Source organism: Caballeronia sp. KNU42, from assembly GCF_053760385.1.
On the sequence record NZ_CM132389.1, the window covers coordinates 2,458,092 to 2,515,762 of the forward strand.

The following is a 57,671-nucleotide window of genomic DNA, read 5'->3' on the forward strand; positions in this document are numbered from 1 at the left end:
CTGGGCAGCGTGTCACGCGCTGCTGAAGAGTTGCGTCTGACGCAGCCGGCGGTATCGCTGCAGATTCGCTTGCTGGAGGAGGGCGCGGGTGCGCCGTTATTGCAGCGAGTCGGCCGGGGCATACAGCTCACGGCAGCAGGCGAAATCCTTGCGCGTTACGCGCTTGAAATCCTTGATCTATGGAATGGCGCCGCCGACGATCTGGCGGCGCTGCAGGGCGAGCAGGGCGGCACGCTGCGCATTGGTGCGATCACCACGGCCGAATATCTGATTCCGCCGTTCCTCGTCCGTTTTACCGAACAGCGGCCCCAGGTGAAGGTGCAATTGAAGGTGGGTAACCGTGCGGACATCATTCGCATGCTGGCGACGCATGAGATCGACCTCGCGATAATGGGCAGCGCGCCGCGTGAGTTGCGTACATCGGCGACGCCATTCGCGAAGCATCCCATGGCGTTTGTCGCTTCGCCGTCGCATCCGCTGATGAAAAAGAAACGCCTGTCGCTCGACGATCTGAGAACCGCGAATATGTTCGTGCGTGAACGGGGGTCGGGTACGCGCTCGACTGTCGAAAATCTGTTCAAGCAGGAAGGCCATAAACTGCACATTGACTCTGAGCTATCGAGCAACGAGGCGATCAAGCAACTGGTTGAAGCGGGCCTTGGGATCTCGTTTTTATCCTTGCATGCGTGTTCGCTGGAGTTTCAGGCGGGCTTGCTCGCGTTGCTGCCGCTGCCTTCCAATCCAATCGAGCGGGACTGGTATGTGATGCATGTCTCCGACAAGCGCCTGCCGCATGTGGCCAGCCTGTTTCGCGATTTCCTTATCGAGCAAGGCATGTCGGGCGCCGTTCGGATTCCGCTGCCCACACTCGCCGCGGCGAAGCGCAAGCGATCCGTCTGACGCGCAGGTTGACGTTTAAATACGGGCGCGTGGCCGTGGCTCAGCTCATCGCGGCTCAAGCCATCCCCGCTTGTCCTGCCTCCAACAACCGAAAGCACATTTCATATTGTGGAATTCATTCCGAATTTCCGCGGTAACACTTTCCCGTGTCTTGAAAGCATGTTTCACATCGCAATAACCGTTGTGTATCTCATTGAAAAATAAGCTAAAAATAAGTCATATGTCTTATATAAGACCATGGTGCGACGCGTCAAAAAGACCCTACAATTCAGTCATGCAGTGCGCTTCGACATGCCTAGCGGCACACCCGGTTCTTTTTTCAAACGCGCTTCGCTCTTAGGAGAGACACATGAGCCAATATCAAGACGACATCAAGGCAGTTGCTGGTTTGAAGGAAAAACAAGGCAGCGCCTGGAATGCAATCAATCCCGAGTCTGCCGCGCGCATGCGTGCACAGAACAAGTTCAAAACGGGCCTGGACATCGCCAAGTACACCGCGAAGATCATGCGCGCCGACATGGCCGCCTACGATGCCGACCCGTCCAAGTACACCCAGTCGCTGGGTTGCTGGCACGGCTTCATCGGCCAGCAGAAGATGATCTCGATCAAGAAGCACTTCAACAACACCGACCGCCGTTACCTTTACCTGTCCGGCTGGATGGTAGCCGCGCTGCGCTCCGAGTTCGGTCCGCTGCCGGACCAGTCGATGCACGAAAAGACCTCCGTCAGCGCGCTGATCCGCGAGCTGTACACCTTCCTGCGCCAGGCCGACGCCCGTGAACTGGGCGGCCTGTTCCGTCAACTGGATGCAGCTGACGGTTCTGCCAAGGCCGCCATCCAGGAAAAAATCGACAACCACGTCACCCACGTCGTGCCGATCATCGCCGACATCGACGCAGGTTTCGGCAACGCCGAAGCCACCTACCTGCTGGCCAAGCAGTTCATTGAAGCGGGCGCGTGCTGCATTCAGATCGAAAACCAGGTGTCCGACGAGAAGCAGTGCGGCCACCAGGATGGCAAAGTCACGGTGCCGCACGAGGACTTCCTGGCCAAGGTCCGCGCGATCCGCTACGCCTTCCTGGAACTGGGGGTGGACGACGGCGTCATCGTGACCCGTACCGACTCGCTGGGCGCAGGCCTGACCAAGCAGATTGCCGTGACCAACACGCCAGGCGACCTGGGCGACCAATACAATTCCTTCCTCGATTGCGACGAAATATCGGCCGACGCGCTGGGCAATGGTGACGTCGTCATCAAGCGCGGCGGCAAGCTGCTGCGTCCCAAGCGCCTGCCCAGCAACCTGTTCCAGTTCCGCGCCGGCACGGGCGAAGCGCGCTGCGTACTGGATTGCATCACTTCGCTGCAAAACGGCGCTGACCTGCTGTGGATCGAAACCGAAAAACCGCACATCGCCCAGATCGGCGGCATGGTCAACGAGATTCGCAAGGTCATCCCGAACGCCAAGCTGGTGTACAACAACAGCCCGTCGTTCAACTGGACCCTGAACTTCCGCCAGCAGGTGTACGACGCGATGAAGGCCGCGGGCAATGATGTGTCGGCATACGACCGCGCCCAGCTGATGAGCGTGGAATACGACCAGACCGAACTGGCGATCACCGCCGACGAAAAGATCCGCACCTTCCAGGCCGACGCGGCGCGCGAAGCAGGGATCTTCCACCACCTGATTACGCTGCCGACCTATCACACCGCGGCACTGTCGACCGACAACCTGGCCCGCGAATACTTCGGCGACCAGGGCATGCTGGGGTATGTGGCGGGCGTGCAGCGTAAGGAAATCCGTCAGGGCATCGCATGCGTCAAGCATCAGAACATGTCCGGCTCGGATATCGGCGACGACCACAAGGAGTATTTCAGCGGTGAAGCGGCCCTGAAAGCGGCGGGTAAAGACAACACCATGAACCAGTTCTGATATCAGTAGTACCCCAAGCGAAACGCCAACCCATAAAGGTTGGCGTTTTTTTATCCTGCGAGATAGCTCGCGGGGCTCTCATCAAACATTTTCAAGGGGCGGCAACAGACAAACCGAACCTGCTGCTGCCGCGCACGCGCATCTCCTCTACGCTCACCGCACGCTCCTCCGATAAGAAGAACAGATGCGAGATGAGGGCACTTGCGATAACCGCGCGACACCCGCCATGGCAGAATCGCCAGAATAACTCACACGCCTGGGGCGACGTGCTCTCAGGCTGCATTCCCATGCATCCGGCCGGCGATCGAAGGCAAAGACACAATGCGGTTTGGGGGAGATTCATGTCAGCCAGTCAAAAGACGCCACGCGCTAGCGCGGGCCCGTCCCCTTCACCTTCCTCGTCTCTGCCGCTTGGCTCGGCATTGCGCCGCTGGAATCTGCGCGTGCAGTGGACGATTGTCGCGCTTAGCGCGATTGGCGCGGTCGCCGCGGCCCGCTGGTATGGTTACTATGGCGCCGCATTGGGTCTCGCGCAGTTCCTGATGATTTTCGGGTGGTTCGGGGCCGGCCTGTTCCGCGCAATCTCTACCTTGCGTGCGCAACTGGATGCCCTGTGCGAAGGCGATCTGGTGCGGGACGTGTCTTTGCCCGGCCGCGACGAACTGGCGGCGCTCGGCGAACAGGGACGCCTGCTCGCTCATCAGTTCTCGCAGCTCGTGGCTCGCATCCGCAGCGAAGCCGAACTGATCGCGATGGGCGGGGCCGAGGCGACCGAACATGCCACTTCGTTGTCGCAGCGCACCGAGTCGCAGGCTGCCAGCCTTCAGCAGACCCGTGCGTCGCTCGACACCTTGCTGGAAGCCGTGCGCTACAACACAAATCAGACGCAGCAAGCCGATGAGCGGTCCGCCCGTGCGCATGCCGATGCCGTCGCAGGACAGAAGGCGGTGCGCGCTTCGGTCGAAAGCATCGAACGCATCGAGCAACGTTCGCACGAAATGGGCGAGATACTTGGTGTAATCGACGGCATCGCTTTCCAGACCAATATCCTCGCGCTTAACGCCGCCGTGGAAGCGGCCCGCGCCGGCGATTCCGGCCGCGGTTTTGCCGTGGTCGCCGCCGAAGTGCGGGCCTTGGCGCAGCGCAGCGCGCAGGCCGCAGCGGAAGTCAAAAAACTGATCCAGCATTCTCGCGACGAGGTGACCGGCGGCGTGCAAGCCATCGAAGGCAGCCGGAATCTGCTGGCACGTGCAGTCGACGCGGTCAGCGAGGTGGCCGCCTTGCTGCGCGACGTTGCGCGCTCGAGCGGCGAGCAGACCATCGGGTTGCAGGAGATCGCCCAGGCAGTCGAGGTGCTGGATGACATCACCCAACGCAACGGCCAGATGGTCGGCGGGTCGGTGGAAACGGCAAGTCAATTGCAGGTCCGTGCCGATCGGCTCAGCGACGGCGTGAAATATATACGGCTACGCCAGGGCTGTGCCGGCGAGGCACGGGCCATGGCGCAGCGTGCGGCGCGTCTGGTGGACACCGAGGGGCCGGACGCAGCTGTCCGCCTCTTTCACGACTCGCAGGGCGGCTTTCGCGACCGCGACCTTTATATCGTGGTGGCTGACCGCGACGACTATTTCCGTGCCTTCGGCTCCGATCCGAGCAAGGCCGGCAAGCTGCGCAAAGATGCACTGCCCGGCGACGACCAAAGCGCGATCCGCGAGGCAAGCTGGCGCGCGGTCGAGCAAGGCGGCGGCTGGATCGAATTCAACGGGCGGCACCCTGTGACGAAGCAACCGGTGGAAAAGATCGGCTACATTGCGCCCGCGCTCGGCGGCCGATGGGCGGTGCAGTGTAGCGTCAACCGCGGCGACGGGTTGAAACCTTCCAACAAGGCTTGAGCGCGGCCAAAGCTGTTGCGCTTACAAGACTGAGCGCTTCCATGACCTGAAGAACTCGAGCAGCGCCTTGGCTGGCTGGACCTCAATGTCTGCAGCGCTGCTCCGCGTTTTGAAGATCCTGAACATGGCACATCTCGTGATCAGAATGTTTCCCAGTCCGCGTTCGCCGTATCGGCTACGGTGACGGGATGTTTGTCACTCATGGCGCAGGGAGCAACCGGTGGCTTCGAGGGCTCGGCACGACGCGTGACCGGAGCACTTGGGGCAGGCAAGCGGGGCTTGCCTTCCGCAATCGCCATGCGTGCCGCAGATTGCCCCGCGTCGCCGATCCTGAACACGGACACGGCCTCCGCCAGCCTGGTTGCCTGTTCTTCAAGTGACTGCGCTGCGGCCGCGGCCTGCTCTACAAGCGCCGCGTTCTGCTGAGTGACTTCGTCCATCTGGCCGACAGCCTGGTTCACCTGCTCGATGCCACGGCTCTGTTCTTCAGATGCTGCCGCGATCTCGCCGACAATATCGGAAACCTGCTTGATTGCCTGCTTGACCTGTCCCATGGTGGCGCTGACTTCCGCTGCCTGCTTCGCACCGTCCTGAATCGTAGTCACGGACGAGCTGATCAGCTCCTTGATTTCCTTTGCGGCGGTGGCGCAACGCTGGGCCAGACTGCGAACCTCACTGGCGACCACAGCAAAGCCTCGCCCCTGTTCGCCGGCACGTGCGGCTTCGACCGCTGCGTTGAGCGCAAGAATGTTCGTCTGGAAAGCAATGCCTTCAATAACGCTGGTGATGTCGGAAATCTTGCTCGAACTACTGCTGATCTGTCCGATTGTCCCGACCATGGCCTGAACAGAGTCATTACCTGTATCGGCCATGTCGGTGGCATTGGCAGCCAGGGCGTTCGCCTGCCGCGCATTGTCGGCGTTTTGCTTTACCGTCTCGGTCAACTGCGTCATGCTGGCTGCCGTTTCTTCAAGCGACGCCGCCTGCTCCTCGGTGCGGGCCGACAAATCGGTGTTGCCGCTGGCAATTTCACGCGACGCCACAGCGACCGACTCTGTGGATGTCATGATTCCGCGAACCGTATCGCTGAGCTGGTGGTCCATTTTTCCGAGTGCTTCGAGAAGCTGGCCGAACTCGCCTCCTGAATCGACCACGACCTGATTTTCAAGCTTGCCGCTCGCGATATTGTTCGCGACTTCAACCGCCTTGTTGAGCGGCTTCGAGATTGCACGCAGCAGATAGATAGATGCACCGAGGGCAACAATAACGCCGGCGCCGAGAAGAGCAATTGCGGCCCAGAGGATGGTCGTGAACGTCGATTGACCGTCATCGACAAATTGCCGGGCCTGAGCCAGATTAAGTGCGGCATCCTGGTCCAGTGCGTCGTTCATCGTCTCAGCTACCTTGACGATCTGATCGATCGCGGAAGACGCCGCGTCGAAATTGCCCGCGCCGGCAGCGGCTAAAGCTTCATCCGTGAGCGACGTGAACTGCGGCAGGGTGCTCCTGATCAGATCCGCGATCTCCCGCTCCTTGTCGCTGGATACGCCGTCCGGGTAATAGTGATTCCATGACGCGTTGAACTTTTCAAATTGCCGGTGAATGGCCGTAGCGAATTCCGCTGTTTTAGCTGGATCGTGAAATACCTGAATACGCCTTAGCAGAAGGCGCACGTTGAGCTGGGCTGCACGAACTTCTGATAGATCCGCAATCGGAACGGTATTGCCAGAGTACCCGTCGGCGATGTTCGAATTGAGCCTGGAGAGCCCGGCTAGCCCAAACAGTCCTATGGCAGTCATGAGTATCACGCACGCACCGAACGCGAGAACGATCTTGAATCTGATTGTTTGCAAAAAGTTGCTCATGTCGCGTCCGTCTAAAGGTTGGTGTCCGGTTCGACCCTGGCGTGCAGAATCACGCATGGGTTCGTTGTTGATGATCGAGGGAGGGTATGTTCGAGGGAGAGTATTGCCATGAATGGGTCAGCGTTGCCGGACTGCACGAATTGATTACCGATAATGAGGAAGCTGAAGAGCCTGGACACGCTGTTTGATGGGCGAGATTTCGATCGCGAGATCATCCTTCTGAGTCAGGCGCCGCCCGCCCTAAAAAAACGGTGCGCCCCCCAAAAATAGGGAGAACGCACCGGGACGCGCCTCTCGCAGCAACGTGAAATCTTCAACACAAAGGAATGCTAAGAAATTATCGTTTCAGATAGTGACTCAAAACGAATGCTGGATCCCCATATAGACGCCTGATTGGCTATGACCATAAAGCGGGTTTTCGTTATATCCCGAGCTGGTGGTCCCGCCATCGCCCGCGGAGTTCGCATCAAGCCCGAAGTTTGCACTTTTGCTATTGCGTACCGTTGCCACTTGAATATCAAGCAAGGTTCGCTTCGACAGATTGTAGGAGCCGCCGATCGAATAGATGTTGGCGTTGCCCCCGCCGTTATTCGCATTGACATGGTATACAGCCCCGATCAGAGCTGCTGCCGGAGTGGCCTGCCAGGTAAAGCCGGCCCATTCCTGGTCAGTCGTCGTGGGCGTACCTGCCGAAGTACCGGTCATTCCCGACGTCCGCGACGCCTGGTACACGGCCGAAACCTTGAATTGGCCAAGGAATACATTGACGCCGGCAAAGTACTCGCGTGACGCCGTGAACGGATTGTTTAACTGACCATTCGCAGACCGAAGCTCGTCATATAAACCACGCACCTGAAACAAGGACGTCGTATAGGTCACTTGAAGGCCATCTGCGCGCCCCGAACCCGTACCGTTACCGTTCCAGCTCGTCGTGTTTGACAGCGAATACTGTCCATACACATCAAAACCGCCAAACTTCGCAGATTGATAGGACACGTTGTTGCTGGACTGCGGCCAGTTACGACCACGGACCAGCGATGCTGACGACCAGGCGGACTGACCAAACGGATCAAAATCCCAAAGGCCGTTCGAAATAAACAATTCGCGTCCCAGCAAGAACGTACCGTACCGATCGTCGGCTACGCCGACCGTCGCCCAACGATTCCAGATTGAACCCGATGAGCCCAATGCTCCCGTCGTCGTGCTGAAGCTGCCTTCCAACTGGAATACAGCCTTGGTGCCACCGCCCAGATCTTCAACACCCTTCAAGCCCCAAAGACTCGTACCGAAGTCACCACTCTCCGCGCGTACACGCGACGTGGACGCCGAATATCCGGTGTTGGGCAAACCGGTCATGTACTCAAGACCCGCGTCCAGACGACCGTACAAAGTGACGCTACTCTGGGCCTGTGCCGCTGTCCCGACCACCAACAGTGCCGCCGCCAGCAATGCCTTTTTCATCTTCTCCCCCAATAGCACAATGGAATAAAAAATATATGCAAAATCCAACGCTTTAAATGCTGGGACAAGCGCCGTTAGATTAGGAAATTAATTGAAATTATTAGAGCGATGCCTCATTCGGCAGTCCGTAAATTATTTCATAAACTTTCCACTGCTTTTCCATTCTTCCGGCGATCACCTCGCTTCATAGCTTTTTGCGCTGCCTAATCTAGCAAAGCAATTATTAGCTGCATAGAAAATTATTCCAACCCAAGTCGTTGTCATTTTATGGCAACTCAGGGTATTAACTTATGGCGTGATACCAGTGGGTTTCATAGTCGTCCAAATCGTCGATTCATAATAAAGAGTAAGAAATTCCTAACAATGGAGATAACTGAAATATCCGGTAAATGATTATTAAGAAAATAAATATTTGAATGTTTTGATTCATTGCTATCGTGTCACAGCCTTCTAGCCTAAAAACTGCCTGTCAGAGATGCGCTTGAAGTGGCACAGGCTGAACTTTCGATAACTGACCGGCACTGCAATGAGAATAGTTACTCTTGAGCGTGATCCTGAAGCGTCTTCGTCGCTGAATCGCAGTCTCAAATTGGCTGGTTATCACAGCAAGGGGTATAGCACCGGAGATACGTTACGGCGAACCTTGCGTGCCGGCGCTTTTGATCTTGCGATCCTTGACTGGGACGTAGAAGACGCTCGTAGTACTTCCATGCTGGATCTCCTGCGCCAATCGCTGCCTCTCGAATCACAGATTATCTTCGTCATAAGTCGCCCGGAAGATGAGAAGGCGCTGGAGAGTCTGCAGTGGCCGCATAGTTATTTGGTTAAACCGATGCTGGTTTCAAGCTTGCTGGCACGCGTAAGGTCCTTCCTGCAGCGCACGTGGTGCACGGAGCCGTTTAACAACGAAATGCAATTCGGGCCGTACAGGTTTGAACCGGCCAGCAATGCGGTCGAGATAGAGGGCACGCGGGTGATGCTGACGCGCAAGGAATATGCGCTCGCATTACTGTTGCTGCGAAGTTTGGCGAATCCTCTGTCCCGGGTATACATTGCGGGGAAGGTTTGGTCGCGTGATGAAAGGATCAACGCGCGCACAATTACGACACATCTCTCGATGATTAAATCAAAATTGAAATTTTCTCAATATGGTTATCGATTGATGCCGATTTATAATTATGGTTACAGGCTTGACAGCATTGCAAGCGATTCTGAATCACTTGCTAATTAGATCGGTCGTAATGGCTCTGATAATCATATAGCCGAGCGGTTGTGATTTCGCGCACGCGTTCGCGTGCCGGCTGGTAGATATTCTCCGCCTGGTTGTTCAGCCGGGCGGCCGCTTTGACGCCCACATGCTTCACATCCACTAACTCTGGAATGCCGGCCCTTGCGGGTCGAAGTTTGCCGCAAGATTCGAAAGTCCTGCTCCGCCGTATACTTGTGCAAGGTAGCCTGGTTGTCGCTGCTCTCCTAGAACAAGGTATCGTCCTGAGGGAATCCTCCTCCCCGAGCGAAACGAGGTCCGATCGATTCTGATAAGGATGGTCAGTCGCCATGCGCAAGATCCTGTTGTTTCTCTTCCTTCTTTCCGCTTTGACCGGGACCGAATTGATTGCGAAAGAGACCACAATCGGTGTCGTCCTGCCGGGATCATCACTTGTCTTCTACCAGGCGATGATCAAGGGAATTGAACGGGCTGCTCACGATCAGCATGTCCAGCTCCTGATTCGCAACCCATCGGACGGGACGTCGCTCGACACGTCGAATCTCCAGTTGCACATCATCGACTACCTGGTGCAGCAGGGCGTGGCTGGGGTTGTACTGGCGCCGGAACCGCTGGTGGGCAATACCCCGGTGTCGATCTCCGTCCCGGTGATTCTCGTCGATAGGGACAGCGCTGACTACAACGGCATTTCGACCGTCTATACGGACAATTTTGGTGCAGGCAGAAAGGCTGCGCTCAGCCTTGTCCCCGTCCTGAGCAAGGGCGCCAAGGTAGCCGTGCTGCGGCTCGCACCGAACATCAGCTCCACGACCGCGCGAGAAAACGGCTTCATAAGCGTGGCACGGGAAGAGGGATGGAATGTGGCTATCGATACCTACGTGGGGTATCGGCCCCGTGAAGCGGAGAGCTTGACCGCCAAGGCGTTGAACGCCTATCCGGGTCACCTCGATGCCGTTTTTGCACCAGCTGAGCCAATCGCCTACGGCGCCTTGCGGGTTATTGACGCCCGGCCGGTCGGAGATCGCCCGCGTCTGGTTGTATTCGACTGGCGTCCGGAATTCATGGATGGCCTCAGACGTGGCATCGTGTATGTTGATATAGTGCAAGACCCTTACCGCATGGGCTATCTTGCGCTGGAAGCATTGGTTGAGGCCCTGCGAGGACATCCGCCGCGCCCCAAAGTCTTCGTCAACGTGGTCACGGTGACGCCGGACAACATGAACGATCCGGCGATCCGTGCGGTGTTGGCGAATTACACCCAGTAAGCGCTGCGGGTGTGTCGACGAAGGTCAACGTTGGGTGCGCAAGAAGAGTCTCATGGGACCGCGCAATGGAATCCGGTCCCTGACGACGCGTAACAGCGGGACTCGCTCGAGGACTTCATGCCTCGCTCGATCCACTCCGGGGTGGCGGGCCGGCTATTTCGAACACACCCAGGACTGCCATCTCATCGGCCTCAAACCAGCGACGCGGCAAGACCTGCGCCGCGCTCGAGCTTGAAGATAGAGACGACTTGCACCAGTTCGTGGGACTGGTTGCGCAGGCTGTTGGCCGCGGCGGTCATTTCTTCCACCAGAGCGGCGTTTTGCTGGGTGGCCTCGTCCATCTGGGTGACAGCCTCGCCGACCTGGGCCACGCCCAGGGATTGTTCGTTGCTCGCGGCACTGATCTCACCCATGGTGTCGGTGACGCGGCGGATGGAGCGGACGACTTCGGTCATGGTGAGACCGGCCTGCTCGACCTGGGCCGAACCCTGAGCTACGCGTTCCACGCTGGCGCTGATGAGCTTTTTGATTTCCTTGGCCGCTTCGGCGGAACGTGCGGCCAGGCTGCGCACTTCATTGGCCACTACTGCGAAGCCGCGACCCTGTTCACCGGCACGGGCTGATTCCACCGCAGCGTTCAGGGCGAGGATGTTGGTCTGGAAGGCGATGCCGTCGATGACGCCAATGATGTCGAAGATTTTCCTTGAACTGTCGTTGATACCTTTCATGGTTTCCACGACCTGGTTGACGACTCCGCCACACTGTATGGCGACGTCAGATGTGTTCATGGCCAACTGGTTCGCCTGGCGGGCATTGTCGGCGTTCTGGCGTACGGTGGAACTGAGCTCTTCCATGGAGGCGGCGGTTTCTTCCAGGGCGCTGGCCTGACTTTCAGTGCGGGCGCTGAGGTCGTCGTTGCCCTGGGCGATTTCGGCGCTGGCGGTGGCCACGTTTTCCGAGCCGGAACGTACGTTGGAGACAACGCGCACGAGACTGGTTTGCATGTCTCTCAGGCTGTCGAGCAACAGGCCGACTTCGTCGGTGCTGTGACTATCAATACGGGCGGTCAAATCGCCTTCGGCGACCTGGCGGGCTACCTCGGTGGCTTTTAGCAGCGGCCTGGTGATGCTGCCGGAGATCAGCCACGCACACAGCACGCTCAGCAGCAGGCTGACCACTCCAAGAGCGATCATCAGTGTGCGGCTGAATTCGTAGTTGGCCTGAATCTGCGTGGCCACCTTGTCGATTTCTTCGCGCTGCTGCTTCACTAAGGCGTCAACCTTCGCCACAAAGAGCCTGGACGCAGGTATGAACTGTTGCTCTAGCAACTGGTTCGCTTCCTCGGCTTTGCCCGATTTTTTCAGTGCATAAATCTGGTCGCGGGTAGAGATAAAAATTTTGCGCTGTTCACCAATTGCGCCAAACAAGGTTTTTTCCTCGTCAGAGATCATCAAAGCTTCTATCGACTTTTGCAACGCTCCTGACACCTTGGAAGAAGCCATTGCTTCTTCCACGAAGTAACTGGCAAGGCCAGGGTCAGCGCTCTTGGCAATCGCGGTCGTGCGGGTGACCGCGGTATTGATATTGCGTGACCAGTCGTTGACGAGCCGCTCGGTCTGTATTGGATTGGCAACCAGATCGCGGGTTGCTTGCGCCACAGAGGACAGGCGCGCAAGCCCTATGACGATGCTGACCATCGACATGATCAATACCACAACAAAGCCTGCAGCCAGCCGCTTGGCAATGGGCAGGTTGGAAATAAACGTTGGCATAGTCAGTTTCTTCAATAACTTAAAGGGAAAATATCCGCCGACCCGCCGGCAATAGGGACTATCAGAATTCGCGCACTACAGGTATACGGCATCAAACGCCGAGCGCTGAAGACACCATTCGATGAGTCATTCCTGAAATGGAGGTAGGGATATCCTTAATCCGCCTCGGGCGGAGCCCATTCTCGGCAGCGGATGCATCGACGTCCGTCTGAAAATCTCTGCGGTGGATCAACGAATACTTTTCCTGGGCAAGTCTGGCCGTCGCACACTGTCTCAACCGAACACGCAAGTCGAAACCGCGGCAAGGCCGGCAAGAATCGCTGCGAGGTTGTGGTGCCATTGGGATGGCACTGTCACGTTGCTGAGAGCGTGATGCCACTTGCGTGCTTCCGGAGTGCCCAGCTACCTTCATTGATGGCTGATCCTGCCACCGCGCGAGCCCAAGAAAACTTGATGCGCAGCAATTCAGGCGCATGCACTAGCTTGCGATCCGCCCATATATCCTGCTATAGGCCCTGGTGCACATAGCGAAAATGGACTTGGAGGTAGATTTTGATAGGATGGCTTATTGATTGGAGAGGACCGCATTCCAAACGACCGCGGCGCACGCTGCTGAACCATGGCCCGCCGTTTGAGGGAAAACATCATGCCTCCGCCGTTCTGGGCAGCAGCGCTGCGTGGCAATGGGCTCGCGAACAACGTGCCGTGCGACCGTTGGCAAATCTGCCGCTTCACGCCGCCGAGCCACGTCATGATCGAGGTGGGCATGGCGCATGCGGGCAAAGGTGGTTATCACGCGGAACCAAAGCACAAGGCGTCGAGCATCGTGGTCGATTTCATCACGCCGGATCATCGAGCGGCTCATCGCGGGCGAGCGTCAGCCTGACTCGTCTTCGTCCCGAGGTTCACGCCCGAATCCGGTTCCCTACGTTAACAAGACTGCCTGACGGGCTCCGATCGGATCGCTTACCGGCGATTGCGGGGCCGCAAGCATCGGCAGGATGTCCTGGGCCCATCTCAACGACAGAAAACCGGTGAGCGGCAGCGCGAACACCGCTCACCCGGTTACGTTCAATGCGGCGCGGTCCAGCCCTTGTAACTGGCTACGTTGTCGCGCGTCACGAGCGTCGATGGCATCAAGACAATCGGGTTGGCCGGCTTCTTGCCGTTCATGATGTCGTAGCCAATGGTCACGGCGTTCTGCGCCATCGTCCACGGATCCTGGCTCGCCGACGCCTGAACGAGCGTGTCACTCTTGAGCGCCGTCTCGATGTCCGGCGCGCCATCGACCGACGTAATGAACAATTCCTTCCGATGCAGCTGCTTCGCGGCAAGATCGCTGCCGACCGCCTGCGGGTCATTGATCGCGAACACGGCGTCCACCTTCGGGAAGCGCGTCAGATAGCCCTGCATCGCGGCCATGCCGCCTTCGCGCGATCCCTTGGCGTCCTGGTCATCGGACAGGACCTTGATGCCCGGGCTCTTGGCCAGCACCGACTTGCAGCCCTTCACGCGATCCAGCACAGCCGAAACGGGCGGTCCATTTTCAATCACGACATCGCCCTTGCCGTTGAGCTTCTTCACGATAAACCCGCACGACAGTTCGCCGGCCTGGACGTTGTTCGTCTGAACGGTGGCATCGGAGCCGGCAGCGGCCACGTCGACTGCAACGACCACGATCCCTGCCGCTTGCGCCTTCTTCACCGCCGGCTCGATGGCCTTCGGATCCGCAGCGTTCAACAGGATCATGTCCACGTGAGCGGCAATGAAGTTATCGATCTGCGTGAACTGTTTGCTCATGTCGTAATCGGCCGATACAGCCGTGACGGTCGCGGCCGGATTGATCTGCTTGGCCTTGGCCTCCGCACCCTTCACGATCGTGACGAAGTAGGGGTTACCGAGCGATCCGACCGTGATGCCGATCGACTTGAGTTGCTTGTCGGCAGCGTGCGCCGGGGCAGTGAGGCTGAAGCCGAGTGCGACTGCAATGCTCGCGGCAGCAATTTTTTGTTTCAACATGTCGATGTCTCCAAAGAGGTCCGGTGTATTTTTCGAACGCGAAGGGACCGTTTTCGCGTCCGTGCTTCCATGAGAAAAAATTCGAGGATTACTATTACTTCAGGTGCGCGCTGAACCACGCTGCCGGTACCGGTCGAGCGTGACGGCGCCAATAATCACAAGGCCTTTGATGATGTACTGCCACACGTCCGACACGCCGAGCAGCACGAGGCCGTTGGTCAGGACAGCGATGATCAGTGCGCCAACCAGCGTACCGATGATCGATCCCACGCCACCCACAAAACTGGTGCCGCCGAGAATCACCGCGGCAATGGCGTCGAGTTCGTACGATTGCCCCATCTGCAAACCGTTCGCTGCATACAGGCGGGCCGCCGACATCACTGCGCCCAGACCCGCAAGAAAGCCGGAGATGACGTACACGAACATCTCGATGCCCCACACCCGGATGCCTGAAAGGCGTGCCGCTTCGGGGTTGCCGCCGACGGAGTAGATCCGCAATCCGAGAACCGTTCGCCGCAAAATGAACCACGAGATCGCGACAACCGCTATGGCGATAATGACGAGCCATGGAATACCGAAGAGCGATTCATTGCCGATGAACGCAAACGACAGTTGCGGGTTGAAGATCGTGGTGTCATGTCCCATCAAACGGGCAATGCCTCGCACCGCCGTCAGCGAGCCCAGCGTCACGATGAACGGCGGCAGCCTGAGGAGGGAAATCAATGCGCCGTTGATCAGTCCGAAGCCGGCCCCGACCACGAGCGCGACCGGCACGGCGAGGCCACCGAAACCCGGAATGTTCGATGCCAGCAAGGCCGCCACTGCCGCCGCCGACAGCACGGACCCAACCGACAGGTCGATACCGCCGGTCAGGATGACGAAGGTCATGCCTGCAGCCAGCACCACGTTGATCGACGCCTGCTGCGTGACGATCGACAGGTTTTGAAGGCTGAAGAAATTGCCCGTCGTGATGCCGAAGCCGATGCACAGCAGAATCAGGATTGGCAGCATGCCGGCAGTTCGCATCAGCGTCTGCATGCGCTCGTGCCGCAATATATTGGCTTGTCGCTGGACCGGATTGGTCGCGCCCTTGGTAGGGGTGGTGCCGGCTTCCTGCGGCTTGAGTGAATTGCTCATGTCGTCCTCCAGATATTCGTGACGTCAGATTGTTTCGTTGTACGGATCAGTGGATCAAGCTGCCTGATTAAGCTGCCTGATCGACCGGCGGGCGGGAGCCCGTTGCCAGTTCGATGATGGCTTCCTGTGTGATCGGCGTGCCGGTATGGCCGCCGAGCTGGCCGGCAAGTTCGCCTTCGCGCATGACGAGCACGCGGTCCGCGACGCCGATCACTTCCGGTAATTCGCTCGAGATGACGATGATGCCGACGCCGGATCGAGCCAGTTCGTTGATGATTCGATAGATCTCGGACTTGGCGCCGATGTCGACGCCGCGCGTGGGTTCGTCAAGGATGAGGACGCGCGGTTTGGTTTCCAGCAGGCGCGACAGCAGCACTTTCTGCTGGTTGCCGCCGGACAGGGAGCCCGCGTTGACCTTCGCGCTTGCCACGCGAATGGAGAGCGCGGAGATCGCGTCGCGGGCGCGCACCGCGCCTCGGGCGAGGTCGAGCACCCCAAGACGGGCATCGCGGCCGGCCACGGCAACGTTGATGTTGTCGCGCACGCTCATGTCGAGGAACAGGCCCTGGCGCTTGCGGTCTTCAGTCAGATACACCACGCCTGCATCGATCGCGTCGCGCGGCGAGCGCATGGCGAGCGTTTTGCCATCGACGGTAATCTCGCCACGGATACGCGGCTCAGCGCCGAAGATCAGCCGGGCCAGTTCGGTGCGGCCCGCGCCGACCAGCCCTGCAATGCCAAGCACTTCGCCGGCGTGAAGTTCAAGACTGCAGCCTTTGACGCGGCGGCCATCGGCGACGTCGCGGACCGACAGCACGACCTTGCCCGGATCGTAGGGCGCATGCTGCTTTTTATAGAAACCGGAAATGTCCCGGCCGACCATCATCTTGACGAGGCTTTCGGCCGACAGATCGGCGCGATCGAGCGTGCCGACGTAGGCGCCATCGCGCAGCACGGAGACGCGATCCGACAATTCATAGATCTCGGCCATCCGGTGGCTGATGTAGATGATCGCCAGCCCCTCGGCACGCAATGTCCGGATCAACTCGAACAGCCGGTCGGTTTCACGCGATGACAGCGGCGTGGTCGGCTCATCCATCACGAGGATGCGCGCATTGGCATGAACCGCCCGCGCGATTTCAACCAGTTGTTGCTCTGCTATAGACAGATCGCCCACCAGCGTCTGCGGCCGGAAGCTCGCGCCCAGCCGCTTGAGCACGTCCTCGCAGCCGCGCTCCATGCCTGCGCGGTCCACCAGCCCGAAGCGGCCGCCTTTGCGCAATTCACGGCCGGCATGGATGTTCTCGGCAACGGAAAGATTAGGCGCGAGGCTCAGTTCCTGATAGATCACGGCGACGCCGATTGCTTTCGCCGCGAGCGGGCCGTCGATGGTCGTGACCTTTCCATCGACCAGGATTTCGCCGCCGGGGTCCGCCTGGTAGGCGCCCGAGAGCACCTTCATCAAGGTGGATTTACCGGCGCCGTTTTCGCCCATCAGCGAGTGCACTTCGCCCGGATAGACGGTCAGCGACACGTTGTCGAGCGCGCGCACGCCGGGGAAGGTTTTACTGATTCCCTGCATCGCGAGGATGGGGGGCCTTGATTCAGACATGGGCATGATTGACCTCTTTCGATTTCGCGCTGGCGCTCTGGAGCAACCCGGCGTTGGGCGAAAAGTTGAAGAACATGGGCAGCGTGGCCGCACCGATGGCGCCCGCATCCGATCCAAACGATCCCCGAAGCAGTGCCGGGACGCTGCGGGCTTCCGGCGCCGTGGCCGTCATCGCGGCCTGTAATCTTTCGAGCAACGTATCGAGGAGTCCGCTGTCGACATCCGCGTCGAGCACGATTGTCGGCACGTCCACCACGCACAGCGTTGCGTGCAGCGCCGGGGCGAGCGCCTCCACGCAATCGTCGATCCACTCGTCCACCGCAGGCAGATTGCGCTCGATGCAGGTGCTGAGATCGAAGCGATTCTGGATTGACTCGCCGCTGTATCGCAGATGGCGAGCAAGCGCATTCAGCGACGCGCGCGACAGCAGGATGTCCCATTGCCCGGCGGGGAGCGGGGCGGAGGCGAGGCGGCTTGGGGGCACCGGCATGATGCCGATATCCCCCGCGTTGCCCGTGCCGCCGCGCAGGCAATCGCCATCGATCGCGATGCCCCCGCCAATGGCCGAGCCAAGGAAGAGATAGACGAAGTCGTGACACTGGCGTCCGACACCGTAAAACAGTTCAGCGATAGCGGCCGCGTTGCCATCGTTTTCGGCGAACACCGGAAGATGCATCAGCTTGCTTAACTCGGCCGAGAAATCGATCTCGTCCCATGCCCGGAAGCGTTCAGCCGACAGCCCAAGTTCGCGTGCCCAACTTCCCAGGTGAAACGGCTGCGCGAGACCGATCCCTGTCAGCCGCTCGCGCTCGCCCGGGTTGAGCAATGCAAGCATGTTCTGGATGTCGCGCTGAAGGATTGTCAGGACTTCGTCGGGGTGGGGGAGAACCCGGTCGAGGGTGCTGCGCGCCAGGACCTCGCCAGAAAAATTCACAAGCACCGTTTCGATGCTGGTCCGGTCGATTCTCACGCCAATACCAAACGCGCCGCGCGGGTTCAGCCGGATCAGCGAAGCGGGCTGACCGCGCTGGCCTTCGAGCCGACGGCCAATGTGTTCAATAAGACCGGCCTCGTCCAGCGACGCAATGATGCTCCCGACCGCCGTGCCGGTCAGGTTGGCCTGGCGCGCGAGATCCGCTTTGGCAGTGGGTTGCGAGCGACGCAGAGCCTGTAGCAAAAGCCGCTCGTGATAGAGGCGCAAGTTTGCCGAATTGCTGCCACGTCCAATGTGGGGGCTTCTCACGGGTCTCCTCCTACAAATCTGCTGAATATTTATTAAATCAACGTGATTTATTTAATACCGTCTGCTCGCGAATGTATAGGAGGGAAATCCCGGAGACGGTGCTGGAACTGCGAGGCCGGGGTTTTGTCATGGCCCTCGGGCAGGCGCGAAAAGAACGGCTAACGCACCGGCACGCGTCCACCCGGCAACCAGCAACGATTGCGCATCCTGCTCACCCTCAGTCGTCACACCGCACGGCGGCGTTGTCCCCGCCGGCTTTTCGCCGTGACGAATGACCATGATTTTCTGTGAGCGCGTCATGAATTTCTCCGGCGGGTAAGGGGAACACATCCGGGTTGTCGCCCCTTTTTTCATCGACTTTCTTACGCTTTCATTCGATGGACAGACCGCGCGAATTGTCAGGGAGTAGTAGGCGAGTACTAAAGCACCAGCGCGTTCATGATGATGTGAACCGCTGATCGCGCTATCGTTAAACCAGTGATCGACGGCTTAGGTTGAAATCGTAATGGTGTTTATGGATATCCTTACGGAATCCTATATTGTCGATTGTCGCGGCTCGATAGACCGTAAGGACCAGCCGGCCCTCGTTATGGTCTACGGGGTGAGGGGGCGAGCTACCGTCGAGTCGGAGAACCACCTTGGTATAAATCCCGATCAATTGCGTCTTGCAGTTCTCTCGTGAGCACCTAGTCTGCGAATACTGACCTCGCTCGGGAAAGACGGACCGCGTTTATTTCACAATAGCTTTGGCGCGTCGTATCGGCGTCGACGTATTGAGCGAGCGTTTTCACAATGGCGGCTGGCAATCGGACACAACGTCTGAAGTGCCTTTTTAGCAGCGACGAATGCGATGTGGCCAGTCCGATCAAGCCACAGGTAACCACAGAGAACAAACCATGCAGCTATCGTCCTGTCGGGACAGTTTCCGCGAACTAAGAGGGCTTCGGCTTCACGTTGTCTTTTGGACTATGCTGTTTTCATTCTTAACGGGTGCGTTGGCCGATGAAGGGCAGGATTGCACCGCAGCCGGAGGAAGCTTGCTCGTTGGCAATGTATTCTCCCCACCCAGATTCAAGCACGGCACCTTCCTCAAGGGCGTTGAACTATCGCATACGCATCTGGTGCTGAAGAGCGGTGACGACTCAAAGACGTACGATGTTGCAATGGACAACGTTTTTGCGTCCGGGTATCAAAGCAATATGACTGTCGTTCCCTCCCCGTTGAACTCTATTCAGGTAGGCGACAAGATTGAGGTTTGCGGTATCCCATTCACAGGCGGAATTCATTGGGTTCACACCGACTGCGGCGACACGCCGACGCCTGCCGACCCAAATGGATGGGTCAAGGAAATTGCCGCAGATGGGACCACTGGTCCTAACCTCGAGGGCAGCCAAACGTATTGCTATCTGTGGCCACGCAATTGAACCAGCGTCTTCGAGCCACAACGCAACTGCTACCTCCAAAAAAATAGTAACGTTGATTCGACGGCACTTACCCGGGGTTCGCTCGCTATTGCGTAGACCTTTCGGAGTCCAACATGAACGCCAGCGCAGCTCCCAAAACAGGAGATGTCTATCTCGCCCTCGGCGGCCGCGACCAATACGTAGAGATCCCAGGTAGCATTGCATACAGCATCAGCACAACGGGTGAACTCACCGTCGCCGCCTGGTTGAGACCCGATACGCTGAACTTTCCCGCAGTAGAAGACGGCACCGACTACATCAACTGGCTTGGCAAGGGTGACTTGTCCGGTGCTTCCGGGAATCAGGAGTGGACGTTGCGCATGTATAACCATGATGATCCGCTGGACAGCCCTTCCAGACCGAACCGGATCAGCTTCTATGTTTTCAACGCTCAAGGCGGCCTCGGTGTAGGCAGTTATGTACAAGTCCCCATTCACAGGGGGCGATGGATGCAGGTTGTTGGTGTCGCCGATGACTCGCGAACCTTCTTCTACCAAGACGGGCAGTACGTGCGCTGCGACACCTATCGCGGCCCCGCCCAGGGGTCTTGTGAAATTCACTACCAAGCACCACCCAACGAGAATGTGCAACTCGTGATTGAACCCGAAGCGGGGTCGGCGCCCCTGCGACTCGGAACCAAGGATCTGAGCGGTTTCCTTGAGGGCGGCCTCACTCGCGTCAGGCTGTGGAACAGGGCTTTGAACGCGACTGAAATCTCAAACCTGTACTTAAGTGATTTAGCTCCCGCAGATGGTCTGGTGGCGGAATTTATGTTGAATGCCGACACCGGTGCTACGGCGGTGGACACAGCACTGGGAAACGATGGAATTGTCGTCAACGCAACTTGGGCAACGCAGCGCTGATGGAATAAGCGAGTAACAGTGTGACACGCGAATCCGGCGGTCTCGTTCTCGAGGGCTCCGTTCCGCCACGAATCATAAGTGAACATCAGCGACTGACTGAGACGGCTATGTAAATCTCAACGGAGCGACTGATCGCGAGTGAGCAGGGCTAATTTTTCACGACGAATGCAAAGCACAACTTATCGTGTTCCAGAGTCTCGTACGCTAGATAGCGCTAAAGATCGTCGTCACCCAGTCGACGAATACCCTGACCTTGGTGCTATACCTTCGGCTGGGCGGATACGCTATATAGACAGCGTGCGGATCGGGACGCCAGTCCACAAGAATAGGCACGAGTTGCCCTTTTTCGATGAACGGACGCACCATGAAATCCATTGTATGAACGATGCCCAGACCGCTCAGCGCAGTTGCAAGATGAGCATTGCTTTCACTGACGAGTACGTCGTTGCGCGGACGTTCCAACGTGATTCTTTCGTCACCTCGACGGAACTGAAGCGGCTGCACGAGGCCCGTTCTCGCAGAAAAGTATCCGACGACCGGCATGTTCTTCTCAAGGATCTCTCGCGGATGTTCCGGTACGCCGTGTTTGGCCAGATAGTCGGAACTCGCGCATGTCGTCCACGCTAGAGCGCCGATCTGACGCGTTACAAGGGCGGGATCGTCAGCAGAGCTTCGAATCCCACAGTCGATGTTCTCCGCAATGAGGTCTATCGTGCGGTCGGTGACGCCGAGCCGAACCTGAATGTCGGGAAAGCGTGCACAAAAGCCAGGCAAATTCGGAATGATGATGCCGCTTGCAGTCGACCCACCCGCATCGATTCTGAGGGTGCCTCGAGGGCTCCCCTGGGAGCGACCCAGCGTCGCTTCTATGTCGTCAAGCTCCATGAGCAAGTGACGGGTGCGCTCATAGTAAGCGGCTCCATCGGTCGTTACGCTGACGCTTCTTGTGTTTCGTTCCAGTAACTGCACGCCGAGGTGTGCTTCGAGCGACTTTATCCACTTGCTGACGGTCGCATTCGGCATATCCAGTGAAAGCGCCGCTCGTCCGAAGCCACCCGTTTCAACTACTCGCGCAAAGATCCGGATAGCCTGCAGATGATCCATAGCCCACCTCAGAAATGATTCGCAACGACCACCGCCAAACTCGCTTCGACGCTGCGTGGATGCTCAACTCTAGCGTCCATTGCGCGCCATTATGCACACCTGTGAATAAAGAATCCATCGAAGCGCCTTTTATGATCTCCCTGTATTCATTAGTCTTCAACCTGTGATCAACGACTTTGACGAGGCACCTGAAAATGACCCCTTCCCCTTACATCAACATTCATTCCACGAAACACGCAGGGAAAGTTGCCCTGGTGACAGGGGGCAGCACCGGTATCGGCCTTGCCACCGCCAAACGCCTCGCGCTTGAAGGTGCAACCGTATTCATTACCGGCCGGCGTCAGGAAGCGCTGGACGCCGCCGTAGATGAGATCGGGCACGGCGCGCAGGCAATTCGCGCCGATAATTCCTCGGCGGCGGACGTCGAAAAGATCATTGCATGCGTGTCGTCGGCCCACAAAAAGATCGACATCCTGTTCGCGAATGCAGGCGGTGGAGAGTTCGCACCGCTTGGTGGCATCACAGAAGCGCAATTCGACAAATACGTCGGCATCAACATGAAGGGCACGTTGCTGACGGTACAGGGCGTGCTGCCGATGATGCCGGCCGGAAGCGCCATTGTGATAACAGGATCCATAGCGTCCATACAGGGCATTCCCGCGTTCGGCGTCTACGCGGCAACGAAGGCGGCTTTGCGGTCATTCGCCCGTAGCTGGGCATCCGATCTCAAAGGACGCGATATCCGCGTCAACGTGGTTTCGCCGGGCGTCATCGTCACGCCAGCCTATAAAACCGAACTCAAGATGAGTGACGAGCAGATCGAGGCATACAGCCTGGAGGTCGCCGAAACCACTCCACTCGGCCGGGTGGGAGAGGCGGACGAGGTTGCAAAAGCCGTGTCCTTCCTGGCCTCGGACGACGCCAGCTACATTACCGGCATCGAACTGTTTGTCGATGGCGGACGCGCGCAGATCTGATTTCCCTGTCCTGCGCTTTTCGCAAGACGTCAAACGCGCGGACCATTCGACCACTGCTCGATTTCATTGGCACACAGAGAGAACCCTCTACCATGTCTCAACTCAGGACACTGCCGCTTCGTTTGCATCATCATGCGTATACCACCGACGATCATGAGGAAAACCGCAAATTCTATGAGGATGTTCTCGGCCTGCCGCTGAAGGCAATGTGGATAGAGCGAGAGCGGATTGACGGTGAAGAGGTCGACCTGGGTCACGCATTTTACGCATTGGGAGATGGCAGCTTTCTGGCATTTTTCAACTTCTCAAATCCGGAAAAACAGCAAGCATGGAAGGCGAAGGAACAGTCACTCTTCGTGCATATTTCGCTATTAGTCGAGCCGTCGACACAGAAAGAAATCAAGAACCGTCTGCTAGCGGGTGGCCTGAAGCCTTTTATGATGGAGCACGGATTCTGTCATTCGCTTTATATCAAGGACCCAAACGGCCTGGTCCTCGAGTTCACAGTGGACCACGAAGATTCCGCAAGCATCTATGCTGAACGGGCTTCGTCAGCTCACCGCGACCTCGAAAGATGGATCGGCGGTGACCGGAATACAAACAACCTCTGGCGTCCTTCCTGATGCGAAGCCCGACGGGTTCGTAACGATCCGCAACGGGCGTCGACGATTTTATAGAGGCATTCAATGCGGTAACACGTGCTTCCTATGTTTGTTTATCAGCTTGTTTGACAGAAAACGTGACTGGCTATGCACTTCCGAGCGGTCACTTGATTCCGGAAGAGGTGCCGGGTCCGCTGCTCCAGGCACTCGACAAGTATCTGGTTGCGTAAGATCCGTTTCGGCTATTTCAATCTTCTCGGTTGTTAAATTAGGATTCCATATAAATACCCTGTAAATGCTGCGCGTGACGATCAGAAATTGACCAACCAGGCCGTCGGCGGTGTCGCGCAGAACGGTAGCGCTGAATCGGACGCGACATCGGCATCCCGTACGGCGATGCGCTCAAGTTGCGTCGGACCTGATCAGCTTTTGCAACGTGTTCTTCGCTAGTTAAGTCCCCCTTTATAGATGGAGTTTCGCCGTGAAGATCTTGCCTATCGCAGCATCGGTTCTTGCCTTGTCCGCTTGCCTGTCTGTCTCAACCTGCGCCATGGCCCAGGACGCCCAGCCCGCCACCGCGCTGATCAGGAACATCGTTTTGGTACACGGCGCGTGGGTGGATGGCTCAGGCTGGAAGCCGGTCTATGAAATCCTTGTCAAGGACGGTTACCACGTCACCATGGTGCAGGAACCGCTGACCTCCCTGGACGACGACGTCGCCGCCACAAAACGCGTGATCGACCTGCAGGATGGCCCGACCATTCTCGTCGCACACAGCTACGGCGGCTCGATCATCACCGAAGCAGGTGTCGATCCAAAGGTGGCCGGTCTGGTGTATGTGGCTGCGCATGCGCCGGCGGTCGGCGAGGACGAGAGCGATATGGGCAAAAAAATGCCAAGCGACACCTCGAAGCAGCCAGGCGCGATCAAGAAGACCGATGACAGCTATACGTACCTGACTCCGGCCGACTTCCCGAAGGACTTCGCTGCTGATCTGCCGCTCAGGCAAGCCCAGTTCGAAGCGCAGTCGCAGATCCTGACGGCAGCGAAGGTCTTCTCGGCACCGATGACTGTCGCGGCATGGACCACCAAACCGAGCTGGGGCATCGTTGCCGCTGACGACAAGATCATCAATCCGGATCTCGAACGCTTCTACTATCAGCGTGCTCATAGCCGTACTACGGTGCTGGCCGGTGCAAGCCACTCGGTCTACGAATCGCGTCCGAAGGAAGTGGCGGCTGTAATCGAAGACGCAGCAAAGCACGCCCAGCAGTAACGCGGCCGACGGCAGTCCAACTTGCGGCCGTATCGAAAGGAGGGTCCGCTCGCTTCATTAGTCGAGCAGGGAGCGGACAGGATGCTCGAGTTAGGGTTTGGCCGCGCTCTTGCGGACATGGTTCATGCCGCCTATCCGTCGATACACGTTCGGGCACTCGATGAGTTTCGCTCTATCGCGGACAATCTGTTTGGCTCATTCATGAGACGACGTCTGTCGAAGAACGTCGTGCGCTCGCCTGGCGAGTCGCCTGAGCTCAACGGCCGTGAAGATTGAAGATGGAAGGGCGAGCGTGTGAGCCAGCCTAGTCGATAGTATCCCGCAGGTCCGAAAACGCCCTGAACACCCACTTCATTGACAATTCCTGTTAAAAGGAATATAAATTCGTGACGTATTCCCGGTCAACGTTGAGCGCCTGCGAATGGAACGTCGTTCATATTCCTCTCGACTATTCCCCGTCGAAAAAGGCAGTCGTTTGCCGGCGTAAAGGCGTTTGCGCGTCCTGGTCAACGTGCCGCGCAGTTTGGGACATACGGTCCTTCAATAACGGGCAAATTGTGTTGGGTTCCGGGATCACATATCGACTTCAGTCATACGAGACATTGCTTTGGATGTGTGCGTCCGAGAGGGTAAACCGTACATCGTCCGGTGAGTGCCGGAATATTGTTGAACCGCTCAACTAACGTCGATGAATGCGATAGCGCGGACACAGGAGGTTGTAATGGCTTATCTTAAACATGCCTGGTATGTCGCAGCATGGGACACGGAACTCGGAAGTGACGGCACGCTTCAGCGGACGCTTCTTGACGAATCCATCCTGTTCTTCAGGAATACCGAAGGATTTGTCCAGGCGATTTCAAACCGTTGCCCACATCGCTTCGCCCCCTTGGACAAAGGCGTGAAGATTGGCGATGCGATTGAGTGTGCCTACCACGGGCTGCGCTTCAACGGGAAGGGGCAGTGTGTTCACAATCCGCACGGAAATGGCTTCGTACCCAAAATGGCGACTGTAAGAAGCTACCCAGTGGTGGAAAGATATAGCGCGATCTGGATCTGGATGGGCGAGCCGGAGCTGGCAGATGCTGGTGCGATCCCCGATTTTTCGTTCAATGACCCTGCGCTGTTCTTCGTTGGCAAGCGATACCTGCATGCACGAGCCAACTATGTCCTCGAAACCGACAACATCATGGATCTAAGCCATATCCAGTATCTTCATCCTGGCACACTGGGTTCTGACAGCGTTTCGAGCGCGGAGGTCGAGGTCACTCAAGAATTGAATACCATCTACTCAAAACGCTTGGTAAGAAACGAGAAACTCTCGGATTTCCTCTATGCCGTCAATAACATTGAACCGGGTACGCCGGTCGATCGCTGGATCGACGTGCGATGGGATGCACCGGCGAACATGGCGCTTTATGTTGGCGCGGTGCCAAGCGGGCGATCGACTGGCGATCGAATTGGCCGCGTGATGTCGCATCACTTTACACCGGAGACCAGCAAGACGACGCACTATTGGTTCTCGAACTCTTATCCGAAAACAATGGGAGACGCGGGAGCCGCGCTGGCGGAGCAACACATAGAAAGCCTCAAGCGCCCGTTCGAAGAAGAAGACTTACCCATGCTGGAGGCTCAACAAGTGATGATGGGCGATGCGGATTTTTGGTCTCTGAAGCCGGTGTTTCTTCCCGGAGACGCAGGAGCAGTGCGGGCGCGTCGAGTGCTTGACAAGCTGATCGAGGACGAGCGGGCGAAGACCCTGAACGGAAGCGAGTGAGGTGGCTTGACGTGCGGGACGCATGGACTACGCCGCCGGAGTGGGGCACTGACAACGACCCTTCCATATCCAGACGGTGGGGTCCACATCAACGGCCAAATCCGGAAATATGGTGGGCGCCGACTCGAAGTCGAACTGCCACAACTCAAGCGATTGTCAATCTACACCAGCGTGGTACTCGATAAAAGCTGAAGCCAAGCATTGAGTCGCATCATGCCCTTCGCAGAATGCCCGCTCATAAATCCAATACCAGTAAAGGGCTTTTTGCACGCGAACAGCATGGTGTGAACTTGTCGTTTCCGGCTCGCTCCATATCTGTCAAGTACGTGTCCCGATGGTCCGGGATACCATCGATAACACGTGTCAGGCAGGTCCCGCAAAAACCCTGCTCACACGAGACAGGGATGACAACACCTCGGGCGGTCAGCGCATCGATCACACGCTGCTTCACACCCACTTCGATATCTTCACCCGTACTCGCGATACGGATCGTGAATGGCGCGTCCTGAACAATAGCCTCGCGTATTTCCGCACTAAAATATTCCCGGTGCACTTGCGCCTCCGGAAACCCAGCCTCCCGTGCAGCAGCCAATACCATCTCGATGAAACCGCCAGGACCGCAGACATAGACGTGCGTCCCCGTTTTGATTTCTTCCTCAAACAACGTTTTCGCTTCAAATGCCCGTTCTGTATAGTCTGAATCAAGGTGCAGACGTACATGCGGCGCCAGGTCATGCAGGGCGAGGCGATCCCGGAACGCGACCCGATTACCATTGCGCGCGCGATAGTGCAGCACGAATGAGGAAGACGTTTTTGCCAGGCTCTCTGCCATGCTGAGCAGCGGAGTCAGCCCAATCCCACCTGCAACGAGAATCGAGCGTTTGGCGTCCGGGGCCATGGGGAAATGGTTGCGTGGCTCGCTTATTTCAAGCGTATCGCCCTCATCGAGCAGGTGCATCCCATTTGAACCACCGCGGGAATTCGGGACCAGCAGAACGCCCAGTACGTAGCGCAGCCGATCTTCGGGGTTGTTGCAAAGAGAGTATTGGCGCACCAACCCGTTACGAAGATGCACATCGATATGCGCACCCGCCGAGAACGCCGGCAGCGGCGAGTTGTCGACAGCCATGAGTTCAAACGCCGCGATGTCTTGCGCAACGGCTTTCTTCTGTGTCAGTCTGACGCGAATCATACGATCCACCGAATATTCTTTACGTAGGGGAGGTGCTCATGCCTTTGCATCCATATAAGCCAGACTGCGAACGCACCAGCCAGCGTCCGTCAGCTATAGCAGGATCTGTCCGAGTCTGAGGGATCGCTGTTAATACCCCGGATCGCAAAGGCTGAACTCAATATCAAGTTTTTTCGCGTGTGGTATCAGCCAATAGCATCCAAGGTACGCCCGTGGGAGTCATACGGCTTTGCATCGATCAATACGAACGCGATCACGCACGGCTCGGTCCCGCGATTGAACCAGTTGTGGATCGTACCGCGTTGAACCAGTACATCCCCCGCCATCAGATGGACCTCCACGCCGTCCAGGTCCATGTCGATCTCGCCCGACAACACCACCGCATAGTCGATCGAATCCGTACGATGATTCCGCGGTTTGACACCGGGGGAAAATTCGATCACGCGAAACACAGAACCGTTTGAATGACTGGTGCCAACTTTACGCCGGGAACCATCGAAATCTTCGTTGTTATCAACCGGGAATCCCTCTGTCGACCAGATTACGGCACCCTGCGCACCCTCACGCAGGGATGTGCCATGGGTGACAAGTTCATCTATGGCAACCACAGCCTTGCCGTTTGCGTTGTGACCGGTCACGATGCGGCGCACTGATAGTGTCATGGCTTTTCCGATGTAATCAGGCTTGCGAGTGCAAGCGCATGATAGGTGAGGTTTATATAGTCACTCGAAGGTGCTGCAGTCGTTGTTGTCATTCCTTCGCATTGCGAACGAATGTTTAGAACGTTTTCGAAACCTTGCGCATTGAGGTGCGCATCCTGGTCGAGGCCAATGCCGGGCGATGTGAGCAGTTGGTAGGTTCTAGCGGCGACCGAGTCCGACAGCCGAAGCTCCTCCATAAGAATTTCAATCGACTCGGCCGCATTCTGTTCGTCCAGTACGTATCGCAGCGCCTCGACGTAAGCGCAGAGATACTGTACGAGGATCTCTTCATGCTCGCTTATCCATGGGCGCATGGCGAAAGCCGCAGTCGCCTGATAAGGGCCCAGATGATCCGTGGCCAGACCAAGACTACGGAGGCCTTCATCGCGAGCCTGGACCGAAAATGGCGGGTTGAGGATCGCTGCGGCACAACATGCCGGATCGTCGAGCATGGCCGAAAGCCGCTTGTAGGTGGCGCCCACCGGAACCACGTCATAGTCCACTCCGGCGATCAGGCCGGCCGCGCGCAGCATGGTCCTTGCCTGCAGCGCATAGGCTGTGTCCGGCGCGTCCACGAGTAACCTGCGCCCCCGCAACGCCTCCATGGCTGAAATATCAGACTGGACAAAAAGCTCGTTCATCCCGCTGTCGCCGCCCATCACGACTACGACATCGTGCGCGGCAACCAGCTTCATGGCGACGGCGTTATCGACCGCCGTATGAGCAAGTGAGGATTGTCCATTCGCCAGGCCATCCCGGAGTTGCAGCGAGGTAACCGTAAAGCACAACTGAACATCGATTCCACGGCGACGAAAAAAACCGCGTCTGATACCCATATACAACGGCAGATTCTGCGAACCGGGGAAGACAATTACAGATATGGGGAAGGCACTCATGATGATGTATGGATCGAGTAAGTGTCAGATTGGCTCGGCGAGAAGCGCCTCATGAGGACGTCCGTCGGTTGAGCCGTGGGCAAACTCCGCGCGAATCCTGTCATTGCGTGCCTGGCAAGCAGCCGGTTCATCGAGTTGCCCTTGCTCGCCTATCTTTCTTGAGTAATCCTGCACGAACTTGCAGCGAGCGTAACGTCGTTTCATGTATCGCTCGAACATGGCGGGTACGCTGTCCGCATGTGCTGCTTCTTCAGCCAACACACAGGCGTCCTCTATGGCCATGGTCGCGCCTTGTGCAATGTGCGGGCTGGAAGCGTGCGCAGCGTCGCCCAGGAGCACAATACGGCCACTATGCCAAGGCGCCGGAAGAGCGACCTCCTCGATCTTCACGTAGACCACTTCCGATCGAGCATCCAGCTGCTCCCTGAGTGGCGAGATCCACGAGCAGGTGAATTGCGCGAGCCGATCTTTTAGCGCCGTGACGAGCTCACCTCGCTCGAACCAGGTTTCGGCCGGCTCATTCGTCACCAGCAGGAGATACATGGACTCGGCACTGAGCGGGACGAGACCGGCTTTGGCGCCTATTCCATAGTGAATGCCCTGGAAATCAAGGTCCCGGGGGCGGGGCAGGGTCACGCGCCAGACAGCGTGACCGGTATAGCGGGGTTCAACCGCCGTTCCGAACAGCCGCCCACGGAGCGTCGACCGTATGCCGTCAGCGCCCACGACGATGTCGTAAGTGCCCACGGTTCCATCGCTGAAATTCACGTCAATCTTTTCCCCATCGTCGACGAAGTCTCGCACGCTTACTCCCATGCGAATGGTCGCCCCGTGTCGAAGCGCGGACTGTTCGAGAATTCGATGCAGTGTTGGCCGCGGAAGGAAGTTCACGGCAGGCAGCGCCTCGTCGGCGATGCGCTTCATGCGGATCCGGGCAAGCTCCGACCCAGCCGCATCGAAATACACGTAGTCGTCGACCTGAAACCCCGCTTCCAGACACGGATCAAGTAGATCAAGCGAGCGAAGCGCACGTAGTGCGTTGCCCGGCTGAATGATCCCTACGCCGTGCAGGACATGAGCCGGCTTGATCTCGACAACTTCGACGGCAATACCGCGGCGGGCAAAAGCGGTGGCGGCAGTCAGGCCGCCTATGCCGCCGCCGACGATCAATACTTTCTTCACGAGCATGGTGTCCCCTGTTGGCGCTGGCTGTTTGTTGACCAATTATTCCTTCTAAAAAGAATAAATGCAAGCCGTTCCAATCAGGGTTGTTCTGTACGAGCGATGTTTATTGCGGGGCAGCGTCGGGCATCGGGCTACGCACGCTCAGGCCATTCAAGACGATATCCACAATGAAATCCGCGTAGTCGCGGGTGAGCTCGCCATCGACGTGCCTTCCACAGAGGGCCTCGACCAGTGGCTGGGCGGATACGAAGAACTCGAACATGCCGACGAGCGCGACCGTCAGGAAGCGCGGGTCGACCTTGCGCATCTCACCGCTCGTTTCTCCAGCATGAAGGAGGCTGAGTGTCAGCGAAAGACCTCGTGAAGCGGTTTTTTCGAGGGCATCCTGTGCATCCGGGGTATCTGCCGTAAATAGTTGCTCGAGCACTAGCCGGTGGAAATTAGGATCGCGTTGCTGCAGCTGGAGCGACTTGAGGACCCGTTCCCTCAGGCGTTCTTCCGCGGAGCCGCGCTGTGCCAGGAGCTCGCGCATGGTTTCCTGGCGCTCGGCCATCATGTAAGACACGGTTGCCGTCAGCAGGCCTTTGAGATCGCCAAAATAATATCGCACGAGCCCCGGATCGACTTTTGCCTGCTTGGCCACCTCGGCGATCGTCAGTGCGCCGGGCAAGCGGGTGCGGAGTAATTCAACGCTTGCCAGGATCAGTGCCTCTTTACCAACTGTTGCATTCTCGCTGGGTCGTCCCTTGTGTCTTCTCTGGATGCCTGAAACGGCTTCCTTCGCTTTAGGCGGCATGTGTCGTTCCCTCGTGAAAAAATCTTTGTTAAGTGAATATCAAATCACGTTGCGCTCTAGCGTCGTTTCCGGCCGGCGCTTTCCTCTGTAACAGGTATATGGCTGCCTATCCCTCTATTGTAGGCAAAACAGGTACGTCGCTTCGAGTATATGTAGTGGAAAACGCCAGTAGGTCACTTCATTGACAATTCCTTTCGAAAGGAATAAAAATCGCGTCACGTGACATATCGCACGGATCGACGAACAAGGGGTGCGCGTTGAACATACTTGGTCTGCAGAGGTTGACGTTTTGCGTGAGCGACGTTCCCGCCGCAATCCGCTTCTTGGTTGACTGGAACCTCGAGTGCCTGGAAAGCAGCGATTCCCATGGACTGTTCCGCACGCAAGAAGGGGCTGAAGTGGCGGTTGCCGCAATCAAGACCGAATCGATGGCGTCTGCGGTCAATGTGGATTGCAATCTGCGAGAGATTGGTTGGGCCGTGGCCGATGCGTCGGCGCTGGCGGAGATCGAGAGCTCACTCCGCCGGTTCTGCGAAGTCAGGCGCCGCAATGACGGCACGGTGCTGACAACGGATCCGAATGGCTTCACGGTGTCCTTCCAGGTGTCCCGCCTGCGCGCATTGGGTCCGGCCGATCCCATTGTGAACTTGCCCGGACGCCCGGTACGGATCAACCAGCCAATCGAGTTTTCTGTGCGTCCGCCAGTGCGTCATATGGGGCACGTGGCCATTTTCGTCACTGACCTCGAGCGCGCCACGTCTTTCTATCAGGATATCCTCGGATTCCGGCCGTCCGATGTCTATCCCGGCAAAGGCATCTTTCTGCGCGCCCCGGGCTCGCACGATCATCACAACATTTTCTTGCTCAAGCGCGACGGGCCGGTCGGATTTCATCACATGTCATTCGAAGTCGCAGACTTCCAGGAGGTTGTCACGGCGGGCCGCAGCATGCGCAAGAATGGCTGGAAAACCCAGTTCGGCCCGGGCCGGCATGTGCTCGGCTCGAACTACTTCTGGTACTTCCATACGCCTATGGGCGGTGCGAGCGAGTACTACGCCGACATGGACTACCTCGACGACGACTGGAAACCGCGTTCTTGGACGTACTCTCCGGATGTCGTGGCGGCGTGGACGGCACAGATGAGCGAAGCGCCTGCTACCAATTGACCAATGACGAGACCTGTATGACGTCCAACACTTTTAAGCTCGGTCTATTCTCGGACAGCGTACGACCACCTTTCGTCGGACTCGTGACGCAGAGTGAGCGCGTAATCAGTCTGTCGCTCGCCGAGGCCCTCATCGGGCCCACTGATTTCGGCCGATCTCTCGGCGTTTGTCGCAGCATCGACGAACTGCTGCAAGACTGGGATCGCAATTTTGAACGGCTACAGGAATTCAGCGAATTCCTTCTCAGCCGAGGCCTGGATATGGCGCAGGGGATATCGGCTGCTGCGCAGACGTTTGTCGTTCTCCCTCCGATAAAGCATCCAGGCAAACTTGTATGTCACGCGCAAAATTACGCCGAACATGTCACCGAGATGCGCAAGAGCCGCTTTGGCTCCGAGTCGCTTGATCTGTCGGGGGACTTCATGGGCGAAAAGGCGAAAACCTGGCCCTATGCGTTTTTGAAAGCGACCAGCGCGCTGACCGGTGCGAACGACGATATCCTGCTTGCGGATGGCCATCCGAAAATCGATTGGGAAGCAGAGATGGCCGTGGTGATCGGCGCTGGAGGCAAACGCATAACGGAAGAGAGGGCAATGGAGCACGTTGCCGGCTTCATGACATTTAACGATGTGTCATGCCGTGACAACCAGTGGCGCCCGGACAGGGTGACGTTGCGTTCCGACTGGTTCAGCGCGAAAAGTTTCGACACATTCGCGCCCGCCGGACCCTACCTGGTGCCAAGGGCCTTCGTCGCGAACCATCTTGATCTGCGCATCACGCTTAGCGTCAATGGTGAAACGATGCAAAACGGGAACACCTCAGGTCTGATCTTTACACCAGAGGAGCAAATCGCGTTCTTCTCTAAATCGATGTCATGGCATCCCGGCGATATCCTCGCGACCGGTACGCCCAGCGGCACTGGTCAGGGGTTGGGGCGGTTCCTGGCGGTCGGAGACGTAATCGAAACTGAAGTAGAGGGCCTTGGCGTACAGCGTAATCGCTGCATTGCGCAGCCCTTCGAAGACTAACTGAAACAAGGAGTATTGATGAGACTGGTGACCTGCACGCACGTGGGGAGCGCGGTACCTGTGCCGGGAGTATTGATGGGCGATGGCAAGGTTCTTCCTCTGCCGCAAGCGCTTGAAATTGCCATGCGGACTACTGGAACAACGCCAGCCGGACCGGTATCGATGCGCGACTTCGAGACGGTGCTTGCCATTATCGGACTTGGTGAACGCGGCCTGGCGGCAGTCGAATGGCTGGTTGGCCTGGCGACCTCAGGCGAATTATCTGGTGTCCTGAAGGATATGGATGAAGTCACGTTGCTCGCGCCGATTCCGCGGCCGGCCAAGAATATCTTCTGCGTTGGCCGCAACTACGTCGATCACATCACTGAGGGCTATCGGGCACGCGATATGGAGGTCAAGCTGCCGGAGTTCGTGCAATTGTTCAGCAAGCCGCCTACTACGGTGACGGGTCCGGATCAACCGATCCGGTACGACCAGCGGATCACGCAGAAGCTCGACTACGAGGTGGAATTGGCGGTTGTGATTGGAAAGACAGGGCGCGATATATCCGAAGACGATGCCCTCGACCATGTATTCGGCTATACGATCGTGAACGACATTACGGCTCGCGATCTGCAGCGGCGGCATGACCAGTGGTTCAAGGGAAAAGGGCTCGACACGTCGTGCCCAATGGGACCGTGGATCGTAACCAGGGACGAGATTCCTTTCCCCGAGAATCTACGCATTTCACTTTCGGTTAACGGGGAAACTCGTCAATCGGCGTCCACGTCCCAGATGATTTTCAAGCTGCCCAAGATTATCGCCGAGTTGTCGAAAGGACTCACCCTGGAGGCCGGCGACATAATAGCGACCGGTACGCCTTCAGGAGTCGGATATGCAATGGATCCGCCCAGGCTGCTCGAGCCTGGCGATATCGTCACATGCGAAATCGAAGGCTTGGGCAAGCTGACGAATGTCATTGTCGCCGTTTGACGTTCCGGACCGACCCGATGGACGCCTGGCGCCTCTTTCTTTGGAAAGGATCGAGGGTAGGGTAGCGACAGGCGAGTAAAAAAATACATGGAGACAGAAGTGAACGACACGCGAGTCCGGCAAGCCCGGGACAAGGTCCATCAGGCCGCCAGTATGCCGCCTGAATGCAGGTCCCGGTCTGACGATCAAACAGGTTGCCGCTCTGCCGGCGCAACTGCGGATCAGGGAACGTGCACCCATAGATCCAAGACACTGTCTTACACGGTCACGCCTGGACGCGTGGACTATCACCGGCATGTCGGTTCCTTCGTTTTCGGCTCCTGCGTGAACAGCCCGCTTGCTGAATGTCCCACGATACGGCACACCGAGCGCGTGGCTCCGCTGCCGATCTCACTTGTCAGGAGAGCAAGATGACTGTCAGTTCAGTTAACGTCTCGGAACTGATCAATGCAAGGCGCCTTTCAAAATATCAGGTCGGCATCCTGTTGCTGTGCGCGCTTGCGGCGCTCATGGACGGCTACGATTCGGTCATCATTGGCATCACCGGGCCGGCCATCGCCCGATCTCTTTCGCTCGACATCAAGTCGTTTGGACCGGTTTTTTCCGCAGCCCAGTTCGGCTTCATGCTCGGCGCCTTCATGGCTGGTCCGCTCGCGGATCGGCTCGGCCGCAAGCGGATTCTCGTTGTTTCGGTCGTCACGTTCGGCTTGTTTTCGATTCTGACGCCATTCGCGGAGTCATACCGCCAACTGCTTGGATTGCGCTTTATCACGGGACTCGGCCTTGGCGGCGCGTCGACTGCCTTCGTCGCGATGTGCGCCGAATACTCCCCCTTGCGCGTCAAGGCAAGAATCCTGACCATCCTTTGGGTCCTGGTTCCAGCGGGCAATGTGGTTGGCGGACTGCTTTCGTCGGTCATCCTGCCATCGCAAGGCTGGGCGCTCGTCTATTACATCGGCGGCGTTGTTCCCCTGGTAATCGCCGGGGTCATGATCTGGATAATCCCGGAATCGTTGCAATTCCTCGTTGCCACAAACGCCGCTTCACGGCGCATCGCGTCCGTCATTGCGCGCGTCGCACCCGATCTCGACGTTGGCCCCGCGACCCGTTACACGTCGAGTGAAGCAAGGTTATCGACCAAGTCGGTCAGGCATCTCTTCAGTGACGGTCGTGCGCCGATCACCCTGTGCATCTGGATTTCATTCTTCTGCTGCTGGCTGGTGCTGATCACCTTGCTCGCCTGGACCGCGCCGGTACTGCGGGAGGCGGGCGTTCCGATTGCCAGGGCTTCACTGATGATTTCCGTCAACAGCGGCGGAGCGATGATCGGCGCGCCGTTGATCGGTTGGGCGATGGACCGCGCCGATCGGTTTTCGGTAGTTGGATTGGGATTGTTCGGGGGTGCGATTGCTGTGGCGGCGATCGGTTTTGCGGCAGGCTCCTACGAACGTTTCATGGTGTGTTATTTCCTGGCTGGGGCGCTCGTTGGTGGCACATCCGCCGGCATGATGGCATTGGTCGCGACGCTCTATCCGACGGCCGTGCTCTCCACCGGGATCGGGTGGGCGATCGGTGTGGCGCGTCTTGGAGCTATCGCGGGACCAACACTGTTCGGTTTCCTGCTTGCGGTCGGCTGGACGTTGCCAAGTCTCTTCGTCACGCTGGGCGTTCTCGTGTTGATTTCGGCGCTGTCGATCGCGGGACTCAGAGTCGCCGTACGCAGGAGGCCCGGAGCACTCGCAACGCCCGCTACGACAGCGTAGCTGCTTGCTTGTGGGGGCGCGGTCGCCTTAACCGGCGAGTTCCGCTTGGTCTGCGTCATCGTTGACGGCGGGGTAGGCGACCGAAATTAACGTGTACTCGGTGTACTGACGTCTTGACAGGTTGATTCATGGACCTGACCGGCCTACTCAAGCTTGGTCAATTAAATTCGTATAACTAATAAAAAATGGAGACGCAATGAAAGGAAAGCTGATTTCGACTACGCAGGTAGCCGTCGCGGCATTCGCGATGTCCGGGGCCTCGGTGGCGTTTGCGCAGTCGAGTGTCACGTTATTCGGCATACTGGATGCAGGCATCGAATACAACAGCAATAGCGGTGGAAAAGACCTTGTGGAATATGCGAGCCGGCATGTTCCGCAATTTTTTGGGTTGAGCGGACAGGAAGACCTTGGCGGCGGAGAGTCGGCGTTCTTCAGATATACGCAAACCATTGCAACCGCAAACGGGGTCGCTAGCGCGAAGGAAAGCTACGTAGGACTCGCGGACGCAACCTTTGGCCGGGTGAGTCTTGGTCGCCAATATGATCTGGTCGCCGATCTGCTTCCCTATTTTTCCGAGTACTACATGTCGGTTTCGGGAGTCCATCCCGGTGATTTCGATCGCAGCGCGGGAACGTACCTGAATAACGCCGTCAAATATCGAACGCCCGTCTATGGCGGTTTTAGCGGCGCGTTGATGTTCAGTTTTGGTGATTCAGGCATCGGAGGCACCAACGCAGGCAATAGCCAGGGTATCGAGCTCGACTACAACGATAACCAGCGGGTCAAGGCAACTCTCGTGTATCTCAACGTCCGCGGGGTGACGGCAACCCCCTTCAACACGCTCGGCGTCAGCTCTTTGTACGGCTCCACGTTCGCGTCCGGAGCCACGGTGCTGCAGAACGAATCAATCCTGGCTGTTGGCGGGTACTACGACTGGCAGACCTGGAGATTGATGGCCACGTATACGAATACGCGGCTCACTCCGCCAGATAGGGCGAAGGCGGAAACAATCGAAACGTACGATGTAGGCGCGAACAAATTTCTTAATCCGTCTCTCCGAGTGGGTGCGGGTTATTCGTACTCGAAAATGGAATCATATAAGTGGAGCATCTGGCACGCGCATGTGGACTATTTTCTATCGAAAAGCACAGACCTTTACTTGCGCGTGGTCCAGGAGTTCGCCGGAGCCGGGCAGCATGCCGTCCTGTTCCTGGAAAATCCCTCATCGACCAATCGACAACTGGTGCTCGGTGGGGGAATTACACATCGATTTTGAGCGCATCACTTGAACTGATAGTGTCACGTTGTGGAGCGGAGCAGCGTGGATTCCAATCGTCGAGGCGACAACGACCTTGAAAATTTCCGCTGCACGCATCCCGTCTCATGGCACACGGGCAATCAGTTGATGATCCGCCGTCTCGCCTTTCGTACCTTGCTCGCTACCATGTGACGTCCCATCCGGGTGATACACAACGAGAACAGCGTTCTGATGGGTCATCTGCTCCGGCGTGGTCAGCTTGACCACAGCGGCTCCATCGGAACCGGCGACAAAGTTCGAGCAATGGTATCCGGCACTCACGGCCAACAATCATGATCACCCTATTGCGGCATGGAGCCCCGCTATGCGCGGTCTCCTTATATGCGCAACGTTGACAGTTTGGCGGGACGCCTCGCTGGAATCATGCTCCGCTTGTTCCGATTTCTCGCTTGACAAAGTAACAGACCTGTCCGTAATATTTAAAGCACTTACAGGTCAGTCACTTTGTGGAAAAGAGGCATGCGGGTGATAGAAGCAACTTTCCACGGCTGTCCCGGGACATCGTCAATGTCGATGGCGGCTATCGCCCCTGGGCGCCTGACCTGGACAACAGTGCATCGGCGGCGGGGAAGGCATCCGGCCGGAAGCCATTGCGTAAAGCCGGGACGGGATCATGAATCAGTTGAGTGAGCGCTATCTGGAAGATTTTGCAGTGGGGCAGACGTTCGGTTCAGGGCGGCTGCGCATCGACAAGGAGCGGGTCCTCGCGTTCGCTGCCGAATTCGATCCGCAGCCTTTCCACCTCGATGAGGCCGCGGCGCAGCGCTCGATTTTCGGCGGACTGGCCGCCAGCGGCTGGCACACTGCCGCCGTGACGATGCGGTTAATGATTGAGACCGAACTCAACCCGGCTGGCGGCTTCATCGGCGCCGGCCTTGACGAGTGCCGCTGGCCCCGGCCAGTGCGCCCCGGTGACGAATTGCGCGTCGAGTGCGAGGTGATCGAGGTCCGGCCGTCGAAGTCTCGTCCGGAGCAGGGCCTGATCAAGCTCCGAACGACCACGCTGAACCAGGACGACGAGGCCGTGCTGATACATGTCGTGAACATGGTCGTGCCGCGCCGGAATCAAGCTTCGTCTTGATAGCCCAAAGCGGGAATGCGCGGCAACGTATCCGGGCGCATCGCCACAAGCTTTAACCGCCGTGGGACAGGAGTGAATATGGACATCGGCTTCATCGGCTTAGGTGTCATGGGACAGCCCATGGCGCTCAATCTTGCCCGCGCCGGCACGCAACTCATTGTCTGGAATCGCTCCGCTGACAGAAGCGAGCCTTTGCGAGCGGCGGGCGCAACCGTCGCGACGAATCCTGCCGAGATCTTTGAACGGACCCGAGTGGTATTCCTGATGCTGGCCGACGGCGACGCAATCGACGACGTCCTCGGCCGCGGCACGCCGGAGTTCAGTGCGAACATCGCGCATCACACGATCGTCAACATGGGGACGACCTCACCCGACTACTCGCGCGGACTCGAAGCCGACATTCGCGACGCCGGTGGCAGCTACGTCGAAGCGCCTGTTTCGGGTTCGCGCAAGCCCGCCGAAGCGGGCCGGCTCGTGGCGATGCTGGCGGGCGAAGACTCGGCCGTCGAAAGCATCCGCCCTCTGCTCGAGCCAATGTGCCAACAGACAATTGTGTGCGGTCCGGTTCCGAGCGCGCTTCTCATGAAGCTCTCGGTGAACCTGTTTCTGATGACCACGGTTACCGGCCTGGCAGAAGCGGCTCATTTTGCGCAACGGCATGGTCTGGATATGCAGCAGTTCCGCACCATTGTCGACGCCGGTCAGATGGCGAGCGACATCTCACGCTTGAAAATTCTCAAGCTGGTGATGCGTGACTTCGATGTCCAGGGGTCGATCACCAATGTGCTGAAGGTCAATCGATTGATTGCCGAAGCGGCGAGGGAAGCCAGGGTCGCGTCGCCGCTTCTGGATGTCTGCTACGCGCTGTTCGATGAGACGCAGGCGTTGGGGCACGGGCAGTCCGACATAGCAGCCGTCGTCTGCGCACTCGAGGCAAGAACTGATGCCAGCAAATGACCGCGTTCGTACTCGTGCGCGTGCCTGTATTTACCGTGACTCGGCGAGGCCGCGCGCCACTTGTTTCGAGGTGCTTCGCCGAACCACTAAGCTAACAATTTCATGGCGGCATCGACGAGGTAGCCCCTCAAATCAGCCGATTTTGCCATCAGGCCGGTGACATACGCGCCGTTGATGAGCAGCGCAATCTGCGACGCGGTACGGTCGGGGTCGCTGACGCCCAACTCGGCAACGATGGTTGCGAGCCTGGCTCGCATTTCGTCCTTGTTGTTCCGGGCGATGACCCGGCCAGGGTGGTTGTCGTCAGGAAACTCCGTCACCAGGTTCAGGAACGGACAGCCTCGATAGGCGGGGCTTCCGATCCGCTTCACTATTCCAGACAGCAGCGCCTCCAGCAGCGCGCGCGGGTCGTCGGCGTACAGGGCCTCAATGCGATCCCACCACGCCCAGAACGACCGATCTTTTTCGGCGGCGAAAGCGGCGATCAAATCGTCCTTGGAGCCAAACAGGCGATACAGGCTCGTCTTCGACACGCCGGATTGCTCGACGACCGTGTCAACACCGATGGCGCGGATACCTTCGCGGTAGAACAACTCGCTTGCCGTCGCAAGAATACGCTCGCGCGCGCTCACTTCGCCCTTGGGCGGGGCGCCCCGACGGGGTCGGGCTTCTGCCTTCATATTCGCAAGCTCCTCTCATTTCGACTTTCCGATTGACAAAGTAACAGACTTGTCTGTAACGTTCAAGTAACGAACAGGTCTGTAACTTTAAATGAGGATGGCCATGCGTGTGATCGAGGCAGAAACCTTTTCGGGCTATGACGGGTTGCGGCAATCCGAATTGCCCAAGCCACAACCAACAATGGACAGGGTGCTTGTCCGCGTCACAGCAGCCGGTGTCACGCCGCTCGAGTACACGATCCTGTCGGGCGGACATCCTCGAGCCACGGCGCCGCTGGTGCTCGGCAATGAGGGCGTGGGTGTCATTGAGGACGCAGGCGACTCCGGGCTTGCGGCGGGAAGCCGCGTGATGTTCACGGGACCCTATGGCGTTGGTGAAAATGGCACGTGGCAGCAATGGCTGCTGGTGAGGCCTGAACATCTGGCGTTGGTGCCCGACGCGATCGGGGATGTCGTCGCGGCCAGCCTTCCAGTTGCGTATCTGACGGCGCAGATCACGCTGACGCAGGCCGGATTCGCGCCGGGTAAGACGGTGCTCGCGCCTGGAATCGGCGGGTCGGTCGGGAACGCAACCTATCAGCTTGCGCGGGCGCAGGGTGCCGGCAAAGTGATTTCGACGGCGGGCAGCGCAGCCAAAGCGGCCAGGGCACGCGAGCTTGGCTTCGAAGACGTGATTGACCTCACGACGGAAGGGCTCGCCGACGGTGTTCGCCGGATAACGGCCGGCAAGGGCGTCGATATCGTCATCGAAAGCATCGGCGGGACCGTCACCAGTGAGGCGCTGAGCAGCCTTGCTCAGGGCGGCGTGTTGACCGCGCTGGGCTATTCGGCTGGACGCAAAACCACGATCGATGTGACAGACCTGATCTGGAAGCGCGCGCGGATGACTGGCTTCTCGCTGTTCGCTCAATCACCGGCCACGATCGCCACGGCGTGGCGGGACATCATCCCGCTGGTCGTGGGTGGATCCGTCAAGCCGATCGTCGAGCGGATCTTCTCCTTCGCCGAAGCAGGCGAAGCCCTGCGCCATCTGATCGAAGACCGGCCGTTTGGCAAAGTTGTCCTAACGATGTGACCGGCATGACAAGCGGATATTCACGAATGCCACGCGTGTCTTTTCCATCGCTGTGATCGACGTGCCTTGACCGAAGCGGGTCAGGCGATGCGCGGACGAGGTTTCCTCGACGCGCTGCAACCAGGAGGAGGTCGTTATGTTGAGTTGGCAGCTGAGCGCCAGTCCAGAGGCACGGCCAATCGGAATTATCAATCTAAGGAGTAGTCGCTATGGGTAAGTTGCAGGGGAAGGTGGCCGTCATCACAGGTGGCTCGTCGGGGATAGGCTTGGCCGCCGCAAAGCTCTTCGTCGCGGAGGGCGCCTACGTCTTTATCACCGGCCGTCGCCAGAAGGAACTCGACGAAGCCGTGAGGATCATCGGAGACAATGTGACCGGCATCCGGGGAGACGTCGCCGATCTGGCCGATCTTGATCGTCTCTATGAGAACGTCAACGCGACAGGGCGAAGAATCGACATCGTCTTCGCCAACGCCGGCATCGCTGAGTTCGCCGCCCTGGGCAATATCACCGAAGCGCATTTCGACAAACTATTCAGTACCAACGTGAAGGGAGTGCTCTTCACCGTCCAAAAGGCCCTGCCGTTCTTGAATGACGGCGCGTCGATCATTCTCACGGGCTCCGTCGCGAGCACCAAAGGGACGCCTGCGTTCTGGGTATACGGCGCGACCAAGGCGGCCATCCGCAATTTCGTGCGGGGATGGACCGTGGAGCTGAAGGACCGTCGCATCCGTTCAAACGTCCTTAGCCCGGGCCCGATTGATACCCCGATCATTGGTGAGCAGCCTCAGGACGCCATGGCGAGGATTTTATCCACCATCCCGATGGGGCGCATGGGGGAAGCCGACGAAGTCGCCAAAGCTGCCCTGTTTCTCGCTTCGGATGACTCGAGTTTCGTCACGGGCATCGAGCTCTTCGTGGATGGCGGCAGAGCGCAGATCTGATTGGTTTCATCGAGAACAGTGCGCGTGCCGCATATAGCGCAAGCGTTGGCGAAGGCGGGACTCCTGATCGCTACCATCCCGCTTCAGTAGGCGGCTCTAGACGTCCGCGGTTTGAACGAATCCGGATTGTGGCTCTACCGCCATTGACAAGCTCAAGAGGCAGAAAAGTTCGCTAAGGCTGCCGCCTTCGACAGCGTGGTCGTCCCATGTCAGGCGCAGTCGCCGACCAGCGCGGCCTAGCAACCACGCATTGGCCGCGGCTCTGAGCGCGTAATCCGTGGTTGCAGTAGAAGGAATGACGAATTCGCCGACTAATCCATCGGCGCGGGTCAGCGAGAAGGTTCGCGCGCTTATCTCGCCACCTTCAGCGCGGGCAAGACTAAAAAACTGCCGCAATTCGCGCTGGTATCCCGGGCTAAAGGACGCCTCATCCTTCGGTGCACGGATCAACGTCAGGAGAAGAGTGCGTTCGACCGGCTCGGCACTGCTGGATGTGTATGACAAGCGACACGTTCCCATACGGAAAGCGAGAAAAGCCAGAATGAACGTTTTGACGTCCGGGAGGAGGCGCATTCAAACGATCGGGGCTCGCAGCGCATCCGGCTACGTAACTCGCACAGCTCGATTGCAACCAAACGAAAGTGTCTCACCTCAATGCTACGCTTCGATGACAAATCACTTCAAAGAGATGCGGGGCATCGGGGCAAGCACGGCCCGACCGCTTTCAAGGTCGTTGTTCCAGGACGATCTTCACCGGACGAATCTTCCAGATCTGCTCGCAGTATTCACGGATTGCGCGATCGGACGAGAACTTGCCCGCATACGCGGTGTTCAGGATCGACATGCGAGTCCAGCGCCGCGAGTCCTGCCACGCCGCGCTGACGTCCTCCTGGCGCGCCACGTAAGCAGCGTAATCGGCAAGGACGAGAAACGGGTCCGCGTGCAGCAGATTGTCGACTAGCGGACGGAACATCTCGCGGTCACCGCGCGAGAAGTGGCCGCCGGCGATCAGCTCCAGCACTTCGCGCAGTTCTTCGTTCGCATTCGCATATTCGCCCGGACGGTAGCCTGCGCGTTTGACGTGCTCCACTTCGTCCGCCGTCAGACCAAACAAAAAGAAATTTTCGTCGCCGACTTCCTCGCGGATTTCGACATTAGCCCCGTCCAGCGTACCAATGGTCAGTGCGCCGTTCATCATGAACTTCATGTTGCCGGTGCCCGACGCCTCCTTGCCTGCCGTGGAAATCTGCTCGGACAGGTCGGCGGCCGGATAGATGAAATGCGCGTTCTTCACGTTGAAATCCGGATAGAACACGACCTTCAGCCGCCCGTCCACCACCGGGTCGTTGTTGATCACCTCGGCAATGCCGTTGATCAGACGGATGATGAGCTTGGCCATTGCATAACCGGGCGCGGCCTTGCCACCGAATACGAAGCAGCGCGGCGTGATGGCGAGCTGCGGATTGCGCCGTAACCGCATGTAGAGCGTGACAATAAAGAGCGCGTTCAGGTGTTGCCGCTTGTATTCGTGGATGCGCTTGACCTGTATGTCGAATAGCGCAGCCGGGTCGACGACGATACCGGTCGCGCTCCGGATACACGCAGCGAGGTTTTCCTTGTTCGCCTGCTTGACGCGGCGCCAGTCGTCCTGAAACGCTGCGTCGCCGATATGCTTATCGAGTTCGCGCAAGCGGGCGAGATCGGTCACCCAGCCTTCACCGATCGTGTCGTCCAGCAACGACGCAAGGCCCGGATTGCTGAGCGTCATGAAACGACGCGGTGTGACGCCGTTGGTCACGTTGTGGAATCGCTCGGGCCATAGTTCAGCGAAATCCCTTAGTACGGTTTCCTTAAGAAGCTTCGAATGGAGCGCGGCCACACCATTGACCGCGTGGCTGCCAACCGTCGCCAGATGCGCCATGCGCACTCGCTTTGCACCGCTCTCGTCGATCAGCGACAGGCGCGCGAGACGGGCATCATCGCCCGGGTATCGTTGCCGGACCTCATCAAGGAATCGGCGGTTGATCTCATAGATGATTTCGAGCAGCCGCGGCAGCAAGTCCTGAAACAGCGGCACCCCCCACGTCTCGAGCGCTTCGGGTAACAACGTGTGATTCGTATAAGCAAGCGCGCGCCGCGTGATATCCCAGGCGTCGTCCCATGGCACCTGCCGATCGTCCACCAGCAGCCGCATCAGCTCGGCAACAGCAATGGAAGGATGCGTGTCGTTCAACTGCGCGGTGAACATGTCCGCAAAGCGCTCGATCGGTTCGTCCTTGAGTGTGAGCAGACGCAGCATGTCCTGCAGCGAACACGAAACGAAGAAATACTGCTGCGCGAGCCGCAGGCGCTTGCCGGCTTCCGGCTCGTCATTCGGATACAGCACCTTCGAGAGCGTTTCAGACCTCACCTTCTCGTGCACGGCCTCGTAGTAATCGCCGGCGTTGAAGTCATGCAGGTCGAACGACTCGACCGCTTCACTTTTCCAAAGCCTCAGCGTGTTGCACGTGTTGACGCGAAAGCCCGGCATCGGGGTATCGCAGGCTACGCCCTTGACTCTATAAGCCGGGATCCATCGCACGCAAAGCCGGCCCTGCGCGTCGGGACCGCTTTCCGTGCGGCCGCCGAAGTTCACGTAGAAGGCCACGTCCGGCCTCAGGATCTCCCAGGGATTGCCCTTTTGCAGCCACTTGTCGGTCACTTCCACCTGCCAGCCGTCACGGATCTCCTGGTTGAAGATGCCGAATTCATAGCGGATGCCATAACCAATCGCCACTATTTCGAGGGTGGAAAGTGAGTCGAGATAGCAAGCCGCGAGACGTCCCAGCCCGCCGTTGCCAAGGCCCGGTTCTTCTTCGATCGCGACCAGAGCGTCGAGGTCAAGGCCGAGCGCCTTCAACGCATCGCGCGCGTTGCTTTCGATGCCCAGATTGATCAGGTTATTACCGAGTTGCGGACCGATCAGGAATTCAGCGGACAAATAGCAGGCGACCTTCGCGTGACGTGCCACGTAAGCGTGCGTAGTGGCGACCCTGCGGGTCATCATCCGGTCGCGCACGGCAAACGCCAGCGCCATGTACCAGTCGTGCGGGGTCGCAATCTCGGGATATCGGCCCTGCAAGCAGATCAGGTTGTCGACAATGTCGCGCTGCAGCGCGGCGACGCCGAGACCGCTGCGCGTATGCTCCGCGCTCATCGGTGATTGCAGGGTAGGCGCGTCGTCCATGAGCTGTCCTTGGTTCTTGCCGTGATCGGGGCGCCTCGTTGAGACGGGCCATATCCAGTGGGTGATTTCGGCGCGTTCCGCACCGTGCTGTGCGCGTCCTCACGCTTGCCAGGCCGCATTTCTTACAATCCGGTGGTTGAAGATGATCCAGTTGTGTGTCGTGCGGTTGACAGAACGGAAATGCGATCGATGGCGCTCGGCTGGCACTTAACAACCCGGCTGCATCAGATGAATGGGATGTGGACCCGATCGCTGAAAATCTTTCGGGATTACTTTCGGGATTACACAAGTAACCAGACTGTCATGTTGCAGTCCGATGATCGTCATGTCGAAGCCCCCAGCCAGGAGAACCGCGATGATTGAGCACGATAAAACTCTTAACACCGACGCACAAGCCGAGCGTCAACGGCGCTTCCAGGAAGACCTCATCGACGCGTACGACGAGGAACTCGAACTGGAGGTCGATGATCGCCGCCATGACGGCGTCACCGATATGACCGATGACTTCAGCGTGCCGCGAAAGCTCTATTTCCGCGAACTGTTCCGTCTGCAGGGCGAACTCGTGAAGTTGCAGGACTGGGTTCAGCATTCGGGCCACCGCCTCGTCGTGATCTTTGAAGGACGGGACGCGGCGGGTAAGGGCGGCGTGATCAAGCGGATCACGCAACGTCTGAATCCGCGCGTATGCCGTGTCGCGGCGCTGCCTGCCCCGAACAATCGCGAACGGACCCAGTGGTATTTCCAGCGCTATGTGCACCATTTGCCGGCGGCCGGCGAGATGGTGCTATTCGATCGCAGTTGGTACAACCGCGCGGGCGTAGAGCGCGTCATGGGCTTTTGCACAGACGACGAATACGAAGAGTTTTTTCGTTCAGTGCCGGAGTTTGAACGAATGCTCGTTCGCAGCGGCATCCAGATCATCAAGTACTGGTTCTCGATCACGGACGACGAACAGGAATTGCGTTTTCAGGCCCGTGTTCAGGATCCGCTGAAGCAGTGGAAGCTGAGCCCGATGGATCTGGAAAGCCGGCGTCGCTGGGAGGAGTACACGCATGTCAAGGAAGTGATGTTGCAGCGCTCGCATATCCCCGAAGCGCCGTGGTGGGTTGTGCAGGCAGTCGACAAGAAGCGTGCGCGGCTGAACTGCATTACGCATTTGCTCGGTCAGATCCCGTATGGCGAGGTCGAACACTCAACCGTGGTATTGCCCGAGCGCGTTCACAACGCGGAATACATTCGCCATCCCGTGCCGGCGTCCATCATCGTTCCGGAAGTGTTCTAGGCAGTCCGTACCAGTTGGCAGAAGGGCGGCGGCGTTTTGCATGCCGCCGTTAGCTGCAGGCCGTCTTGCCGGAGGGGGCTTGCTGGAGCGGGCTCACTTGAACAACCAAGCGGAACAGAGTCTTCGTCAGAGACCGCGCGCTTCATGCATTGGCATCAAATAGGGCATGCAGACGCCGCCGCGCGGTGATGATTACCTGGAATAGGGCTATAGGGCGGGCGGTGCGGCGAGCGCGACGCGTGCCTTGGCTTCCGGACTTCCCTCGACGTAATACTTATCGGCCCAGTGCCGCGTCGACTGGAGGGCAAGATGAACTTTCTTGCCAGGGTTGGTTTTGCTTTCTATCGCGAGCGCGCGGGCACGATAATGCTCATACAGCCGCAGGAACTCAGCGATGTAGATACCCGCAATTCGCTTGTCTCTGATTTCGAGCAGATTCTCGTCGTTTTTGTGCTCGGAGTTGTTGCTCATGTTCGCCGAACCCGTGAAGACCACAGGGTCCGCTCCCTCCGCGTCGACGACCACGAACTTATGGTGAATAACGACCGGTGGATAGGGGGGGCGCTTGTCACCTGGAAACACTTGAAGCTCGACATCGAAACCGTCAGGCACCGTCGCAGTCGAAAAATACTTGCCATCGACTACATCGTGATTTTGCTGGTTACGATGGTATAGATCGATACTGGCGAGCTCCGACGTACTGAGATGCGCTCCTTGCGATTGTTTGTTCTCCGCCGTTTCAGCCGCGTGTTCGGATATGGCATTGACAAGTCCAAACATCATCAGCCCGTTGTCGCCCGCTTTGAAGCATGCGTCGAGAAGCGTTTCATCCGTGGGGGAGAACAGGCAGAACAGCACCGAGTGCTTCGCTTTGGACACCGCGTCGACGATCGCATCGATTTGCGTATGTCCTGTTGCCGGTTCCGGAGAAAAAGAGACCCGCACCAATGCATCGCCCACTGCGACCGGGTCGGTCCAGCCGTGCGGCAACTTTGCTGTCGCCGCAATGGACGGATCGGAGGAAATAGCGGCGGCACGGTCGCTGTACAGTTTCGCGAGTTCGGCGGAATCAAACGAGTGCAGCAAGTTCGCTTGCTGGGTAATGCCTTCAGTCGTGAAATTGGCTGAACCGGTGAGCAGCCGCGAAGGCGCGTGCTTTCCGTTTGGGGCATCGGTAGCAATGAACTTGTCATGCATGATATTTGTTGCCTTGCGCGGGAACAGCTCGGCTATCGCCCCGAGTTCATCGACCGCTGGTTGATTCGGTGACGGCGTAGCGGCACGCGATTTCGTGGCAGCACCAACATGCGCGTCATACACAACCGCTAAAGATGCCGGCCCGTTGGCTTTGGCAAACTGAGCGAACTTTGGAATGACCCACAGTTCGTCTGTCAGGTGATAAACAGCCGAGGCCGCGTGTGTGGCGCCATCAAAGACAAACCCGAAACTGTCCTCAAGGTCGTTGGCCAGCCACGCGCGAAGCTCCAGGGCCTGAGCTGCCGGCGGTGCCTTGGTTGGATCAAGGCCCATTGCGGCAAGCTTGCGGGAGAATGCCTGGGAGCTGAGGACCGCACGGCTGAACCAGGTGCCGATGCCGTCCTCGACATGAGCCGGCAGCGTCACTTCCAGCGTGGTGCCGTCAGCCTCCGACACCCGTGGCGCGTGCGCATTCCCAAGGACAGGGTAGGCAGTGTATGTAAAGGTCTGCCCACGATCTGCTTCATCGATTTTTGCATCCCACCACATGAATTTCTGGATGGGCGCAACGTTGGACGGCGCGTCCGGCTTGTTCGGGGGAACGGGCCCGTCGAACGTCAGGCGGTTTGGCAGCCAGTTTTCGGTATCCCGTGTTTTACCGTCCGCAGACCAAAACCCAGGAGAGCGCTTAATCGCGAAGCCCAGGAAATCAGGATTTGATTTCCCTTCATTCCAATTGAATGCGAGAAGCACAAGCGTTGGGGATAAGTAAGCGCGAATATCGATAGCCACGATCTTCCCTCCTTGTTGGATGGAGGAAAGTTTATGCAGTGCATGTGACAAGGCTTATCGAGGTAGCTCGACAAGAAAAGATATTCACGACAGCGTCGCCAGGGCGTTTGCCAGCGCGGCATCGGCTATGCCCGCACGGCGCTCTGATCTTTCTGGCCGGTAGTTCGCCAGCTCGGTCACATTTTTGTCACGAGTCTCACCTACGTTGAGATTACCTTTCCCGACAGTTTGCCCACAGCGGAGTTCTTATGAAATTCATACCATTGGCACTAGCTGCGGCGGTGGGGATGCTCGCGCCGCTCACCGTGCGATCGGCCGATATCACCGGAGCGGGAAGCACGTTCGCGGCGCCCATCTACAGCAAATGGGCGGTGGCCTACCAAAAGTCGGGGGGCGCCAAGGTGAACTATCAAGGGATCGGTTCGTCGGGAGGTATTAAGCAAATTATTGCGAATACAGTCGACTTTGCGGGCTCGGACGCGCCGATGAAAGACGACGAACTGGCGAAGGCCGGGTTGTTTCAGTTTCCGACCGTTGTCGGCGGCGTTATTGCGGTGGTCAACCTCCCCGGTATCAAGGCTGGTGAGTTGACGCTTTCCGGCGAAGTGCTTGGCAACATGTACCTTGGCAAGATCAAGACGTGGAACGACCCGGCAATCGCTGCATTGAATCCCGGCATGAAACTGCCCAATACGGACATCGCGGTGGTACGTCGTGCCGACGGATCCGGCACCAGCTTCATCTGGACGCACTATTTGTCCCAGGTCAATCCGGAATGGAAAAGCAAGGTCGGAGAAGGCGCGACGGTAAGTTGGCCTCTCGGTATCGGAGGAAAGGGCAACGATGGCGTGGCAGCTTTTGTCCAGCGCGTACCCGGGGCAGTAGGTTATGTCGAATGGGCGTACGCGAAGCAAAACAACATGACATACACCGCGATGAAGAACGCGGCGGGTACCGTGGTGAAACCCTCAACCGAAACCTTCAAGGCTGCAGCGGCCGGTGCTGAGTGGTCAAAATCGTTTTATCAAATTCTAACCAACGAACCTGGAAAAGATGCCTGGCCAATAGTTGGAGCCACCTTCGTGCTGGTACATGCTGTCCAGGAGAAACCTGCCCAAGGTGCTGAGACTCTTAAGTTCTTTGATTGGGCGTTCAAGAATGGCGACCAGGCGGCGCAGGAGCTTGACTATATTTCCCTGCCGGACGCGGTTGAAAGCGAAATCCGCGCGCAATGGCGCGTGAAAGTAAAGGACGCCGCAGGAAAACCACTTGTTCAGTAGTCCGGCAGGCTGCTGCGTTGGAGAGGCGCTGGTTGTGTCGCAATCAGGATGGAGGGGCAAGCAAAGGCGATATGATATGCAATGCTTATTTGGCCAACGGTCAAACTACTCGGCAGCAGTTTGTCCAGAGCCTGTCATCTGGACTTTCTTAGTCATACGAATGAGTTCGATGCCGCCCAGCAGATCACGATGGGTGCGGCCACCGCGCTGATGCTGGTCGCCGACGGGGGCTACTCGATCGCCTGACGACGCGACCGTGCCGCTAATGCGGAATCGGGTGAGCGGCGAGCCGCGGCCCACGCGCCCGTTAAAGAGCTTTGTCATACGCTCGCTCGTCACATAGTCAACCGGTTCGCCGCTGGACAGGTCTTTCAGGCCAGGCAGCAATCCTGTCGGCCCGTAGCGTTAGCGTATGAACCGGGGGCTGCTTCGGCGCGATACCACGCCGTCATGCGTGGAGATTTCCGCCGGACGAGCGCCAACGCGCTGGCGAAACACCGATATGGCGCTTGAAAACGCGTTGAAACGCCGCATTCGATTGATAGCCTACCGCCTCACCGATCTCGGCGACCGGCGTCGCGGTATGCAACAGCATTCGGCCCGCGATGGTCATTCGAACCTCAGTCAGCACATCCGACGCCGAGCGCCCCATGCCCTCCTCAAATTGACGTATGAAAGTCGCTCGGGACATATTGCAAAGCCTCGATAACTGATCCAGGGTCCAAGGCTCACCCGGTGTTTCAAACATCGCGGATATCGCAGGTTGCAAACGAGGCCGCCTCGAGAGCGCAAGCAAACCATGCGGCGGCTGGGTACCCTCGGCGGCGAAACGCAACGTCAGTGCGAACAACGCCGCCGACAGGTGATTGACGAACATCTCGCTGCCAGGGCCGGGATCGTTGGCCTCCTCGTACATCAGTTCGATCAGTTGCCTCAGGCGGGTGCGGACAATGGATTGCGCCGAACCCTCGACGTCGTCACCGGGTTCCGGCGATGCGCTATGTACAACCAGGCGGCCTGGCAGATGGTCGCGCAACAGGCCGTCTGGAACTGCACCGAGCAGAAACCGTCCGCATAGGAAGTCAGCTTTTTCGCCTGTCCCGTCGTTCTCAAAGATAATCAGCGACGCCTTCCGGCTCCTGGTTTCCGGTGCCGCTGTCTCTCCACTACCGTCATGAATAAGATGGGCGTTGCCGGTTGGAAACAGGATGATGTCGCCCGCCGTCAACCGTTCGGGCGGACCGTTCTCGTCTTCGAGAACCGCATGGCCGGACAACAGGATGTGGTAGGGGATTTCTCGCACGCCAGAGACGGCCTGATCGATTTTCCATGGCGCACCGAAAACACAGCGCAGCTGCAGCTGCCCCGTGACGGGAATCAGTGAAAGCAGTCGGCTTAGCAGATCCATGTGAACCGGGTGAGCATGTTTTCGCATCGTTCGGGACTGGGTACCAACGCATGCCAAGCGGAGCGTCGACGCAAACAGTGACGTCGGATGCTACTTGGTTAGTGCGCGGCTCTCATTGGTAACTTCGTACTGCGCTGCCCGACGGACCCGTCACACCGTTATTTTAGCGGAGATTGTTTGATACTTTTGAGCATAATAATGGCAATATTTAGTATCGTAAATATCACTCGTGGAATCTAAAGTGGAGGCTCTTAATCACCACTTCTGAAGGAGTTCCACCATGAGCCGCATCACTTTCCCCGCTATCGCCACCGCCACGGGCGCCACCGCTGATGTCTACGCGCAGGTCAAGAAGATCGCCGGGGGCACCGTGCCTAACTTCTTCGCGACGGTCGGTCACGTGGCCCCGGGGACGCTCTCCGCCATGCTGGCTGCAGAAGGCGTACTGGCAGTTGGAAACCTGAGCAAACAGGATCTTGAAACCATCAAGCTGCTGGTCAGCGAACAGACCGGCTGTGACTACTGCGTAGCTGCACACGCGATGCTGGGCAAGATGACAGGCCTGTCGACCGAGGCACTCAAGCAGATTCGCGCCGGGCAGGCCACCGGCGATGCCAGGCGCGACGCACTCGTGCACTTCGTGCTGAATTTGCAGAAGACGAGCGGCACGATCAGCGAGAACGAATTTGCCGCCATTCGCGCCGCAGGCTATACCGAGACGCAACTGGCTGAAATTTCGTTGGCCGTTGCCATGACGATTTTCACCAATACGTTCAACCGTATCAATGATACCGACGTCGATTTCCCGCCGGTCAAGTAACAGAAAACATCTCGCAGCGCGTGGGCCACGTGGTGGTTACACGCGCGCACGGCGCATGTAGGTGTGGTCACGATCACTGCCACAAGATCTGACACGCGATGAAAGACGGCCGTGCCGGACTCAATAGACCTTTTCCCGATTGGAGGACGTTATGTCTCACGTTGAACATTTCGATACAGTGATCCTTGGCAGCGGCCAGGGCGGCAAACTTCTGGCATGGCACCTCGGGCGGTCGGGCCAGCGTGTGGCCGTCGTGGAACGACAGTGGGTGGGTGGCTCATGCCCAGCCGTCGCATGCCTTCCCAGCAAGAACGAAATCTGGAGCGCACATGTTGCGCATGTGGCGCGCAATGCTGCGGACTTCGGTACGGTCACGGGGCCGATCATCGTCGATATGGCAAAGGTTCGCGAGCGCAAGCGCGGCATGGTCGAGCGCGAGGTCACGGCTCACCTTGACGCCTATGCGGCGAGCGGCGCCGAACTGATCATGGGCAGCGGCAAGTTTGTCGCACCCAGGACGATCGAAGTTGAACTCAACGATGGCGGAAAGCGCACGGTTAGCGGCGACCAGGTTGTGGTTAATGTCGGAACCCACGCGGCCATTCCCGATATTCCGGGACTGCGCTCCGCTGAGCCGTTGACCCACATTGGATCTCTGGAATTGAGCTACGTGCCGGAACATTTAGTGGTGTTGGGTGGGGGGTACATTGGCATTGAGATGGCGCAGGCATATCGTCGTTTCGGCAGCCGCGTGACAATTATCGAACGCGGAGAACGACTGATGATGCGTGAAGACAATGACGTCGCCGAAGCGATGCTCGCCATTTTGCGTGGAGAAGAGATTGACGTTATCTTGAGCGCCGAAACGGTGAAGGTGGAAGGCCAGTCCGGATCGGGTGTCCGGGTTGTGCTGCGTACTGATTCTGGCGAAAAAGCGATCGAAGGCAGCGACCTTCTCGTTGCGGTGGGGCGGGTTCCGAATACGGCGGGCATCGGTCTGGAAGCTGCCGGTATCGAGTTAAACGAACGGGGATACATTCGTGTGAACGAGCGCTTGCAAGCGGTCACGCCTGGCGTCTGGGCGATAGGCGAAGCGGCGGGCAGTCCGCAGTTCACCCACGTGTCCGTCGACGACTTCCGAATCGTGCGCGACAACATGGCCGGCGCAGACCGCAGGACGGCCGACCGGTTGATTCCGTACACGATGTTCACTGAACCGCCGTTAGCTCATGTGGGGCTGAGTGAACGCGAAGCGCAACACAAGGGCATTGCAGTTCGTGTTGCGAAGCTGCCTATGACCAGTGTGCTGCGAACCCTTGCGACCGATGAGACGCAGGGATTCATGAAGGTACTCGTCGGAGCAAAGGATGATCGCATTCTGGGCTTCACAATGATTGGCGCTGAAGCGGGCGAGGTGATGGCCGCGATGCAGACGGCTATATTGGGAGAGCTGTCCTATCAAAAGCTTCGCGACGCGGTGATTTCGCACCTGACTTATGCCGAAGGGCTGGGGCCGTTATTGTCGAATGTGCCGGCTCGGGCTGCGGGATAAGGTTTCGATCTGCACAATGTGCGCTTGATATTCGGTAGAACAAGATCGCTGGTTCCTCGGAAGAAGCGACGGCGTTTCTCAGTGGATTCTTCTAGCGCAGTCGACTAGCGATAGAGGTCGCTCGGGTACGGAAGTTCGTCATCCGGCTAGACCCCGATGTTCGGACTGACCGTGTAGTTCGGGCAAAAGCGGGCCTCAGTCAAGCCGTTCGACTGCGTTTTCGAAAGAACCTTGGAGCATCGGCTGCATTTAATTAGCGGACCGTGCTCGGTCATTCTATTTGTTGGACTACGTAAGAATACGAATTGACACTTTCACCTGCCTTGATTGAGGCTATGCTCACGTATTCACGAGCATAAACGCTTGCGGAGACAGCGCAAAAGCGTCCCCAGACGCAATTTCCTCTCACGACGTACCTCGTCTCTTGGCTCGCGCCGCTCAGCGATGTCACACAACAATTCGAAGGGAGATAGTCGTGAGGCCTTTTCTACTGTTGATTGGCGCTATGGTTGGCGGGTCACTCGTCGTCGCGGTCCAAGCCGCCGACATTACTGGCGCCGGCAGCACGTTCGCGGCTCCTCTTTACTTCAGGTGGGCCGCCGAGTACCAGAAGGCCGGCGGAGGCAAGGTGCTCTACCGTGGCGTTGGCTCATCAGATGGCCTCAAACAGATCCTTGCAAAGGAGGTCGACTTTGCCGGCTCGGACGCGCCGCTTACCGACGATGAGTTGACGAAGGATGGCTTGCTGCAATTCCCGACCGCTGTCGGGGGTGTGGTACCCGTCGTCAACCTTCCCGGCATCAAGGCGGGCGAGTTGACGCTGTCAGGTCCGTTGCTCGGCGACATTTTCCTCGGCAAGATCCAATACTGGGACGACCCGGCAATTGCTCAGTTGAATCCGAAAATCAAAATGCCCGATACCCCCATTGCCGTAGTGCGTCGCCAGGACGGGTCCGGCACGACCCTCATCTGGACGCACTATCTCGCGCAGGTTAGTCCCGAGTGGAAGAGCAAGGTTGGAGAGGGCACCAGTGTGCGCTGGCCGCGTGGAATAGGCGGCAAAGGAAATGAAGGCGTGGCCACCTACGTCGGGTATCTTCCGGGCGCTATAGGCTATGTCGCATGGGACTTCACGAAGCAAAACCACATGACCTACGTGGCCTTGAAAAATGCGTCGAGCGCCGCTGTCGAACCCAGTGCGCGAACCTTCAAGGCGGCGGTCGCAGACGCTGATTGGTCAGGATCGCATAACCAATTCCTGACCAATCAACCGGGCAAGGATGCCTGGCCAATTATCGGCGCTACATACGTGTTGTTGCGTATGACGCAGGACCAGTCGTACCGCGGCGAGGAAACGCTCAAGTTCTTCGACTGGGCGTTCAAGAGCGGAGGGCCGGCTGCGGAAGACCTGGACTACATTTCACTTCCGGTCTCGGTTGAGACGGAAATCCGCTCGCAATGGCGCACAGGAGTGAGCGCCATTCCTTCGCACAAATCCGCCGACGGGCAATGATTCGACAGCCCTCGTGCGTGTAGCCACTTGCGCACGGAGGCGTATGAGACGGCGACATGCGTTTTCGATCGTGTTCGATCGTTTTCGATCCGCCCGTGCGAGGAATTCACGGTGCTCGCTGCAGGTTTTTTGCCTGGCCATCTATTGCGTGCCTGATCAGATGTCCGTATCAGTTTGCGCGTAGTTGAGGAAGCATCCCGTGAACATCGTCAGTCCCAGAAACGCGAATGCCTCAGTCAGGTGCTCGTCGCTCCAGCCGGCCCTTTGAGCGGCTTTCCATGTGGCGTCGGTGACCTTTCCCGAATTCGCAGCGGCTTCCCTGACCACGTGGGTCAACGCGTCGGTCCTGACGTCGCTCGTGGATGTGCCGGTCCGCAGCGCGGTGACCTGGATGTCTGTCCAACCGCTCATGCCGGCGAATCGACTGGCGATACCAATCATGTAGTCGTTCCCGACTGTGGCCGCAGTTGCAAGATTTAGCGCCCAGCTCACCTTCGGATCAAGGGTGCCGTGCTCGGCGGTCGCGGCGCGCAGCGATGCGTACGCCGCCAACACTGCGGGAGAGTGCGCCATCTGGGCATGCAGGTTGAGGGGACGACCCGTCGGCGAAGTCTGGGCAATCTTTTGCAGGAGCGGGCGCGACGCATCGGGTGCGCTCTCGAGTGTGTGGGTAGGAATTCGGCTCATGGGTATTGGCTCGTTCGTGGTTCGATGAGTGCACTTCGTTCAGGTGGCTGCGGGAATCGCGAAGTTCGCTTTGGCCCATGGGGCAAACTTCGTCGGCTGCTGGCCGGCGACTCTGATGGCAAGCGCGATCGCGTCCCGCGCATCCGAGCCGAGATAGGTGTGGGCTTCGAAGTAGGCGAGCATGGCCGCGATACCGTCGGCGTGCGGAAACCAGCTGGCAAAAACCTCGCGCGGGACCTGCTTGAACGAGAGCGTGTTTCCCTGCTGATTCAGGGTGGCGATGATCTCGTTGAAGCTCAGGAAATCACCCACCAGCGCCAAATGTTCGCCACGCCCCGCGAGTTCCGGCTGCGCGAACGCGCCGGCCACGAGGCGGCCGAGTTCGGTAATGTCGCCCATATGGATGACACGCCGCTGCGGATCAAGCGGCAGCGACCAACCCACGGAATCATCGGGTTGTTTCTGCGGAGCCATCTGGCCAATCAGGTTTTGGTAGTAGAACGGCGCGATCACGAACGTGTGATACGCAAACCCGGCCTCTCTCACGACGGCTTCGATTTTCGCCTTGGCCGTGAAGTGCGGGACATTGATCGTGCCGCTGGTGATCGTCTCCACATTGGGAAGCGTCGACCAGATGACGTGCTGTACGCCGGCGTCTTTCGCCGCGTTGATGGCCGCAAGCGCCTGCCTGGGCTCGTCTGCCTGTGCTTCCCAGGCATTGGTCACCAGGAAAACGCCATGTGCTCCGGCAAAGGCGCTTTTAAGCGTTTCCGGTCGATCGAAATCGGCCAGAACGACTTCGTCACCCAGGTTCGGATGCCTGGCGGGATTGCGCGTCAACGCGCGCACCTTGAATTGACCGCTCGCCTGCAGCGCGCGCACGACTGCGCCACCTTGCTGGCCGGTTGCGCCCACGACGGCGATGAGCTTCTGGGTGTTCGACATGGTTGTTCTCCAGGGAGATTTTTGTTGGGACGGCGCACCCTCACACAGCGAGCGCGGCGGTCCGAACGGGATTAGGGACTAAGGATTACCGGTTCAATACTTCGGCCGGGATGAGCGACTTGGTCTTCATACTGAAGCCGTACGTTTCGCCGGTGATGCAACGTCACCGTTGAGCGGGAGAACGGCCTTCTGCGGCCGTCCCTTGTGTCACGCCTCAAGTATGGGGATCAAAAGCACTTCACACTAGATGGTAAAATAGGATTTGATTAATCCATTTATGGAGAGATGTCATGCTTGATCTGAATGATCTGGCGATGTTCGTCCAGGTCGTGCGCGCCGGCAGCTTCTCCGAGGCGGCACGGCGTCTGGGGATGCCGGCAAATACGCTGAGCCGGCGCATCGATCAGCTCGAAGGGCAACTCGGCACACGTTTGCTGCATCGCTCGACTCGCAAGCTCGCGCCAAGCACGGAAGGTCAGGCGCTGTTCGAGCGCTACGCGCCCGCGCTTGACCAGATTCTCGAGATCGGGCGGCTCCATGCAGATGAGCAGGCGCCGTCCGGCTTGGTTCGCGTCGCCGCGATGGCTGGCTTGTTCGAACTCCTCGGGATGGAATGGCTGGTCGAGTTTTACGCGCGCTATCCGCACATCAGCATCGAGTTCCTGCTCGACGATACACCGACAGACCTGATCTCCGAGCGCATGGACCTGGCCCTGCGCATGGGCATTGAGACTGGTAGCGGCTTCAAGGTACGTCGGCTCGCGCCGAGTGCAATGATCCTGGCGGTAAGTCCGGCCTATCTGGAACGGCGCGCTGCGCCACGTACGCTGCGTGA

50 protein-coding genes and 1 pseudogene (2 of these 51 cut by a window edge) are annotated in these 57,671 nt (G+C 58.3%); 29 read left to right on the plus strand and 22 right to left on the minus strand.

What is annotated here, in order from left to right; translation table 11 throughout:
• The 3 genes from ACSOSP_RS30290 to ACSOSP_RS30300 all read left to right on the plus strand — a co-directional run.
• Window positions 1-900, plus strand: the 3' portion of a protein-coding gene (locus tag ACSOSP_RS30290; protein ID WP_455312211.1) for a LysR family transcriptional regulator. It extends 54 nt beyond the left edge of the window; only the last 900 of its 954 coding nucleotides appear in the window; its start codon lies off the left edge, out of view; the stop codon is at window positions 898-900.
• A gap of 349 nt (window positions 901-1,249) precedes the next feature.
• Entirely contained in the window at window positions 1,250-2,830 is a 1,581-nt protein-coding gene (locus ACSOSP_RS30295; protein ID WP_455312213.1) for an isocitrate lyase, read from the plus strand.
• Window positions 2,831-3,351: 521 nt separating this feature from the next.
• Window positions 3,352-4,722: a methyl-accepting chemotaxis protein gene (locus ACSOSP_RS30300; protein WP_455312214.1), complete on the plus strand. Its 1,371-nt coding sequence runs from the start codon at window positions 3,352-3,354 to the stop codon at window positions 4,720-4,722.
• 140 nt (window positions 4,723-4,862) lie between these two features.
• Here ACSOSP_RS30300 and ACSOSP_RS30305 read toward each other — a convergent pair whose 3' ends face one another.
• Together ACSOSP_RS30305 and ACSOSP_RS30310 are read right to left on the minus strand one after the other, a co-directional pair.
• Window positions 4,863-6,587, minus strand: coding sequence for a methyl-accepting chemotaxis protein (locus tag ACSOSP_RS30305; RefSeq protein WP_455312216.1), 1,725 nt, complete (start codon window positions 6,585-6,587; stop codon window positions 4,863-4,865).
• 357 nt (window positions 6,588-6,944) lie between these two features.
• On the minus strand, window positions 6,945-8,048 hold the full coding sequence (locus ACSOSP_RS30310) for a porin (protein WP_455312217.1): 1,104 nt from the start codon (window positions 8,046-8,048) through the stop codon (window positions 6,945-6,947).
• 526 nt (window positions 8,049-8,574) lie between these two features.
• Between ACSOSP_RS30310 and ACSOSP_RS30315 the strand changes: the two genes are divergently transcribed.
• Window positions 8,575-9,279: a response regulator transcription factor gene (locus ACSOSP_RS30315; protein WP_455312218.1), complete on the plus strand. Its 705-nt coding sequence runs from the start codon at window positions 8,575-8,577 to the stop codon at window positions 9,277-9,279.
• 326 nt (window positions 9,280-9,605) lie between these two features.
• Window positions 9,606-10,541 carry a substrate-binding domain-containing protein gene (locus tag ACSOSP_RS30320; protein ID WP_455312219.1) on the plus strand — a complete coding sequence of 312 codons (936 nt, stop codon included), beginning with the start codon at window positions 9,606-9,608 and terminating at the stop codon, window positions 10,539-10,541.
• 191 nt (window positions 10,542-10,732) lie between these two features.
• On the opposite strand, the gene ACSOSP_RS30325 is transcribed toward ACSOSP_RS30320, so the two are convergent.
• Complete coding sequence (locus tag ACSOSP_RS30325) at window positions 10,733-12,313, minus strand: methyl-accepting chemotaxis protein (RefSeq protein WP_455312221.1); 1,581 nt, start codon at window positions 12,311-12,313, stop codon at window positions 10,733-10,735.
• A 628-nt stretch (window positions 12,314-12,941) separates the two neighbouring features.
• Here ACSOSP_RS30325 and ACSOSP_RS30330 point away from each other — a divergent pair.
• A pseudogene (locus ACSOSP_RS30330) lies at window positions 12,942-13,163 on the plus strand (aromatic ring-hydroxylating dioxygenase subunit alpha); the annotation flags it as partial.
• Window positions 13,164-13,384: 221 nt separating this feature from the next.
• Here ACSOSP_RS30330 and ACSOSP_RS30335 read toward each other — a convergent pair.
• From ACSOSP_RS30335 to ACSOSP_RS30355, 5 genes are all read right to left on the minus strand, one after another.
• On the minus strand, window positions 13,385-14,332 hold the full coding sequence (locus tag ACSOSP_RS30335) for an ABC transporter substrate-binding protein (RefSeq protein WP_455312223.1): 948 nt from the start codon (window positions 14,330-14,332) through the stop codon (window positions 13,385-13,387).
• A 99-nt stretch (window positions 14,333-14,431) separates the two neighbouring features.
• Entirely contained in the window at window positions 14,432-15,469 is a 1,038-nt protein-coding gene (locus ACSOSP_RS30340) for an ABC transporter permease subunit (protein WP_455312225.1), read from the minus strand.
• Window positions 15,470-15,536: 67 nt separating this feature from the next.
• Entirely contained in the window at window positions 15,537-17,087 is a 1,551-nt protein-coding gene (locus ACSOSP_RS30345; protein WP_455312226.1) for a sugar ABC transporter ATP-binding protein, read from the minus strand.
• Entirely contained in the window at window positions 17,074-18,324 is a 1,251-nt protein-coding gene (locus ACSOSP_RS30350; RefSeq protein ID WP_455312227.1) for an ROK family transcriptional regulator, read from the minus strand. Before ACSOSP_RS30350 ends, ACSOSP_RS30345 begins: the two co-directional genes overlap by 14 nt.
• A gap of 126 nt (window positions 18,325-18,450) precedes the next feature.
• Window positions 18,451-18,624 carry a hypothetical protein gene (locus ACSOSP_RS30355; protein ID WP_455313750.1) on the minus strand — a complete coding sequence of 58 codons (174 nt, stop codon included), beginning with the start codon at window positions 18,622-18,624 and terminating at the stop codon, window positions 18,451-18,453.
• Between the two features lie 596 nt (window positions 18,625-19,220).
• Between ACSOSP_RS30355 and ACSOSP_RS30360 the strand changes: the two genes are divergently transcribed.
• Both ACSOSP_RS30360 and ACSOSP_RS30365 read left to right on the plus strand, forming a co-directional pair.
• Window positions 19,221-19,748, plus strand: a complete 528-nt coding sequence (locus ACSOSP_RS30360) for a hypothetical protein (protein WP_455312229.1) — start codon at window positions 19,221-19,223, stop codon at window positions 19,746-19,748.
• Between the two features lie 113 nt (window positions 19,749-19,861).
• Entirely contained in the window at window positions 19,862-20,650 is a 789-nt protein-coding gene (locus ACSOSP_RS30365) for a LamG-like jellyroll fold domain-containing protein (protein WP_455312231.1), read from the plus strand.
• A gap of 204 nt (window positions 20,651-20,854) precedes the next feature.
• On the opposite strand, the gene ACSOSP_RS30370 is transcribed toward ACSOSP_RS30365, so the two are convergent.
• A complete protein-coding gene (locus tag ACSOSP_RS30370; RefSeq protein WP_455312233.1) occupies window positions 20,855-21,754 on the minus strand; it encodes a LysR substrate-binding domain-containing protein in 900 nt (299 codons plus the stop codon).
• A gap of 194 nt (window positions 21,755-21,948) precedes the next feature.
• On the opposite strand from ACSOSP_RS30370, the gene ACSOSP_RS30375 reads away from it, so the two are divergent.
• From ACSOSP_RS30375 to ACSOSP_RS30390, 4 genes are all read left to right on the plus strand, one after another.
• Complete coding sequence (locus ACSOSP_RS30375) at window positions 21,949-22,731, plus strand: SDR family NAD(P)-dependent oxidoreductase (RefSeq protein ID WP_455312234.1); 783 nt, start codon at window positions 21,949-21,951, stop codon at window positions 22,729-22,731.
• A gap of 92 nt (window positions 22,732-22,823) precedes the next feature.
• The gene (locus ACSOSP_RS30380) at window positions 22,824-23,354 is read left to right on the plus strand and encodes a VOC family protein (protein WP_455312235.1); all 531 of its coding nucleotides are present in this window, start codon (window positions 22,824-22,826) and stop codon (window positions 23,352-23,354) included.
• Window positions 23,355-23,883: 529 nt separating this feature from the next.
• Complete coding sequence (locus ACSOSP_RS30385) at window positions 23,884-24,609, plus strand: alpha/beta hydrolase (protein ID WP_455313718.1); 726 nt, start codon at window positions 23,884-23,886, stop codon at window positions 24,607-24,609.
• A 721-nt stretch (window positions 24,610-25,330) separates the two neighbouring features.
• Complete coding sequence (locus ACSOSP_RS30390) at window positions 25,331-26,383, plus strand: Rieske 2Fe-2S domain-containing protein (protein ID WP_455312236.1); 1,053 nt, start codon at window positions 25,331-25,333, stop codon at window positions 26,381-26,383.
• Window positions 26,384-26,618: 235 nt separating this feature from the next.
• On the opposite strand, the gene ACSOSP_RS30395 is transcribed toward ACSOSP_RS30390, so the two are convergent.
• From ACSOSP_RS30395 to ACSOSP_RS30415, 5 genes are all read right to left on the minus strand, one after another.
• Complete coding sequence (locus ACSOSP_RS30395; protein WP_455312237.1) at window positions 26,619-27,575, minus strand: PDR/VanB family oxidoreductase; 957 nt, start codon at window positions 27,573-27,575, stop codon at window positions 26,619-26,621.
• A gap of 185 nt (window positions 27,576-27,760) precedes the next feature.
• Window positions 27,761-28,237 carry a cupin domain-containing protein gene (locus ACSOSP_RS30400; protein WP_455312238.1) on the minus strand — a complete coding sequence of 159 codons (477 nt, stop codon included), beginning with the start codon at window positions 28,235-28,237 and terminating at the stop codon, window positions 27,761-27,763.
• A complete protein-coding gene (locus tag ACSOSP_RS30405; RefSeq protein ID WP_455312239.1) occupies window positions 28,234-29,112 on the minus strand; it encodes an ABC transporter substrate-binding protein in 879 nt (292 codons plus the stop codon). Before ACSOSP_RS30405 ends, ACSOSP_RS30400 begins: the two co-directional genes overlap by 4 nt.
• Window positions 29,113-29,196: 84 nt before the next feature.
• Entirely contained in the window at window positions 29,197-30,360 is a 1,164-nt protein-coding gene (locus ACSOSP_RS30410; protein WP_455312240.1) for an FAD-dependent monooxygenase, read from the minus strand.
• 100 nt (window positions 30,361-30,460) lie between these two features.
• On the minus strand, window positions 30,461-31,153 hold the full coding sequence (locus tag ACSOSP_RS30415) for a TetR/AcrR family transcriptional regulator (protein WP_455312241.1): 693 nt from the start codon (window positions 31,151-31,153) through the stop codon (window positions 30,461-30,463).
• 293 nt (window positions 31,154-31,446) lie between these two features.
• Between ACSOSP_RS30415 and ACSOSP_RS30420 the strand changes: the two genes are divergently transcribed.
• From ACSOSP_RS30420 to ACSOSP_RS30440, 5 genes are all read left to right on the plus strand, one after another.
• Window positions 31,447-32,319: a VOC family protein gene (locus ACSOSP_RS30420; RefSeq protein WP_455312242.1), complete on the plus strand. Its 873-nt coding sequence runs from the start codon at window positions 31,447-31,449 to the stop codon at window positions 32,317-32,319.
• A 17-nt stretch (window positions 32,320-32,336) separates the two neighbouring features.
• Window positions 32,337-33,347, plus strand: coding sequence for a fumarylacetoacetate hydrolase family protein (locus tag ACSOSP_RS30425; protein WP_455312243.1), 1,011 nt, complete (start codon window positions 32,337-32,339; stop codon window positions 33,345-33,347).
• Window positions 33,348-33,365: 18 nt separating this feature from the next.
• Window positions 33,366-34,319 carry a fumarylacetoacetate hydrolase family protein gene (locus tag ACSOSP_RS30430; RefSeq protein ID WP_455312244.1) on the plus strand — a complete coding sequence of 318 codons (954 nt, stop codon included), beginning with the start codon at window positions 33,366-33,368 and terminating at the stop codon, window positions 34,317-34,319.
• Between the two features lie 410 nt (window positions 34,320-34,729).
• The gene (locus ACSOSP_RS30435) at window positions 34,730-36,082 is read left to right on the plus strand and encodes an MFS transporter (protein ID WP_455312245.1); all 1,353 of its coding nucleotides are present in this window, start codon (window positions 34,730-34,732) and stop codon (window positions 36,080-36,082) included.
• Between the two features lie 196 nt (window positions 36,083-36,278).
• Window positions 36,279-37,358, plus strand: coding sequence for a porin (locus ACSOSP_RS30440; protein ID WP_455312246.1), 1,080 nt, complete (start codon window positions 36,279-36,281; stop codon window positions 37,356-37,358).
• 105 nt (window positions 37,359-37,463) lie between these two features.
• Here ACSOSP_RS30440 and ACSOSP_RS30445 read toward each other — a convergent pair whose 3' ends face one another.
• On the minus strand, window positions 37,464-37,661 hold the full coding sequence (locus ACSOSP_RS30445) for a hypothetical protein (RefSeq protein ID WP_455312247.1): 198 nt from the start codon (window positions 37,659-37,661) through the stop codon (window positions 37,464-37,466).
• 352 nt (window positions 37,662-38,013) lie between these two features.
• On the opposite strand from ACSOSP_RS30445, the gene ACSOSP_RS30450 reads away from it, so the two are divergent.
• Together ACSOSP_RS30450 and ACSOSP_RS30455 are read left to right on the plus strand one after the other, a co-directional pair.
• Window positions 38,014-38,481 (plus strand): MaoC family dehydratase, encoded by a 468-nt coding sequence (locus ACSOSP_RS30450; protein WP_455312248.1) that lies wholly within the window; start codon window positions 38,014-38,016, stop codon window positions 38,479-38,481.
• A gap of 78 nt (window positions 38,482-38,559) precedes the next feature.
• Window positions 38,560-39,438: an NAD(P)-dependent oxidoreductase gene (locus ACSOSP_RS30455; protein WP_455312249.1), complete on the plus strand. Its 879-nt coding sequence runs from the start codon at window positions 38,560-38,562 to the stop codon at window positions 39,436-39,438.
• 86 nt (window positions 39,439-39,524) lie between these two features.
• Here the strand turns inward: ACSOSP_RS30455 and ACSOSP_RS30460 are convergent, their stop codons facing one another.
• Window positions 39,525-40,118 carry a TetR/AcrR family transcriptional regulator gene (locus ACSOSP_RS30460; protein ID WP_455312250.1) on the minus strand — a complete coding sequence of 198 codons (594 nt, stop codon included), beginning with the start codon at window positions 40,116-40,118 and terminating at the stop codon, window positions 39,525-39,527.
• A 103-nt stretch (window positions 40,119-40,221) separates the two neighbouring features.
• On the opposite strand from ACSOSP_RS30460, the gene ACSOSP_RS30465 reads away from it, so the two are divergent.
• Both ACSOSP_RS30465 and ACSOSP_RS30470 read left to right on the plus strand, forming a co-directional pair.
• Window positions 40,222-41,193 carry a quinone oxidoreductase family protein gene (locus ACSOSP_RS30465; protein WP_455312251.1) on the plus strand — a complete coding sequence of 324 codons (972 nt, stop codon included), beginning with the start codon at window positions 40,222-40,224 and terminating at the stop codon, window positions 41,191-41,193.
• A 209-nt stretch (window positions 41,194-41,402) separates the two neighbouring features.
• The gene (locus ACSOSP_RS30470; protein WP_455312252.1) at window positions 41,403-42,134 is read left to right on the plus strand and encodes an SDR family oxidoreductase; all 732 of its coding nucleotides are present in this window, start codon (window positions 41,403-41,405) and stop codon (window positions 42,132-42,134) included.
• Between the two features lie 96 nt (window positions 42,135-42,230).
• On the opposite strand, the gene ACSOSP_RS30475 is transcribed toward ACSOSP_RS30470, so the two are convergent.
• Both ACSOSP_RS30475 and ACSOSP_RS30480 read right to left on the minus strand, forming a co-directional pair.
• Window positions 42,231-42,707, minus strand: a complete 477-nt coding sequence (locus ACSOSP_RS30475; RefSeq protein ID WP_455312253.1) for a hypothetical protein — start codon at window positions 42,705-42,707, stop codon at window positions 42,231-42,233.
• 151 nt (window positions 42,708-42,858) lie between these two features.
• Window positions 42,859-45,360, minus strand: a complete 2,502-nt coding sequence (locus tag ACSOSP_RS30480; RefSeq protein WP_455312254.1) for a glycogen/starch/alpha-glucan phosphorylase — start codon at window positions 45,358-45,360, stop codon at window positions 42,859-42,861.
• 57 nt (window positions 45,361-45,417) lie between these two features.
• Between ACSOSP_RS30480 and ACSOSP_RS30485 the strand changes: the two genes are divergently transcribed.
• Window positions 45,418-45,723: a hypothetical protein gene (locus ACSOSP_RS30485; protein ID WP_455312255.1), complete on the plus strand. Its 306-nt coding sequence runs from the start codon at window positions 45,418-45,420 to the stop codon at window positions 45,721-45,723.
• Window positions 45,716-46,642, plus strand: coding sequence for a polyphosphate kinase 2 (gene ppk2 / locus ACSOSP_RS30490; RefSeq protein ID WP_455312256.1), 927 nt, complete (start codon window positions 45,716-45,718; stop codon window positions 46,640-46,642). The genes ACSOSP_RS30485 and ppk2 overlap by 8 nt, the downstream gene beginning before the upstream one ends.
• Before the next feature lie 207 nt (window positions 46,643-46,849).
• Here ppk2 and ACSOSP_RS30495 read toward each other — a convergent pair whose 3' ends face one another.
• Window positions 46,850-48,631 (minus strand): phospholipase D-like domain-containing protein, encoded by a 1,782-nt coding sequence (locus ACSOSP_RS30495; RefSeq protein WP_455312257.1) that lies wholly within the window; start codon window positions 48,629-48,631, stop codon window positions 46,850-46,852.
• 287 nt (window positions 48,632-48,918) lie between these two features.
• On the opposite strand from ACSOSP_RS30495, the gene pstS (ACSOSP_RS30500) reads away from it, so the two are divergent.
• Window positions 48,919-49,911: a phosphate ABC transporter substrate-binding protein PstS gene (gene pstS / locus ACSOSP_RS30500; protein ID WP_455313719.1), complete on the plus strand. Its 993-nt coding sequence runs from the start codon at window positions 48,919-48,921 to the stop codon at window positions 49,909-49,911.
• Between the two features lie 81 nt (window positions 49,912-49,992).
• A complete protein-coding gene (locus tag ACSOSP_RS30505; protein WP_455312258.1) occupies window positions 49,993-50,157 on the plus strand; it encodes a hypothetical protein in 165 nt (54 codons plus the stop codon).
• Between the two features lie 202 nt (window positions 50,158-50,359).
• Here ACSOSP_RS30505 and ACSOSP_RS30510 read toward each other — a convergent pair whose 3' ends face one another.
• A complete protein-coding gene (locus ACSOSP_RS30510) occupies window positions 50,360-51,319 on the minus strand; it encodes an AraC family transcriptional regulator (RefSeq protein WP_455312259.1) in 960 nt (319 codons plus the stop codon).
• Window positions 51,320-51,599: 280 nt separating this feature from the next.
• Here ACSOSP_RS30510 and ACSOSP_RS30515 point away from each other — a divergent pair, with 280 nt between their 5' ends.
• From ACSOSP_RS30515 to pstS (ACSOSP_RS30525), 3 genes are all read left to right on the plus strand, one after another.
• The gene (locus ACSOSP_RS30515; protein ID WP_455312260.1) at window positions 51,600-52,139 is read left to right on the plus strand and encodes a carboxymuconolactone decarboxylase family protein; all 540 of its coding nucleotides are present in this window, start codon (window positions 51,600-51,602) and stop codon (window positions 52,137-52,139) included.
• Window positions 52,140-52,290: 151 nt separating this feature from the next.
• On the plus strand, window positions 52,291-53,691 hold the full coding sequence (locus ACSOSP_RS30520; RefSeq protein ID WP_455312261.1) for an FAD-dependent oxidoreductase: 1,401 nt from the start codon (window positions 52,291-52,293) through the stop codon (window positions 53,689-53,691).
• 505 nt (window positions 53,692-54,196) lie between these two features.
• Window positions 54,197-55,204 carry a phosphate ABC transporter substrate-binding protein PstS gene (gene pstS / locus ACSOSP_RS30525; RefSeq protein ID WP_455313720.1) on the plus strand — a complete coding sequence of 336 codons (1,008 nt, stop codon included), beginning with the start codon at window positions 54,197-54,199 and terminating at the stop codon, window positions 55,202-55,204.
• 156 nt (window positions 55,205-55,360) lie between these two features.
• On the opposite strand, the gene ACSOSP_RS30530 is transcribed toward pstS (ACSOSP_RS30525), so the two are convergent.
• The gene (locus ACSOSP_RS30530) at window positions 55,361-55,891 is read right to left on the minus strand and encodes a carboxymuconolactone decarboxylase family protein (RefSeq protein WP_455312262.1); all 531 of its coding nucleotides are present in this window, start codon (window positions 55,889-55,891) and stop codon (window positions 55,361-55,363) included.
• Window positions 55,892-55,930: 39 nt separating this feature from the next.
• Window positions 55,931-56,836, minus strand: coding sequence for an NmrA/HSCARG family protein (locus ACSOSP_RS30535; RefSeq protein ID WP_455312263.1), 906 nt, complete (start codon window positions 56,834-56,836; stop codon window positions 55,931-55,933).
• A gap of 290 nt (window positions 56,837-57,126) precedes the next feature.
• Between ACSOSP_RS30535 and ACSOSP_RS30540 the strand changes: the two genes are divergently transcribed.
• A protein-coding gene (locus ACSOSP_RS30540; protein WP_455312264.1) for a LysR family transcriptional regulator crosses the window boundary here: on the plus strand, window positions 57,127-57,671 show its 5' portion. Its footprint extends 379 nt past the window's final position; the window shows 545 of its 924 coding nt (coding positions 1-545); it begins with the start codon at window positions 57,127-57,129; its stop codon lies off the right edge, out of view.

What these genes read in the sequence shown, in the direction of transcription:
- ACSOSP_RS30295 (WP_455312213.1), top strand. Translation starts at nt 1,250, where the DNA reads ATGAGCCAATATCAAGACGACATCAAGGCAGTTGCTGGTTTGAAGGAA.
- ACSOSP_RS30305 (WP_455312216.1), bottom strand. Translation starts at nt 6,587, where the DNA reads ATGAGCAACTTTTTGCAAACAATCAGATTCAAGATCGTTCTCGCGTTC.
- ACSOSP_RS30310 (WP_455312217.1), bottom strand. Translation starts at nt 8,048, where the DNA reads ATGAAAAAGGCATTGCTGGCGGCGGCACTGTTGGTGGTCGGGACAGCG.
- ACSOSP_RS30315 (WP_455312218.1), top strand. Translation starts at nt 8,575, where the DNA reads ATGAGAATAGTTACTCTTGAGCGTGATCCTGAAGCGTCTTCGTCGCTG.
- ACSOSP_RS30320 (WP_455312219.1), top strand. Translation starts at nt 9,606, where the DNA reads ATGCGCAAGATCCTGTTGTTTCTCTTCCTTCTTTCCGCTTTGACCGGG.
- ACSOSP_RS30325 (WP_455312221.1), bottom strand. Translation starts at nt 12,313, where the DNA reads ATGCCAACGTTTATTTCCAACCTGCCCATTGCCAAGCGGCTGGCTGCA.
- ACSOSP_RS30335 (WP_455312223.1), bottom strand. Translation starts at nt 14,332, where the DNA reads ATGTTGAAACAAAAAATTGCTGCCGCGAGCATTGCAGTCGCACTCGGC.
- ACSOSP_RS30340 (WP_455312225.1), bottom strand. Translation starts at nt 15,469, where the DNA reads ATGAGCAATTCACTCAAGCCGCAGGAAGCCGGCACCACCCCTACCAAG.
- ACSOSP_RS30345 (WP_455312226.1), bottom strand. Translation starts at nt 17,087, where the DNA reads ATGCCCATGTCTGAATCAAGGCCCCCCATCCTCGCGATGCAGGGAATC.
- ACSOSP_RS30355 (WP_455313750.1), bottom strand. Translation starts at nt 18,624, where the DNA reads ATGACGCGCTCACAGAAAATCATGGTCATTCGTCACGGCGAAAAGCCG.
- ACSOSP_RS30360 (WP_455312229.1), top strand. Translation starts at nt 19,221, where the DNA reads ATGCAGCTATCGTCCTGTCGGGACAGTTTCCGCGAACTAAGAGGGCTT.
- ACSOSP_RS30365 (WP_455312231.1), top strand. Translation starts at nt 19,862, where the DNA reads ATGAACGCCAGCGCAGCTCCCAAAACAGGAGATGTCTATCTCGCCCTC.
- ACSOSP_RS30370 (WP_455312233.1), bottom strand. Translation starts at nt 21,754, where the DNA reads ATGGATCATCTGCAGGCTATCCGGATCTTTGCGCGAGTAGTTGAAACG.
- ACSOSP_RS30375 (WP_455312234.1), top strand. Translation starts at nt 21,949, where the DNA reads ATGACCCCTTCCCCTTACATCAACATTCATTCCACGAAACACGCAGGG.
- ACSOSP_RS30380 (WP_455312235.1), top strand. Translation starts at nt 22,824, where the DNA reads ATGTCTCAACTCAGGACACTGCCGCTTCGTTTGCATCATCATGCGTAT.
- ACSOSP_RS30385 (WP_455313718.1), top strand. Translation starts at nt 23,884, where the DNA reads ATGGCCCAGGACGCCCAGCCCGCCACCGCGCTGATCAGGAACATCGTT.
- ACSOSP_RS30390 (WP_455312236.1), top strand. Translation starts at nt 25,331, where the DNA reads ATGGCTTATCTTAAACATGCCTGGTATGTCGCAGCATGGGACACGGAA.
- ACSOSP_RS30395 (WP_455312237.1), bottom strand. Translation starts at nt 27,575, where the DNA reads ATGATTCGCGTCAGACTGACACAGAAGAAAGCCGTTGCGCAAGACATC.
- ACSOSP_RS30400 (WP_455312238.1), bottom strand. Translation starts at nt 28,237, where the DNA reads ATGACACTATCAGTGCGCCGCATCGTGACCGGTCACAACGCAAACGGC.
- ACSOSP_RS30405 (WP_455312239.1), bottom strand. Translation starts at nt 29,112, where the DNA reads ATGGGTATCAGACGCGGTTTTTTTCGTCGCCGTGGAATCGATGTTCAG.
- ACSOSP_RS30410 (WP_455312240.1), bottom strand. Translation starts at nt 30,360, where the DNA reads ATGCTCGTGAAGAAAGTATTGATCGTCGGCGGCGGCATAGGCGGCCTG.
- ACSOSP_RS30415 (WP_455312241.1), bottom strand. Translation starts at nt 31,153, where the DNA reads ATGCCGCCTAAAGCGAAGGAAGCCGTTTCAGGCATCCAGAGAAGACAC.
- ACSOSP_RS30425 (WP_455312243.1), top strand. Translation starts at nt 32,337, where the DNA reads ATGACGTCCAACACTTTTAAGCTCGGTCTATTCTCGGACAGCGTACGA.
- ACSOSP_RS30430 (WP_455312244.1), top strand. Translation starts at nt 33,366, where the DNA reads ATGAGACTGGTGACCTGCACGCACGTGGGGAGCGCGGTACCTGTGCCG.
- ACSOSP_RS30435 (WP_455312245.1), top strand. Translation starts at nt 34,730, where the DNA reads ATGACTGTCAGTTCAGTTAACGTCTCGGAACTGATCAATGCAAGGCGC.
- ACSOSP_RS30440 (WP_455312246.1), top strand. Translation starts at nt 36,279, where the DNA reads ATGAAAGGAAAGCTGATTTCGACTACGCAGGTAGCCGTCGCGGCATTC.
- ACSOSP_RS30450 (WP_455312248.1), top strand. Translation starts at nt 38,014, where the DNA reads ATGAATCAGTTGAGTGAGCGCTATCTGGAAGATTTTGCAGTGGGGCAG.
- ACSOSP_RS30455 (WP_455312249.1), top strand. Translation starts at nt 38,560, where the DNA reads ATGGACATCGGCTTCATCGGCTTAGGTGTCATGGGACAGCCCATGGCG.
- ACSOSP_RS30460 (WP_455312250.1), bottom strand. Translation starts at nt 40,118, where the DNA reads ATGAAGGCAGAAGCCCGACCCCGTCGGGGCGCCCCGCCCAAGGGCGAA.
- ACSOSP_RS30465 (WP_455312251.1), top strand. Translation starts at nt 40,222, where the DNA reads ATGCGTGTGATCGAGGCAGAAACCTTTTCGGGCTATGACGGGTTGCGG.
- ACSOSP_RS30470 (WP_455312252.1), top strand. Translation starts at nt 41,403, where the DNA reads ATGGGTAAGTTGCAGGGGAAGGTGGCCGTCATCACAGGTGGCTCGTCG.
- ACSOSP_RS30475 (WP_455312253.1), bottom strand. Translation starts at nt 42,707, where the DNA reads ATGCGCCTCCTCCCGGACGTCAAAACGTTCATTCTGGCTTTTCTCGCT.
- ACSOSP_RS30480 (WP_455312254.1), bottom strand. Translation starts at nt 45,360, where the DNA reads ATGGACGACGCGCCTACCCTGCAATCACCGATGAGCGCGGAGCATACG.
- ppk2 (WP_455312256.1), top strand. Translation starts at nt 45,716, where the DNA reads ATGATTGAGCACGATAAAACTCTTAACACCGACGCACAAGCCGAGCGT.
- pstS (WP_455313719.1), top strand. Translation starts at nt 48,919, where the DNA reads ATGCTCGCGCCGCTCACCGTGCGATCGGCCGATATCACCGGAGCGGGA.
- ACSOSP_RS30505 (WP_455312258.1), top strand. Translation starts at nt 49,993, where the DNA reads ATGCTTATTTGGCCAACGGTCAAACTACTCGGCAGCAGTTTGTCCAGA.
- ACSOSP_RS30510 (WP_455312259.1), bottom strand. Translation starts at nt 51,319, where the DNA reads ATGGATCTGCTAAGCCGACTGCTTTCACTGATTCCCGTCACGGGGCAG.
- ACSOSP_RS30515 (WP_455312260.1), top strand. Translation starts at nt 51,600, where the DNA reads ATGAGCCGCATCACTTTCCCCGCTATCGCCACCGCCACGGGCGCCACC.
- ACSOSP_RS30520 (WP_455312261.1), top strand. Translation starts at nt 52,291, where the DNA reads ATGTCTCACGTTGAACATTTCGATACAGTGATCCTTGGCAGCGGCCAG.
- pstS (WP_455313720.1), top strand. Translation starts at nt 54,197, where the DNA reads ATGGTTGGCGGGTCACTCGTCGTCGCGGTCCAAGCCGCCGACATTACT.
- ACSOSP_RS30530 (WP_455312262.1), bottom strand. Translation starts at nt 55,891, where the DNA reads ATGAGCCGAATTCCTACCCACACACTCGAGAGCGCACCCGATGCGTCG.
- ACSOSP_RS30535 (WP_455312263.1), bottom strand. Translation starts at nt 56,836, where the DNA reads ATGTCGAACACCCAGAAGCTCATCGCCGTCGTGGGCGCAACCGGCCAG.